This is a genomic window from Pseudoroseicyclus aestuarii (assembly GCF_003217255.1).
GTDB classification, from domain to species: Bacteria; Pseudomonadota; Alphaproteobacteria; order Rhodobacterales; family Rhodobacteraceae; genus Pseudoroseicyclus; species Pseudoroseicyclus aestuarii.
In genome coordinates, this window is record NZ_QJTE01000004.1 from 56,645 (window position 1) to 111,762 (window position 55,118).

Sequence of the window (55,118 nt, forward strand, 5' to 3'; positions counted from 1 at the left end):
AGGATGATCTGGCTGGTGACATCCGGCGGCGTCGCCAGCGCGGCGACCAGCAGGATCGCGACCAGCGCGTATTTGCGCACGCTGCGCAGGCCCGCGGCGCTGACCAGCCCGGCCTTGCCCATCAGCGTCAGCAGGACGGGCAGCTGGAAGCACAGCCCGAAGGCGACGATGAACTTCAGCGTGATATCGAGGGATTCGTTGACCTTGCCGAAGAAGGTGATCGTCACCCCATGGTCGGCCACCTGCCCCGCCACGCCCGATCCGATCGCCTCCTGTGCCGTCTCCTCGCCCATCAGCAGGGCCGAGACGACAGAGCTGACGTCGGCGAAGCCCAGGAAGAAGGCCATGGCCAGCGGCGTGACGATGTAATGGGCAAAGGCCGCGCCGGTCAGGAACAGCAGCGGCGAGGCGATGATGAAGGGCAGGAAGGCGTTCTTTTCCTGCCGGTACAGGCCCGGCGCGACGAAGCGCCAAAGCTGGTAGCCGATCACAGGAAAGGACAGCCCCAGCCCGAAGACCATCGAGATGCGGATCAGGACGAAGAAGTATTCCTGCGGCGAGGTATACTGCAGCGTCGGGCTTTCGGCGCCGAGGTTGCGCAGCGCGCCCTCGATCGGCTGAAGCAGGAAGTTCAGGATCGGCTCGGCCACCATGAAGCACAGCACCATGGCGATCACGAAGGCCAGCACCGACCAGATCAGCCGGGTGCGCAGCTCTGCCAGGTGCTCGATCAGCGGGGCGGCGCTGTCCTCGATCTCGTCGGCGGGGGTGCTCATGACTTGTCGCTCCGGCTGGCGTGCGGCGCGGCCTCGACCGGGTGCGGCGCGCTGATCGGCTCTGCCTCCAGATCCGCCTCGGCCAGATCGTCGGCCTCTTCTTCCGCGGCATCCAGCTGCGCAAGCTCGGCCTCGGCGGCGATGCGGCGGGCCTCCGCCTCCTCGCGCAGGCGGGCGCGCTTGGCGGCCTGGTCCTCGGCGAGAGTGGCGGTGGCGCTGGTCGGCGCGGCGGCAGATGCGGCGCCGGCGGCCGCGGTCTTGGCCGACGTCTTCGCCCGGCTCTTCAGACCCGCCGCCTCGCGCAGCTTGTCGGTGCCGAAGGATTTCGGATTGGCCGCCGCGTTGATGCTTTTCGAGATATCCTTGACGCCGGCCTCATCGGCGGCGTCCTCCATCGCGCGAGAAAATTCGCGCGCCATGGCCTTGGCCTTGCCGGTGTAGCGCCCGATCGTGCGGAACATCACCGGCAGGTCCTTGGGCCCCACCACGATCAGCGCCACGACGCCGATCATCATCAGCTCGCTCCAGCCGAGGTCGAACATGTGCTACCGCCCTGCGGACCCGAAGGCCCCCTTCCAGTGATCCTGCGGGCCGGTCAGACCCGGTCCTTTTCCTCGGTCGTGCCGCGCTCGGACACGGTCGTGGTGTGATCCTCGACCTCGGGGCGGCCGCCCTCGTCGACGCCCTTCTTGAAGGCGGTGATGCCCTTGCCGACCTCGCCCATGAGCGAGCTGATCTTGCCGCGTCCGAACAGGACCAGCACGACCACGGCGATCAGCAGAAGGCCCGGAAGCCCGATGTTGTTCAGCATCTGGAGTGTCTCCCCTCTGTGGCCCCTGCGCGGGGCCGATGCGACTTGTCGGGGGATCTCTACGCGGCGCGGCGGCGGAACGAAAGCATTCAGCGCGCCGCGCGCCGCGAATTCTTGACACAGCCCTGTCAGGAGCGCTTTCTGGCGCCGATGACCGAGGCCCCCGCCCCTGCCCGCCGCGCCGACCGGCTGGTGCGCCTGATCGCGCTGCTGCGCGACGGCCGCTTGCATCGGGCCGAGGATCTGGCCGCCCGCCTCGGTGTCACGCCGCGCACCATCTACCGCGACATGGATCGCCTGATCGCCGGGGGCGTGCCCATCGCCGGGCGCCGGGGGCTGGGCTACCGCGCCACCGCCGATGTGACCCTGCCGCCGCTGAACCTGACGCTGGCCGAACTCGAGGCGCTGCATATCGGCCTCTCGGTCGTGGCCGAAGGCGGCGAGGCGGAGCTGCGCGATGCCGCGCGATCCCTTTCCGCCCGCATCGACGCGGTGCTGCCAGAGGATCGCAGCCAGCCCGCCGCCGGCTGGGGCTTTTCCACCTACCCGCTGCCCGACGCGGCGCGCGGCTTTCGGCACATGCCGCAGCTGCGCGCCGCGGTGCGCGCGCGCCAGAAGCTCGACCTGCGGATGGAGGAGGGGCCGCGCCATGTCCTGCGCCCGCTGCGGCTGGGCTACTGGGGCCGCGTCTGGCTGCTGACCGGGTGGAGCGAGACGGCGCAGGCCTTCGCCGAGCTGCGCGCCGACCGCATCGCCGCGCTGCGCGTCCTGCCGCAGCTCTTCACCGAAGAGCCGGGCAAGACGCTGGCCGACATGGCACGCGAGGGCGGGGGCTAAGGCGCCCCCTGCCCCCAATCACATCGTCTGGTTGCCGATCCCGCCGTCGAGCAGGATGTTCTGCCCGACGATGAAGCCAGCGTGCTGCGAGCAGAGGAAGGCGCAGGTGGCGCCGAATTCCGCGGGCGTGCCGTAGCGGCGGGCGGGGATGGCGGCGAACTTCTCCTCGCGCACCGCGTCGAGGCTGCGGCCCGTCTTCTCGGCGATGCCGCCGTCGAGCGCGTCAATCCGGTCGGTGTCGTGGCTGCCCGGCAGCAGGTTGTTCATCACCACGCCCGAGGGCGCGACCTGCCGCGCGGTGCCGGCGACATAGCCGGTCAGCCCGGCGCGGGCGGCATTCGACAGGCCCAGCTGCGGGATCGGGGATTTCACCGACTGCGAGGTGATGTTGACGACGCGGCCCCAGCCGCGGTCCATCATGCCCGGCACCAGCGCCTTGATCAGCGCGATGGGCGTCAGCATGTTCGCGTCGAGCGCGGCGATGAAATCCGCCCGCTCCCAGTCGGTCCAATGCCCCGGCGGCGGGCCGCCCGCGTTGTTCACGAGGATATCGACCGCGCCCGCCGCGGCGATGACGGCCTGCTGGCCCTCGGGCGTGGTGACATCGGCGGCGACGGTCTCGACCTCCACCCCGTAGGCATCGCGGATCTCCTGCGCCGTCCGCTCCAGCTGCTCGGCGCCGCGTGCGTTCAGCACGAGGGCGACCCCGGCCTCGGCCAACGCCTCGGCGCAGCCGCGCCCCAGCCCCTTCGACGAGGCGCAGACCAGCGCCCTCTTGCCCGCGATACCCAGATCCATGTCCCGGCCCTTCCCTGTCATTGATCGGCCCACGGCTAGCACCGGGCCGGGGGCGCGGGCAAGAAGGCCCCTGACACGCGAACGGCCCGCCCCCGGCAGGGGACGGGCCGCTTGATCTCGGCGTCGAGGCCTTGGCTTAGCCGACGATCTCGAGGCCGGCGAAGAAGAAGGCGATCTCTTCGGCAGCGGTCTCGGGGGCGTCAGAGCCGTGGACCGAGTTCTCACCGACGCTCTCGGCGAATTCGGCGCGGATGGTGCCCGGCGCGGCATCGGCGGGGTTGGTCGCGCCCATGACTTCGCGGTTCTTGGCGATGGCGTTCTCGCCCTCAAGGACCTGCAGGACGACCGGGCCCGAGGCCATGAACTCGGTCAGCTCGCCGAAGAACGGACGGGCGGAGTGCACGGCGTAGAAGGTCTCGGCCTGGGCGAGGCTCAGGCGGACGCGCTTCTGCGCGACGATGCGCAGGCCGGCATCCTCGAACTTGGCGTTGATCTTGCCGGTCAGGTTGCGGCGGGTGGCGTCGGGCTTGATGATCGAGAGGGTGCGTTCGGTGGCCATGATGGTCTGCCTTTGCTGCGTTGCGGGCGCCGGACCGCGGCCCGGCAGAGGTGTTCGGCGCGCCCCTAGCATGGGGGGCGGGGGCTGAAAAGGGCGCAGGCTCGCGGAACATGGCGGCTTTGCCGGTCGGGATCCGCCACCGGCCGGCCCGCGGCGTTAACCCTGCCATCGGGATCTCGTTACGATTAGAGGTAAAGGCGGATTAAACGGTCTTCATTCGGTGGGGGCACCGTTCAGGAGACCAGTCATGTCGATCAGTTTGATCCCCGCCGGCAGCTTTGGCCGGACCGGCAGCGGCGAGACCCAGCAAACCTCGCAGACGAGCCAGGAGCCGCAGACCACCGAGAGCAGCACCTCGACGGCGCGCCAGGGCGGCACGGCCCAGACCGCCGCGCCCGCGCCCGCTGGTGGCGGTACCGCCCGCCCGGTCGAGGCCCCCGCCTTTGCCGCCCGCGCTGGCGAAGCACGCGTGACGGCCGCCTTCGCCGGCGGCGACATCGGCACTGCCGCTGCCGACGAGGCCCTGGCCCGCGCCTCTGCCCTCAGCGCCATCGCCGAGGCGCGCAGCGCCGATGTCATCGCCGGCCTCTCGAAGATCGCCGAGGGCGCGGCCTCGCCCATGGCCGCGCTCTTCGACAGCCCCGCCGCCCCGGAAGAGGGCGCCATGACCGCGGCGCCGGTGGCCGCCGCCGCCCCGGCGCAAACGGTCGCCGAGGGGTCGGCCACGACCTCGCCCTACGCGGCCGAGGCCGGGGCCGACGGCGCCACGGGCCTCGACATCCGCGCCTGACCCCGCCCGCCCCGGGTCCCGGCCCGGGGCGGATGCACGCCCGAGTGGCGATTGACGCGCCGCAGCCTATGAGGCACAGCCACCCCATGCTGCGCATCGATGACATTTCCTACTCCGTAGAGGGGCGCCCGCTCCTCGATCATGCCTCTGCCGTGATCCCCGCCGGCCACAAGGTCGGCGTGGTGGGTCGCAATGGCACCGGCAAATCCACGCTCTTCCGCCTGATCCGGGGGGAGCTGGCGCTGGACACCGGCAGCATCTCGATCCCCAAGGATTCCAAGATCGGCGGCGTCGCGCAGGAGGTGCCCGGCAACGAGGTCAGCCTGATCGACACAGTGCTGGCCGCCGATACCGAGCGCGCCTCGCTGATGGCCGAGCAATCCGAGGATCCCAACCGCATCGCCGAGATCCAGACCCGGCTCGCCGATATCGACGCCTGGTCCGCCGAGGCGCGGGGCGCGACGATTCTGAAGGGTCTGGGGTTCACCGACGAAGAGCAGCGCATGCCCTGCTCCGCCTTCTCGGGCGGCTGGCGGATGCGCGTCGCGCTGGCCGCGGTGCTGTTCAGCGAGCCGGACCTGCTGCTGCTGGATGAGCCGACGAACTACCTCGACCTCGAGGGCTCGCTCTGGCTCGAAACATACCTGTCGAAGTACCCGCATACCGTGCTGATCGTCAGCCATGACCGCGGCCTTCTGAACCGCTCGGTCACCGGGATCCTGCATCTCAACGACCGCAAGCTGACCTACTGGTCCGGCCCCTACGACCAGTTCGCCCGCCAGCGCGCCGAGCAGCGCGCCGTCCTCGCCGCCTCGGCCAAGAAGCAGGAGGCGCAGCGCGCCCACCTGCAAAGCTTCGTCGACCGCTTCAAGGCCAAGGCCAGCAAGGCCCGGCAGGCGCAGAGCCGGGTCAAGATGCTCGAGAAGATGGAGACGATCCGGGTGCCCGAGGATGCCGCCCGCACCGTCTTCACCTTCCCCGAACCCGAGGAGCTGTCGCCCCCGATCATCGCCACCGAGGGCGTGAGCACCGGCTACGGCGAGACGGTGATCCTGCGAAACCTCGACCTGCGCATCGACCAGGACGACCGCATCGCCCTTCTGGGCCGCAACGGCGAGGGCAAGTCCACGCTGTCGAAGCTGCTGTCGGACCGGCTGCCGGCGCTGGGGGGCAAGATCGTCCGATCCTCCAAGCTGCGCATCGGCTTCTTCGCCCAGCACCAGGTGGACGAGCTGCGGATCGAGGAGACGCCGCTGCAGCACATCCAGCGCGCCCTGCCCGACGTAATGCCGCCCAAGCTGCGCGCCCGCCTCGCCGGCTTCGGCCTTGGCGCCGACCAGGCCGAGACCGAGGTCGGGCGCCTGTCCGGCGGGCAGAAGGCGCGGCTGTCGCTGCTGCTGGCGACGCTGGATGCGCCGCATCTGCTGATCCTCGACGAGCCGACCAACCACCTCGACATCGAAAGCCGCGAGGCGCTGGTCGAGGCGCTGACCGAATATTCCGGCGCCGTGATCCTCGTCAGCCACGACATGCACCTTCTGTCGATGGTCGCGGACCGGCTGTGGCTGGTCAAGGACGGCCGCGTCGCGCCCTACGACGGCGATCTGGAAAGCTACCGCCGGATGCTGCTGTCGGGCGATGGCGGCGAGAAGAAGCCGCAGAAAAAGCCCGAGGCCCCGAAGACGCCCAAGCCCAGCCGCGACGAGATCCTCGCCCTGCGCGCCGAAGCCCGCAAGAACGAGCAGCTCGTCGCCAAGATCGAGGGCATGCGCGACAAGCTGGCCACGAAGCTTGCCGATCCCGAGCTTTACGAGGATGCCCGCAAGGGCGAGCTCGAGACATGGAACAAGAAATACGCCGAGGTGATGGAGGGCCTGCACCGCGCCGAGGCGATGTGGATGGCCGCGCTCGAGAAGCTGGAAAAGGCGCAGGCGGCGTGAGCCTGCAGCTTCGGCCCTATGCGCCCGCCGACTGGCCCGCGCTCTGGCCGATCCTGCGCAGCGTGATCCGCGCCGGCGACACTTATACCTACGCCCCGGACACCGACGAAGACACCGCCCGCGCGCTCTGGCTGGATCCGCCCAGCACCCGCGTGGTCGTCGCCGAAGAGGCCGGGCGCATCCTCGGCACCGCGCATATGGGGCCGAACCGGGACGGGCCGGGCGATCACATCGCCAATGCCTCCTACATGGTGGCCGAGGCTGCGCGGGGCCGCGGCGTCGGCCGCGCCATGGTGCGCGACACGATCCGCTGGGCCGGTGAGGCCGGCTACCACGGCATCCAGTTCAATGCCGTCGCCGCCAGCAACGAGGGCGCCCTCGCCCTTTACGCCGACCTCGGCTTCGTCACCCTCGGCGCCGTGCCCGGCGGCTTTCGCCATCCGCAGCGCGGGTTCGTCGATCTGCACATCCTCTACCGGGCCCTGCCATGACCGATCTGTCGAGCCTGATCACCGCCTATACGACGCTGTTCGTCATCGTCGACCCGCTGGGCCTCGTGCCCGTCTTCATCGCGCTGACGCGCGGCATGTCCGCGGCGCGGCGGCGGATCATCGGGCTGCGCGCCTGCCTCGTCTCGGCGGTGCTTTTCGGCCTCTTCCTCGTGGTGGGCGAGAAACTGCTGCGCTTTCTCGGGATCACCTTCCCGGCCTTCCGCATCGCCGGCGGCCTGCTGCTGTTCCTGACCGCGCTCGACATGCTTTTCGAGCGGCGGCAGGAGCGGCGGCAGAACAATGCCGAAGGCGCCGAGGACGAGGATGACCCCTCGGTCTTCCCGCTGGCCCTGCCGCTGATCGTTGGGCCCGGCGCGATCACCACGGTGATCCTGCTGGCCGACCGCGCCCATGGCGCCGCCGATTTCGCCGCCATCGCCCTTGTGCTGGCGCTGATCCTGCTGACCGTCTTCGTGGCCTTCCTCCTCGCCGCCCCGATCGAGCGGCTGCTGGGCGGCGTCGGGCTGAACGTGGTCACGCGGGTGCTGGGCATGCTGCTCGCGGCGCTGGCGATCCAGTTCGTGCTCGACGGGCTTCTCGCCTCGGGCCTCACCGGCGGCCTTGGCGGTCCGCGCTAGAGGCCCCATATCAGCGGCATGACCGGAGACGAGATCGCCCGCATTCTCTTTCTCGTGCTGCTCGGCACGGCCCTCGTCGGCTGGTTCATCACCGAGAACCGCGCCAGCCTGGGCAAGACCGCGCGCATGGCCGCGGCCTGGGGGATGATCTTCCTCGGGGTGATCGCCGCCGTCGGCCTCTGGGGCGACATCCGCGGCACCGTCCTGCCCCGCCAATCGCTGATCGGGGGCGCCGCGATCGAGGTGCCGCAGGCGCGCGACGGGCACTACTACCTGACCCTGCAGATCAACGGCACGCCGGTCGAGTTCGTCGTGGATACCGGCGCCACCGACATGGTCCTGTCCGAGGATGACGCCCGCCGCGCCGGGATCGACCCCGGGGCCCTGACCTATGGCGGGCAGGCGATGACGGCCAATGGCGCCGTGCGCACCGCCGCCGTCTGGCTGGACAGCGTCAGCCTCGAGGGGATCACCGATACCGATGTGCGCGCCGTGGTCACCGACGGCGGGCTGCCCTTCTCGCTGCTGGGGATGGGCTACCTGCGCCTCTTCGGCCGGATCGAGATCGAGGACGGGCGGCTGGTCCTGACCCGCTGAAGCCGCAGCGGTCAGTCCGGCGCGTGCCAGCCCTGCGTGTCGTGATCGGGGTGCTGACGGCTGCTCGCCGCGATCCGTGCCGCGGCCTCCGGATCCTCCTCCTCCATTGAGGCGTCGAACGGAAGATGGCCGAGCTGTCCCAGCTGCGGCGCAGCCAGATCGCGCGACGACTCTGAGACCAGCGGAATGGCTCCCGGATCGTCGAAACTGCCGATCGTGATCGAGACATGGCCGCCGCTGCGCCTGTGATAGAACAGCGGCGTGCCGCAATCGCGGCAAAAGCCGCGCTCGATCCCGGCGCTGCTTTCGAAAACCGCGGGGGTGCCGCGCGTCCAGGTCAGCACCGCCCTCGGGACACCGACGAGAGCGGCGAAGAAGTTGCCCGTCGCCTTCTGGCACATCCGGCAGTGACAAACGTGCGGATTGTCCAGCAGCCCGCCGGCGCTATAGCGCACCGCGCCGCACTGGCAGCCGCCGCTCATCGGAAACTCCGGCATCATCGCTTCCCTCTTCGGTCTCGGGGTCCATCCACAGGCCGCGGGGGCGCCGGGTCAACCCTGCTTCTTCACCCAGCGCCCCTCGTCCTGCGCCCAGTACTGCGCCGCGACACCGGCGCCGGTCAGCCGCCGCCACTGGCCGCGCGCCGCCTGCAGCGCCGCCTCGTCGTAGCCGTCGAAAAGGATGCAGACCCGCTCCAGCTTCTGCGCCTCTTCCGGCGCGGCCTCGGCGCCGCCCACGCAGAAGAGGCAGGCGGGATCGTTGGTGGCCGCCTGCCCCGGAACCGTCAGGAGCACGGGCTGCGCGGCATCCTGCGCGCCGCCCGCCAGAGCATGCGGCAGGAAGCTGTCGGGCGCCCCCTGCCACAGCGCCAGGTCCAGCCGCTCCTGCGCGGCTGTATCCGTGCCGCGCAGTTCCACCCGCCAGCCGGCCTGCGCCGCGCGCGGCAGCAGCTGGGCCAGGACGTCTTCGACCCGGCCCTCCGTCAGGTGGTAGAACAGCGCAGGCATCAGCCCTCGTAGCCTTCGGCGATCAGCCGGTTCAGCGTGCGCACGCCCCAGCCCGTCGGGCCGTTGGGATAAAGATCGCCGCCCTTGTCGGAAAAGGCGACCCCCGCGATATCGAGGTGCACCCAGGGCACATCGTCCTTGACGAAGCGCCGCAGGAACTGCGCCGCTGTGATCGAGCCTGCGGGCCGCCCGCCGGTGTTCTTCATGTCGGCGATCCGGCTCTTGATCAGCTTGTCGTAGCCCGGCCCCATCGGCATCCGCCAGGCGCCCTCGCCCTCGGCATCCGCCGCCTTGAGGACCGCGCCCGCCAGGCCGTCGTCGTTCGAGAAGACGCCCGCCATCTCGTGGCCCAGCGCGATCAGCATGGCGCCGGTCAGCGTGGCCAGATCGACGATGCCGCGCGGCTTGAACCGCTCCTGCGCGTACCACAGCACATCCGCCAGCAGCAGCCGCCCCTCGGCATCGGTGCTGATGATCTCGATCGTGTCGCCCTTCATCGAGGTCAGCACATCGCCCGGCCGGATCGCATCGCCCGAGGGCATGTTCTCGACCAGCCCGACAAGGCCGACGACATTGGCCTTCGCCCCGCGCATCGCGAGGGTCTTCATCACCCCCGCCACGACGCCGGCGCCGCCCATGTCCATGGTCATCGCCTCCATCCCGGCCGAGGGCTTGAGGCTGATGCCGCCGGTGTCGAAGACCACGCCCTTGCCGACGAAGGCGAAGGGCGCGCCCGTCCCGCCGTTCCACTGCATCACCGCGACCTTGGTCGGGCTGCTCGATCCCTGCCCCACGCCCAGAAGCGCGCCCATGCCCAGCGCCTCGAGCTGCGCCTCCTCGAGGATCTCGACCTCCACGCCCAGATCCCGCAGCCCCTCGAGGCGGGCGGCGAACTCCGTCGTCGTCAGCACATTGGCCGGCTCGTTCACGAGGTCGCGGGTAAAAAGCGTGCCCTCGGCCACGGCGCGCAGCGGCGCCCAGGCCGCCTCGGCGGCGTCCGGATCGGGAGACATCACCGTCACCGGACCGAGCGGCGCCTTGGCCTCCGTCCCCGCCCCGCGCCGGGCGGTGAAGTCGTAGGCCCGCAGCGCGAGACCCAGAAGCACCTCCGGCAGCCCCTCCTGCCCGCCGGCCAGCAGGGTCACCGGCCCGCGCCGGGCCGTGGTGGCGATCGCCGCCCCGGCACGGCGCAGCACCTCGGCCTCGGCGCCCTCGGCCAGCTTCACGGCGATCAGACCTTCGGCCGCCATGTCCTGCGGCATCGCGATCTCGACGGCGCCGCCCTCCTCGAGCTTGTCCCAGCGGTCCGAGGCCTGAAGCCGCTGCAGCGCCGCGCGCGCCCCCGCGCCCAAGCGCTCGGGCAGCGCGCCGAGGATCACCGCGACGCGGCCCTCGGCCTGCGCGGCATCGCCGTCGCGGAGGAATTCGATCGGGGTCAGGTCGGTCATGCCGGGGCTCCTCGAAACATCATCGGATGGATGCGCGCACCCTAGGCCCGCCCCGGCCCGAGCGCCACCACCCCGGCGGGATCCCGCCCCCTTCTTCTCTTTGAAAATATCCCGGGGGTCCGGGGGCTGGCCCCCGGATGCCGAAGGCGTCAGCAGGGGCCGCCTTCCCCCGCCCGCGCCCATCGGCTAGGGTCTCGCGCGACCCCGCCCGTCATCTCCGAAAGGCCCCCCGCTTGGCGCGATTCGACAGATACATGCTGTCGCAGCTGATGATGCTGTTCGGCTTCTTCGCGCTGGTGCTGGTGCTGATCTACTGGATCAACCGCGCCGTGGTGCTGTTCGACGACCTGATCTCGAACGGGCAGACGGCGCTGGTCTTTCTCGAGTTCACGCTGCTGGCGCTGCCGGTGCTTATCCGCATCGTGCTGCCGATCGCCGCCTTCGCCGCCAGTCTTTACGTCACCAACCGCCTCACCTCCGACTCAGAGCTGACGGTGATGCGCGCCTGCGGCGCCTCGCCGATGCGGCTGGCCCGGCCGGTCATCGCATTCGGGCTGATCGTCACCGCCATGGTCATGATACTGACCAATATCCTCGCCCCGGCGGCGGCGCATCGCCTGGCCCTGCGCCAGGGCCAGATCGCAGAGACCGCGACCGCCTCCCTCCTGCAGGAGGGGCGCTTCGTCACCCCGGCCGAGGGGGTGACGCTCTATATCCGCGACGTGACCCCGGAGGGAGAGCTGCTGGGCCTGCTGATCTCGGATGCCCGGAGCGCGCGAGAGACGATGACCTATACCGCCGGGCGCGCCTACCTCGTGCGGACCGAGGCGGGCCCGCAGCTGGTGATGCTGGACGGCGCGGCGCAGCGGCTGTCCTCCGGGACGGGCCGCCTCTCGGTCACCGCCTTCGAGGAGCTCGCCTACGACCTCGGCCCGCTGCTGCCCACCGCCAGCACGCACGAGCGCCGCCCGCGCGAGCTGGCGACGCGCGATCTGCTCTTTCCCAGTGCCGCGATCCTGGCAGAGACCGGGCGCGACAAGGGGCAGCTCGTGCTCGAGGGGCACGAGCGCTTCGCCGAGGCGGCGCTGGCGCTGGTCACCGCGATCCTCGGCTTCTCGACGCTGATGACGGGGGGCTTCAGCCGCTTCGGCATCTGGCGCCAGATCATCGCCGCGCTGCTGCTGATCGCGCTGGTCAAGGGGCTGGAATCCACGGTCGCCGGCGCCGTGCGCGCCGATCCCGCGCGCTGGGCGCTGGTCTACCTGCCGGCGGCGACGGGCCTCGTCATCGCCACCGCCCAGCTGGCCTGGGCCGGGCGCCGGCGGCGCCCCCGGCTGGCCCTGAAAGGCACGGCGGCATGATCCTGCAGCTTTACGTCGCGCGGCGCTTCCTCTTCACCTTCCTCGCTCTCTTCGCCGTCTTCTTCGGCCTGATGACCCTGATCGAGATGCTCGAGGCCGCGCGCCGCTTCGGCGATGACGGCGCCGGGCTGCGGCAGATCATGCCGCTGGCGTTGTTGCATGTGCCGGGCGAGATCTACGGCGTGCTGCCGCTGATCGTGATCCTCTCGGCGATCACGCTCTTTCTCGGCCTCGCCCGCTCCTCCGAGCTGGTGGTGGCCCGGGCGGCGGGACGCTCGGCGCTGCGGGTGCTGGTCGCGCCCATCGTGGTGACCGGGCTGATCGGCGCAGTGGTGCTGGCCGCCTTCAATCCCATCGTCGCCGCGACGGGGCGCGAATACGAGCGCCGCGCCGACGATGTCGCGGGCCGGGCCAGCACCCTCGCCCTCTCCGAAGGCGGGCTCTGGCTGCGGCAGGGCGGCCCCGAGGGGCAGGTCGTGATCCACGCGGGCGGCAGCAACCTCGACGGCACGCGCCTGACCGGCGCCAGCTTCCTCGTCTACGGCGAGGCGGGCGCGCCGGAGCGGCGGATCGAGGCCGAGGAGGCCCGGCTCGAGCCCGGTCACTGGCGCCTGACGGGGGCCAAGAGCTGGCCACTGACCGTGGCCAACCCCGAGGCCGAGGCCCGAAGCGCGCCCGAGATGATGCTGCCTTCGGAGCTGACGCCCGAGGGGATCCGCGACAGCTTCGGCGATCCCTCAGCGGTCCCGGTCTGGGAGCTTCCGGCCTTCATCGCGCAGCTGCGCGCCGCCGGTTTCACCGCGCAGCGCCACGCGGTGCACCTGCAGATGGAGCTCGCGCTTCCGGCGCTCCTGATCGCGATGGTGATGATCGCCGCCGCCTTCACCCTGCGCCACCAGAGGGGCCAGCGCACCGGCGTCATGGTGCTGACCGCCGTGTTGCTGGGCTTTGCCCTCTATTTCCTGCGCAACCTCGCGCGGGTGCTGGGCGAGACCGGACAGGTCGCCGCCCCGCTGGCGGCCTGGACGCCGCCCCTCGTCGCGATCCTGCTGGCCTTGGGCCTGCTTCTACACCTGGAGGATGGCTGATGCGCCGCCGCCTGCTGGCCCTCTGCGCCGCCCTCGGCCTGCCGCTCCTGGGCGCCCTGCCCGCCGCCGCGCAGATGACCGCGACCCTCGCCGCCGACAGCCTCAGCGTGACCGGCGGCAGCCTGCTGACCGCGACGGGCAGCGTCGAGGCAGTCTATGACGGCACCCGGCTGACCGCGCAGCGCCTGACCTTCGACCGCGAGGCCAATGGCGGCGCGGGGCGGCTGACCGTCGAGGGCCCGATCCTGATCCGCACGCCGCGCGGCGACATCTTCACCGCCGATCAGGCGCAGCTCGACCCGCAGCTTCAGAACGGGCTGCTGCGCGGCGCGCGGCTGGTGCTGGACCGGCAGCTTCAGCTTGCCGCGAGCCGGATCGACAGGGTCGACGGGCGGCTGACCGCCCTGACCCGCGCCCGCGCCACCGCCTGCCGCGTCTGCGACGGCGGCCCGCCCCTGTGGGAAATCCGCGCGGATCAGATCGTTCACGACGAAGAGGCGCAGCAGCTTTATTTCGATGATGCCAGCCTGCGCGTGGCCGGCCTGCCGCTTCTCTGGCTGCCGCGCCTGCGCCTGCCGGACCCGACGCTCTCGCGCGCCACCGGGCTTCTGGTGCCCGAAGTCCGCAGCTCCAGCCAACTGGGGTTCGGGCTGCGCCTGCCCTATTACATCCGCCTCGGCGAGCGGCGTGACCTGACACTGACGCCCTGGCTCGCGCGCCATGCCGACAGCCTGGGCCTGCGGTACCGCCAGTCTTGGGCGGGCGGCTGGCTGCGCCTGACCGGCGCGGCCAGCGAGGACGACCTGCAGGAAGGGCCGCGCGGCTACCTTCTTGGCGAGGGGCTTTTAGCCCTGGGCGACGGCTGGCGGCTGGGCTTCGACCTCGAGCTGGCCTCGGACAACGCCTACCTGTCGGACTACGGCATATCCGAGGCCGACCGGCTGGATTCGCGCCTGCGCCTGTCGCGCGTCCAGGCCGACCGCCTGGCGCTGGCGCAGGTCAGCTTCTTCCAGACCCTGCGCGAGGACGAGGCGACGGGCAGCCTGCCCCCCGTGCTGGCGCAGAGCCGCTGGGAAAGCGTGCAGGCCCTTGGCGGCGGGCGGCTGCGGCTGCAGCTTTCGGGCGATGCGCTGTGGCGCACGGAAGCGGGCCGCGGCGAGGCGGCCCGCGATGTCGCCCGCGCCGGCGGAAGCGCCGACTGGCGCCGCGATTGGGTGCTGGGGCCCGGCCTTCTGGCCGAAACTGCCCTACGCGCCGGCCTCGACGCCTATGGCGTGACGGACGATCCGGCCTTCCCGGACCGGCTGGCCCGGCTGCGCGGGGACGGCACCGCGACGCTGCGCTGGCCGCTTCGGCGCGCGACGGCAGCCGGCGGCGCCGATGTGATCGAGCCCTTGGTGCAGCTGGGCTGGTCGGACCACCTCGGCCAGACCCCGCCGAACGAGGACAGCCGCCTGGTGGAATTCGACGAGGCGAACCTCGGCCTTCTCGACCGGCTGCCGGGCGAGGATCTGACGGAAGAGGGCCTGCGCCTGACGCTGGGCGGATCCTGGACCCACATGTCCCCCGCCGGATGGTCCACCACCACGACGCTGGGCCGCATCCTGCGCGACCGCGCGCAGCCCGGCTTCTCGGCGACTTCCGGGCTGGGGGGGCGCAGCTCGGACTGGCTGCTGGCGGGGCAGATCCTGCTGCAGGACGGCTTCGCCCTGACCGGACGCAGCACCTTCGACAGCGCCTTCGACCTGAGCCGGGCGGAGGCGCGTGTCGATTGGGACGGCAGCCGCGTCGGCCTGGCCGCCGCCTATGTCTGGCTGACCCGCGATCCCGCCGAAAGCCGGGACGAGACCGTCTCGGAATGGAACGTCGAGGCCGACTGGCGCCTGACCGAGCGCTGGAGCCTCGCCGCCGAGACGCGCTACGACATCGCCGCCGACCGCGCCAGCCGCGCCGGTCTGGGCGTGACCTGGCGCACCGATTGCGCCACGGTGGACCTTTCCGCGACGCGTCGCTACACCTCGAACAGGGATATCGCGCCGTCCACGGATCTCGGCCTATCGGTCACGCTCAGCGGGTTCTCCGCCGGGCGCGAGGCGGCGCCCACGGCAGCACAATGCTACTGACGGCAACAGTTCAGAGCGAGACGAGGCAGGCGTTGAAGACCCTTAGCACTTCCCGATTCCGCGGCGCGGTGGCGGCCCTCGCCCTGGCGGCCATGGCGCCTGCCGCGGCCAGCGCCCAGAGCGCCTTTTCCCCGGCCATCACCGTCGATGGCGCGGCGATCACCTACTGGGAGATCGACCAGCGCGTCCGCCTGCTGCAGGCCTTCAACACGCCCGGCGACCTGCGCGAGGTCGCGCGCCAGCAGCTGGTCGAGGAGCGGCTGAAGGGCGCCGAGCTCGAGCGGCAGGGCCTGACCCTCGACGAGGCGGGCCTGCGCGAGGCGCAGGAGGAATTCGCCGGCCGCGCCAACCTGACGCTGGAGCAATTCCGCGCGCAGCTGTCGCAGGACGGCATCGCGCCCGAGGCCTTTCGCGACTACGTCTCGATCAACCTGGCCTGGCGCGATTACATCCGCGCCCGCTTCGGCCCGCAGACCAGCGCGAGCGAAGAAGACATCCTGCGACAGGCGATGCGTCCCGATCCCGGCCAGTCGACCGAGCTTCTGCTGAGCGAGATCATCATCGCCACGCCGCCGCAGATGCCGCCCGAGATCCGGGTGCGGGCACGCGAGGTCTCGCAGCAGATCGCGGCGATCACCAGCGCCGATGAATTCTCGGAGGCCGCGCGCCAGGTCTCGGCCCTGCCGAGCCGCGAGGACGGCGGGCGGCTGGGCTGGGTGCCGGTGGCGAACTACCCCGCCCCCATCGTCGAGCAGATCCTCGAGCTGTCGCCGGGCCAGGTGACGCAGCCGATCCAGATCCCCAACGGCATCGCCCTGTTCCAGCTGCGCGGCCAGCGCGAAGTCGATTCCTCGCCCGCGATCGTCGAGATCGACTATGCCGCCTTCGCCATCCCCGGCCCGCTCGAGGCCGCGCAGGAGGCCGCAGGCGCCGTCGCCGGCCGCGTCGATGTCTGCGACGATCTTTACGGCGTGGCGCAGGGCCTGCCGCCCGAGCGGCTGGTCCGTGAAGCCGTCGCCCCCGCCGCCCTGCCGGACGGCTATGCCGCCGCCATGGCGCCGCTCGACGGGAACGAATACACGCTGCTGCCCCGCGCCGATGGCGGCCTGACCTTCCTGATGCTCTGTGCCCGCCGCCCCGCAGCCGTCGCCAGCGGCGACGCGCAGGAGCTCGACAGCCTGCTGCGCGGCGCGCAGCTTCAGCGTTACGACGAGATCCTGCTGGCCGAGCTTCGGGCCCAGGCGATCATCACCGGCGAATGAAGCCCGTCGTCATCAGCTGCGGCGAACCCGCCGGCATCGGCCCCGAGATCGCGGTCTCCGCCTGGGCGGCGCTGCGGCAGGAGATGCCGCTGCTCTGGATCGGCGATCCGGCGCATCTGCCCGAGGGCACGCCCTGGCGCGCCGTCGAAGGCCCCGGCGAGGCCGCCGCCGTCACGCCCGAGGCGCTGCCGGTGCTGGCCCGCGACTTCGGCACGCCGCGCCGCCCCGGCCATGCCGACCCGGCCCATGCCCCCAAGGTGATCGACGCGATCCGCGAGGGCGCCGCGCTGGCGCAGGCGGGCGAGGTCGCCGGGCTATGCACCGCGCCGATCAATAAGGCGGCGCTGAAGGCCGGGGCGGGCTTCGGCTTTCCGGGCCATACCGAGTACCTCGCCGCGCTGGCGGGGGTGGAGCGGGTGGTGATGATGCTGGCCGGCGAGGGCCTGCGCGTGGTGCCGGTCACCATCCATATCCCGCTTTCCGAGGTGCCGGGCACGCTGACGCCGGAGCTGCTGGAAGAGACGCTGCGCATCACCCATGCCGCCCTGATGCGCGATTTTGGCCTGCCCGCCCCCCGCATCGCCGTCTCGGGCCTGAACCCCCACGCCGGCGAAGAGGGGCAGATGGGCCATGAGGAGACCCTTGTCATCACCCCGGTGCTGGAGCGTCTCCGCGCCGAGGGGCTGACCCTGACCGGGCCGCTGCCGGCGGACACGATGTTCCACCCCGCCGCCCGCGCCCGCTACGACGTGGCGGTCTGCATGTACCACGACCAGGCGCTGGTGCCGATCAAGACGGTGGATTTCGCCGGCGGGGTCAACGTGACGCTGGGGCTGCCCTTCGTGCGCACCTCGCCCGACCACGGGACCGCCTATGACATCGCGGGCACGGGCCGCGCGGATGCGACCTCGATGATCGCGGCGCTGCGGCTGGCCGCGACGATGGCCGAGGCGCGGGGATGATCCGGCGGGAGCCCGGTCTCGGGGGGCATCGAGCCCCCCTCGCCCGGCCGGCCCCTGCGGGTCCGGGCGCCATCGCGGAAGGACGGGCCTGATGGCAACGATCGACGGGCTGCCGCCGCTGCGCGCGGTGATCGGCACTCATGGGCTGTCGGCGCGCAAGGCGCTGGGGCAGAACTTCCTGCTGGACTTGAACCTGACGGCGAAGATCGCCCGCTCTGCCGGTGCGCTGGAGGGGCACGATGTGCTCGAGGTGGGGCCCGGCCCCGGCGGGCTGACGCGCGGGCTGCTGGCCGAGGGCGCGCGCCGGGTGCTGGCGGTCGAGAAGGACCCGCGCTGCCTGCCCGCGCTCGAGGAGATCGCGCAGGCCTATCCCGGCCGGCTGGAGGTCGTGCAGGGCGATGCGCTGGCGGGCGACATGCTCGCGCGCCTCGAGCCGCCGATCCGCATCGTCGCCAACCTGCCCTACAACGTCGGCACGGAGCTTCTGGTGCGCTGGCTGACGCCGCAGGTCTGGCCGCCGCGCTGGAGCACGCTGACGCTGATGTTCCAGCGCGAGGTGGCGGAGCGCATCGTGGCGCGGCCCGGCAGCAAGGCCTATGGGCGCCTCGCGCTGCTGGCGCAGTGGCGCACCGAGGCGCGCATCGTCATGAGCCTGCCGCCAGAGGCCTTTACCCCGCCGCCCAAGATCAGCTCGGCCGTGGTGCATTTCACCGCCCTGCCCGAGCCGCGCTACCCCGCCGATCCCAAGGTGCTCGAGCGGGTGGTCGCCATGGCCTTCAACCAGCGGCGCAAGATGCTGCGCGCGGCGCTGAAGGGCCTCGGCCCGGATATCGAGGACCGGCTACTGGCCGCCGGGATCCCGCCGACCGCGCGGGCCGAGGAGATCGACCTGGAGCGCTTCTGCGCCCTGGCGCGCAGCCTGGGCTGACACCGCCTGCCGCACAAGACAATGGCCGCCCCCTTGGGAGGGACGGCCAGATGCCGGGATCATCGAAGACCGAAGAGGCGTGAGGCTGCCGTGCCCTGGCGCCACCCCGAAGGGTGGCGCCGGGCGGGGTTACTCTGCCGCTTCCTGAGGCGTGTCGCCCTTGGAGGCGCCGCCTTCCTCGCCCGCGGCCTTGCGCGGGGCGCGGGGCTTGCGCGGGCGCTTGGGCTTTTCGCCCTCGGCGCGGCTTTCCGGGGTCTCGACGAGGCCGCTCTGATCAGCCTCGCCGCTTTCGCCTTGCTCCCCCTGCGGGGCGGCGGCGCGGGGCGTGCGGGTCCGGCGGCGCGGCTTGGGCGCAGGCTCGCCCTCGGGCTGCGAGGCCTCGGAGGCGGCACCCTCGCCGCGCGGAGCGGCGTCGCGGTCGTCGGAGCCGCCCTGCCCGCGATCCTGCTGGCCCCGGTCCTGCTGACCGCGATCCTGGCCCCGGTCTTGACCGGAAGCGCGATGATCGGCGGCTTGGCCGTCGTCGCGGCCGTGATCCCGCTGCCGGTCCTGACGACCGCTGTTCTGGCCGTCGTCGCCGTCGGACTGACCGTCCTTCTGGCGCTGCGGCCGCTCGCGGTCGCGCTCTGCCTGCCGCTCGCGATTCTGCTGCTCCGCCTCTTCGCGGCGCTGCTCGACCTCGCGGTTGGCCTCGGCCAGCATGCGCAGGTAATGCTCCGCGTGCTGGGCGTGGTTCTCGGCATTCACCCGGTCACCGGCGAGCGTCGCGTCGCGGTGCATCTGGGTGTATTTCTCGATGATCTGCTGGGGCGTCCCGCGAACCTTGCCGTCCGGGCCCGAGCTGTCGAACACCCGGTTGACGATATTGCCGCCCGAGGGACGGTTGTTGCGGTTCTTGTTGCCCCGCGACCGTGACTTCGATGATCTCATGGAATTTCTTCGTTGAGGCCTGCTCGGCGTTGCGCTTTCGCCAGATGCTGGGTTGCCCCTGCGCGGCACCGCCGCTGCGAGTCTGGGTCCCGAAAATGGTCTGGCGGCGTCTCGGGCCGCGGGAATGGACAGCGGCAGCGCCGCCGGTCTCCCTGCCCGGTGGCTAGGAGTAAGCACGCGGCGGCGCCGTTTTCAAGCGCTTTCTCGAAAAGCACCGCCCGAACGGGCGTGAAACCGCCCTAGCGCCGGGTCAAAGGGGCCGCGAAGGCCGCCACGCGGTCGCGTCCGTCCAAGTCGGGCAGCAGCCGCCCGCCCGCAAGACCGGCCGCCGCGCCCAGCGCCAGCACGTCAGGCCCCTGCCCCAGCCCAAGCTCCAGCAGCAGCCTGCCGCCGGGCGCCATCAGCCGCGGCGCCTGCGCGAGGATCGCGCGGTAGGCGCCCAGCCCGTCGCCGCCGTCGGTCAGCGCCCCGCGCGGCTCCCAGTCGCGCACCTCGGGCGAGAGGCCGGCCATCTCGCCCAGCGCGATATAGGGCGGGTTCGAGGTGATCAGGTCGAAGCCCCCCGTGACGCCCTCGGCCCAGTCGCCCTGCAGGATCGTCGCGCGATCCGTCAGGCCCAGCGCCTCGGCATTGGCCTCGGCCACGGCGCAGGCGGCCGCCGAGAGGTCGATGCCGATGCCGCTGGCGCCCGGCGTCTCGGCCAGCAGGGTCAGCAGGATGCATCCCGTTCCTGTCCCGAGGTCGAGCAGGCTCGAGAAGGGCGCCGAAAGCGCCGCCTCGACCAGCGCCTCGGTCTCGGGGCGCGGATCGAGCGTATCGGCGGTGACGCGGAAGTCGCGGCCGTAGAAGGCCCGGCGTCCGGTCAGATGCGAGATGGGCTCGCGCGCGCAGCGGCGGTCGACCAGCCCCTCGAAGGCGGCGAGGCGCTCCGCGTCCAGTGGCTCCGGCAGGACCAGCATCAGCCGTCCGGGCGGGATGCCCAGCGCATGGGCCAGCAGGCGGCGCCCGTCGCCCGGCGCACCGGGCACACCCGCCTCGGTCAGCCGCGCCACGGCCCGCACCAGCGCCGCGGCCCCGGTGACGGGGCCGGAGGGCAGGCTCATGCCTCGACCTCGGCCAGAAGCGCGGCCTGCGCCTCGGCGGTCAGCGCGTCGATGATCTCGTCGAGATCGCCGGCCAGCACGGCATCCAGCCGGTAGAGCGTGAGGTTGATGCGGTGATCGGTCAGCCGCCCCTGCGGGAAGTTGTAGGTGCGGATGCGTTCCGACCTGTCGCCGCTGCCAACCTGCGCCCGCCGGTCGGCCGAGCGTTCGCCATCGACGCGGCTGCGCTCGAGATCGAAGAGACGCGAGCGCAGCACCTCCATCGCCAGCTCGCGGTTGCGGTGCTGCGACTTCTGGCTCGAGGTGACGACGATCCCGCTGGGGATATGGGTGATCCGCACGGCCGAATCGGTGGTGTTCACGTGCTGCCCGCCAGCGCCGCTGGCGCGCATGGTGTCGATGCGGATGTCGCCCGGCGCGATCTCGATATCGACGGCCTCGGCCTCGGGCAGCACGGCGACGGTGGCGGCGGAGGTATGGATGCGCCCGCCGCTTTCGGTTTCGGGCACGCGCTGGACACGGTGCACGCCGCTTTCGTACTTCAGCCGGGCGAAGACGCCGTCGCCGTTGACGCGGATCACGGCCTCCTTGAGGCCGCCAAGCTCGGTCGCCTGCTCCTCGATCACCTCCCAGCGGTAGCCGCGCGCCTCGGCGTAGCGCTGGTACATGCGCATGAGATCGGCGGCGAAGAGCGCGGCCTCGTCGCCCCCCGTGCCGGGGCGGATCTCGATCATCGCGGGGCGGGCGTCGGCGGCATCCTTGGGCAGGAGGGCCAGCCGCAGCGCGGCCTCGGCCTCCTCCAGGCGGCGGCGCAGCTGCGGCAGCTCGTCCTCGGCGAGGGCGCGCATGTCGGGTTCGGCGAGCATGGCCTCGGCCTCGGCGATCTCGGTGCTGAGGCGGGCATGGGCCCGCGCCGTCTCCACCACGGGCCGCAACTCGCTGTATTCGCGCGAGAGGGCGGCGTAATCGGCGCCGGCGCCGGTGGCCATCTTCGCTTCGAGAAACTCGAAGCGGCCGGCAATCTGGTCAAGCTTGTCCTGGGCAATCATTGCGCGGATCTGGTCGATCCCCGCGCGCGGGTCAAGGCTGCACGGGCGCCGCGCCGCGTCCCAGGCCGAGCGCGGCGAGCCAGCGCTCAACCCGTCCGCGGTTCACGCCCATGTCGCTGGCGCCGAAGCGGTTGCGGGCCCAGATCGCCAGCGTCGCGCCGCCCGGCGCGGGCAGCGCCTGAACGGTCGTGTAATCGGGGAAGCCCATCAGCCTGCTGCGGCTGACGTAGGTGACGCGGTTCTCGTCCACGCTGCCGAAAAGGCGCTGCGTCGCGGGATCCTCGACCACGACCCTGTCGAAACGCGCCAGCAGGTCGTGCGGCGTGCCGGCATAGACCGGGGCCGCGGCATTGCCCCCCTCGGGCCGCACGAGCCAGCCCCCCTCGCGCGGCGGGCGGGGGGCCGTTTCGGGCATCGCGGCCTCGTGCCAGACCGCGGGGTCCGAGGGCGCGAGGCGGATCCAGGCGGCAGTCCCGAGGCAGCCGGCCAGGGCGCCGACGGCGAGCGTTTTGATCATGGTCGTCTCCACTTCCTGCACCTAGAAACAGATGGCGGCGGCCCCTGTTCCGCCCCTGCACTGGACTTGGCCGCGCAGCTATGCTCCGCCTCGGGCGGCAGCAACGGGGGGCCTTCATGACCGAAATCCACGACAGTACCGGCGGCGCGCCCGAGCAGATCGCCCGCCTGGCCGAGATCATGCGCCGCCTGCGCGACCCCGAGACGGGCTGCGCCTGGGACGTCGCGCAGGACTTCGCCTCCATCGCGCCCTACACCATCGAAGAGGCCTACGAGGTCGCCGATGCGATCGAGCGGCAGGCCTGGGACGAACTGCCGGGCGAGCTGGGGGATTTGCTGCTGCAGGCGGTCTTCCACGCGCAGATGGCCTCCGAGGCGGGGATGTTCGACCTGGCGGATGTCGCGCGCAGCGTGGCCGACAAGATGGTCGCCCGGCACCCGCATGTCTTCGGGGATGAGGACGGCAATCGCACCCCCGGCGAGCAGGTCCAGGCCTGGGAGGCGATCAAGGCCGCCGAGCGGGCCGGCCGGGCCGAGGGCGGCACCCTCGACGGCGTGGCCCTTGGACTGCCGGCGCTGCTGCGCGCGGCCAAGCTGCAAAAGCGCGCCGCCCGCGTCGGCTTCGACTGGCCCGAGACCACGCAGGTCCTCGACAAGCTGCGCGAGGAGGCGGCGGAGCTGGTCGAGGCGCGCGAGACATTGAGCCAGGCCGAAGTCGAGGAGGAGATGGGCGATCTTCTCTTCACCATGGCCAACCTCGCCCGGCACCTCGGGATCGACCCCGAGGCGGCACTGCGCGGCGCCAATGCCAAGTTCACCCGCCGCTTCGCCGCCATCGAGGCAGGGCTGGCGCGGAGCGGGCGGCGTCCCGAGGAGTCGGACCTGCAGGAGATGGACGCGCTCTGGAACGAGGCGCGGGCGGCGGACAAGCGGGCGGGCTGAAGGGGACCTCGAGGCCCTTAAGCTGCGCTGGCGGTCAGCGCGGGGATTTGAGTATTTTTGAGCAACATGAAGGGGGGCGGCGCGCCTCAGCTCCAGGGGCCGGGGCGCGACCTTTGGGTTTGGGGCCTTTTTCCGCTGCGCGGGATGCGGCTGGTGGCGGGCTGCGGCGGTGCGGGTCTGTGGCCGCCCTCGGCGGCGAGGGCGCGCAGCGCGGCGACGCGATTCTCGGTATTTGGGTGGGTCGAGAAGAGCTTGTCGGCGCGCTGCCCGTTCAGCGGGTTGATGATGAACATATGCGCGGTGGCCGGGCTGCGCTCGGCCGCCGGGTTGTCGATGCGCGTGGCGAGGCCCTGGATGCGCTGCAGCGCCGAGGCGAGCGCGAGGGGCTGGCCGCAGATCTCGGCCCCCGCCTTGTCGGCGGCATATTCGCGGGTGCGGCTGATCGCCATCTGAACCAGCGCCGCCGCGAGGGGCGCGACGATCATCAGCGCCAGGCTGCCGATCAGGCCCGGCCCGCCCTCGCGCCGCCCGCCGAAGAACAGCGCGAAGTTCGCCAGCATGGAGATCGCGCCGGCGAAGGTGGCGGTGATCGTCATGATCAGCGTGTCGCGGTTGCGGATATGCGCCAGCTCATGCGCGACGACGCCCGCGACCTCCTCCTCGCTCAGGCTGCGCAGGAGCCCGCGCGTCACCGCGACGGCAGCATTTTGCGGGCCGCGCCCGGTGGCGAAGGCATTGGGCTGCTCCGTCTCGATCAGGTAGACCGCCGGCATCGGCAGGCCGGCTTTGCGGGCCAGCCGTTCGACCATGCGCGGCAGGCCGGAGGCATCACTCGGCGCGAGGGGCCGCGCATTGTGCATGCGCAGCACCATCTTGTCCGAGTTCCACCAGGAAAAGAGGTTCATCGCCGCCGCGAGGGCCAGTGCGATCAGCATCCCGCCGCTGCCGCCCAGGAGATAGCCCAGCCCCATGAAGAGGGCCGTCATCCCCGCCATCAGCATCGCAGTCTTAACGTATCCCATGGCCATCCTCGCCGGTTGATCCGGCAAGGAATATAGGTACGCCGCGCGGCGGGGGAAGTCAGCCGCGCGCCATGAAGGCCTTGAAGGCCTCGGCGTGGTCCGGGTGCCAGCGCGAGAGCGCCGGGCGGTTCTCGGTAATATCGCCCAGCGCCCAGGTCATCCGCTTCACATCCGTCTCGCGGCTGACGTCGTTGTCGGGGCAGAGGATGTAGAAGTCCTGCCGGTCCAGCGCCTGCATCATGAACGCCACGACCTCTTCGGGGGTCCAGGCGGCCTCGGGCTTCTCTGCCTGTCCGGCGGCGCGGGTGAGGCCGGTGAAGGTGAAGCCGGGGATCAGGAGGTGCGCAGTGATGCGCCCATCCGTGTCCAGCAGGTCATGGGCAAGGCTTTCGGTCAGCGCCTTCAGCCCGGCCTTGCTGGTGTTGTAGGCGGTATCGCCCGGCGGCAGGGTGATCCCCTGCTTGGAGCCGGTGTTGATGATGGCGCAGGGGTGATCGGCGGCGCGCATCTCGGGCAGGAAGGCCTGGATGCCGTAGAGCGGGCCGAAGAGGTTGGTGGCGATTGTCTCGCGCCAGGCAGCGGCCGGGGCGCCAAGCCCCTCCCCGCCCTGCCGCCCGGCATTGTTCATCAGCACGGAGACCGGGCCGAGGGCCGCGGCTTCGTCCGCGAGGGCCTGCACCTCGTCCTCCTTCGAGACGTCGGTGAGGACAGCCTGCACCGTCACGCCCTCTGCCAGCAGCGCCTCGGCCCCGGCGCCAAGCGCAGCGTCGTCCCGGTCGGCGATCACCACGCGCATGCCGGCGCGGCCCAGCGCCTGCGCGGCGGCAAGGCCGATGCCGCTTGCGCCGCCGGTGACGACAGCGACGTGATCGGGGCGAATGGCGGGGTGGGTCATCTGGATACTCCTGGGTCTTGCGCGCTGGCGGCAGCGCGGCGCAGCCTCCTGCTGTCGCCGCCCGGCTGCAAGGGCTTCGTCTCGAAACAATGCGGGTCCGCTTATGGGCTCACACCTGCCTGCATGGCCCGCGCCTGCCGCAGGGGGACCGCCGCCCGGCGCCGAAGGGCGGACCGGGCGGCGGCGGGGGTCAGCCGCGGGGCGTCACTTGTCCCAGTCAGGGGCCCAGTCGCCGTCGACCTGGCGCTGCTCGGCGTCGATGCCGCGGATCCGCGCGACCTCGCCTTCCGTCAGCACGATGTCGCGCGCCGCGAGGTTCGTGGCGATACGCTCCGGCTTGCTGGAGGAGGGGATCACGACATGCCCCTCGGCCATCAGGAAGGCGAGGCTGACCTGCGCCTCATCGGCGCCATGGGCCCTGCCGATCTCCTTCAGCACCGGGTTGCCGAGGACCTTGCCGCGCGCGAGCGGGCAATAGGCGGTCATCGGAATGCCCTTGGCCCGGCAGTGATCGACGATGGGCCGGTTCTGCATCAGCGGATGGATCTCGCACTGATTGGTCGCGATGGGACGATCGCCCAGAAGCTCCAGCGCGCGGTCGAGATGCCGGATGGTGAAGTTCGACACGCCGATATGATGCGTCAGACCGGCGTCATAGACTGCGGCGAACTGGCCGACGTAATCCTCCATCGGGTATTCGTCGTGGATCGAGGGCCAGTGCAGCAGGAGCAGGTCGACCTTGTCGAGGCCCAGCTTGCGCAGCGAAGCCTCGGCATGGGGGCGGATCTGCCCGGGGCCGAAGCTTTCGGGCGCGACCTTCGTGGTCACGAAGATCTCGGCGCGCGGCACGCCGCTGTCCTTGATCGCCTGCCCCACCTCTTCCTCGTTGCCATAGCCCTCGGCGGTGTCGATGTGCCTGTAGCCGGCCTCGAGCGCGGCGAGGGTGCAGGCATAGGCCTCCTGCCCCTCGCGCTGCCATGTGCCGAAGCCGATCTGCGGGATCGGTCCGATCATGCGCTCTGCCATCAGGCGAAGCCCCGCGTCTTTTGCGGCACGTAGGGCGCCTCGAGCGCGGCGATCTCGTCCTCCGAGAGCGTCAGTTCGGCGGCCTTGAGGCCGGTCTCGACATGGCTCAGCTTCGAGACGCCGAGGATCGGCGAGGTCACGCCCTCCTTGTGCAGCACCCAGGCCATGGCGATCTCCGCCATCGAGACGCCGCGCGCCTGCGCGAGGTCCGAGACGGCCTTCACGATCTCCTGCACGCCGGGGGCAGCATCGTCATACATCGACTTGTTGTGGCGGTCGGTCGTCGAGCGATCCGTCTTCTCGCCCCAGGGGCGGGCCAGCATGCCGCCGCCCAGCGGCGACCAGGGCAGCACGCCGATGCCGTCTTCGCGGCACAGCGGCAGCATCTCGCGCTCTTCCTCGCGGTAGACGAGGCTGATCTCGTCCTGCATCGAGACGAACTGCGTCAGCCCGTTGTCCTTCGCCGCCTGCTGGTACTTCTGGAACTGCCAGGCATGCATCGAGGAGGCGCCGATGTAGCGCGCCTTGCCCGAGCGGACGACCTCGTCCAGCGCGTCCATCGTCTCTTCGTAGGGCGTGAAGGGATCGTGGCGGTGGATCTGGTAGAGGTCCACGTAATCCGTGCCGAGGCGGCGCAGAGAATTGTCGATTTCCGACAGGATCGCGGCCCGGCTGAGGCCCTGCCCGTTCGGCCCTGGACGCATCCGGCCGAAAACCTTGGTCGCCAGCACGATCTCCTCGCGCGGGGCCAGATCCCAGAGGCAGGCGCCGGTCACCTCTTCTGCCGTGCCCTTGGCATAGACATTGGCGGTGTCGAAGAAGTTGATGCCGCCGTCCCAGGCGGCGCGGAACATCGGGCGGGCATCGTCGAGGCCCAGCACCCAGGGGCGTTCGTCGTCCGGCGTGCCGAAGGACATGGTGCCCATGCAGAGGCGGCTGACTTCCAGCCCGGTCTTGCCCAGTCGTGTATAGTCCATGGTGTCTCTCCCTTTATGCGTAGCGGACGAAGGCGAAGCGCCGGCCGTCCGGGTGCCAGCACGGCACGTTGATCGTTCCCTGCCCGCCGTAGAGGCGGACAAGCTCGCGGCTCTCGCCGCTTTCGGGATCCAGCAGCTTCAGCGCGACATCCTTGCCCGGCGGATGGCCCGTCGTCCCCTCGGGGTAGGCGAGGTAAAGGACATGATCCTCGGTCGGCGAGGGATGCGGAAACCAGTTCACGCTGCTCTCGCGGGTCATCTGCTGCAGATCCGTCCCGTCGGGGCGCACCCGCCAAAGCTGGGCCGCGCCGGAGCGGTCGGAGTTGAACCAGATCCACGCCCCGTCGCGGGTGTAGTCCGGCCCGTCGTCATGGCCCTCCTCGCCGGTCAGCCGCGTCTCGCCGCTGCCGTCGACCGCGCTGACGTGGATCGAGAAGCTGCCCTCCCGCTTGGCGGTATAGGCGATCTGCGCGCCATCGGGCGACCAGCCGTGCCAGTAGGACGGCGTCTTCTCGGTCACGCGTACGGGCGTCCCCCCCTCGAGCGGGAGGGTATAGATGCAGCTCTCGCCATCGGTCTTGTGCGAGATCGCGAGCGTGCGCCCATCGGGCGAGAGGCCGTGGTCGTTGTTCAGCGCCGTGGCAAAGCCGGTGTCGATCGGCGAGAGCGCCGGCACCTCGGCATCCCATGTGACGCGGTAGAGCCGCCCGCCACCGTTCACGATCAGCGCCGCGCCGTCGCGGGTGAAATTCGGCGCCTCGATATGGTCCTCGGTCTCGAGCACCACTTGTCGCTCGCCGGTGGCAAGGGTGTAAATCTCAAGATAACTCGTCATGGTCGTCCCCCTTGGGGCAGCAGCTAAGGCGGCACTGGCATACGTCCAGCCCTAGCCGTAGCGCTGCTCGCGCCAGGGATCGCCGTACATGTGGTAGCCGTTCCGCTCCCAGAAGCCGGCGCGGTCGGTGCCGATCAGCTCGATCCGGGTCAGCCACTTGGCGCTTTTCCAGAAGTAGAGATGCGGGATCACGGCGCGCAGCGGGCCGCCATGGGCGCGGCTCAGCGGCTCGCCGTTCCAATGCGTCGCCAGCATCGCCCCCTCCGACGCGAAATCGTCCAGCGGGAGGTTGGTGGTATAGCCGTCCGCGCCGTGCAGCAGGACGTGGCTGGCGATCTGCATCGGCCGCGCCCGCTCCAGCAGGTCACGCACCCGCACCCCGCGCCAGTCGTTGTCGTAGCGCGACCAGCTGGTCACGCAGTGGATGTCGCTGCGCGCGCGGGCCTGCGGCAGCGCCTGGATCGCCTCCCAATCGAGCGAGAGGGGCGCCTCGGCAAAGCCGTTGACGTCGAGGCGGAAGCTCTTCAGCGGCAGCGCGGGGTGAGTGCCGAGGTCGAGCACCGGCCAGTCGGTCACGAGGTGCTGGCCCGGCGGCAGGCGCTGGTCCTCGGGGCGGGCCTCCCCGGCCCCGGTCAGGAAGCGCCCCTGCGCGGTCCAGGCGCGTTTCGTGCGCGTCAGCTTCGTCTCGTCGCTCATGCCGCACCTCCGCCGCTTGCCGGCCCTCAGGATGGCGCGCAGGGGCCGCAGGGCAAGGCCCATAGGCGGCGCCGCGCTTGACAGCCCTGCGGGCGCGGGCAAGGAACCCTCAGCCAGAGCGTTCGCCACCCGCGCGCCAGCCCCCTGCCCCGATGATCCGCCGCACGAGGCCGCCGATGGCGTTCCGCCCGAACATGACCGCTTTCACGACCGGCATCCGCCCGGTCGCCGCGCTGCAATGGCGCGCCTGGGGCGGCACCGTCGCCGATCTGTGGCAGGCCGAGGGACAGCTTGGCGGCGGCGGCAGCTACCTCTCGCCCGACCCGCGGCTGGTGATCTTCCTCGGCGCCGGGCCGGCGCCGCTGGCACTGGGGCCCGAGGCGGACCCTTCGATGCCGCGCCGGATCGCCTTCGTGCCCGCCGGCATGGCGCTGGAGGGGCGAGTGGCGCGGGACGGCGGCTTCGCCCATCTCGACCTGCACCTCGAGGCGCCGGTGATCGCCGCGCGTCTGGCCGCGCGGATCGGCGCCGCTTCGGCAGAGGCGGCCCTGGCCAGGCCCGTTCTCCTCGAGGCGCATCCCGGCGCCGAGGCACTGGCCGCGCTGATCGCCGCCGAGGTGGCGCAGCCGGCGCATGACCCGCTGGTGGCGGAATCGCTGACGCTGGCGCTGCTGGGGATGGTGCTGCCGCTGTCGCCGCCCCCGCCGGGGCGCAGCGGCGGGTTGACCCCGGCGCAGGAGGCGCGGGTCACGGCCTTGATGCAGGCCCGCTTGGGCGAGCGGCTGCGCGTGGCCGATCTCGCGCGCGAGGCCGGCCTCTCGCCCAGCTGGTTCGCCCATGCCTTCCGCGCCAGCTTCGGCACCAGCCCGGCGCGCCACCTCAGCGCCCTGCGGATCGAGGAGGCGAAGCGGCTTTTGGCCGGCGGCACCGACCGGCTGGACCAGATCGCCGCCGCCACCGGCCATGCCGACCAGGCGCATATGACGCGCGCTTTCCGCAAGGACACCGGGATCACGCCCGCCGCCTGGCGGCGGATGCACGCGGGCTGAGCGGCGCTTTTCCCGGCGGATCGGTCAAGACACGACAGGATCGTTCAAGACCCGCCGGTCTATTCCGACCAAAACGCTCAGGTCAGACCGGGGCTATTTTCCCCGGCCCCACCCTGCCGAAAGACCCGCCATGCCGCTTCGCTCCCGCCGTTCCCGCCGTATCGCCGCCCTTCTGGGCCATAGCGCCCTGACCACCAGCCTCGCCGCGGGTCTGGCACTGCAGGCCGCGGCCCAGGACACGGGCGAGGTGGTCACGCTCGATCCGATCGTCTTCACCGTTCTCGGTGCCGATCCAGTCGATGGCGACGCCAACCCCTTCACCCTGACCGGCGTGAAGACGGCCACCTCGATCACCGAGGTGCCGCAATCGGTCAGCGTCGTCGGCGCCGACGAGATCGAGCGTCGAAACGCGGCGAAGATCGACGAGGCGCTGGACTTCACCGCCGGTACGCAGGGCGGCTTCTACGGCTACGACAGCGACACGAACTGGGTCTATCTGCGCGGCTTCGACGCGACTCAGACCGGCGTCTTTCAGGACGGGCTGCAGCTTTACGGCAATGCCTTCGGCGCCTTCTATATCGACCCGGTGCTGGTCGAGCGGATCGAGGTTCTACGCGGGCCGGCCTCGATGCTCTACGGTGCCTCGAACCCCGGCGGCGTGCTGAATTACGTCAGCAAGCGCGCCGGGGACGCGGACAGCGCCACGCTGGGCTTCGGCGCCGATACCCATGGGCGGGTCTGGGCGACGGCCGATGCGACCCGCGTGCTGGATGCCGATACCGCCCTGCGCGTCACCGGCAAGCTGCAGCGCGTCGACGGGCACGGCATGTTCGAGGACGGCCTCGAAGGGGTCGTCGCCGGGGCCTTCACCCGCCGCTTCGACAGCGGCGCGGATCTGACGGTGATCGCCAGCTACACCGCGATGGACGAGGATCACGTCGGCGGCTACTGGCTGCCCTACGACGGCACCGTCAGCGAGGCCCCCTTTGGCCGCATCGACCGGGACTTCAACACCGGCGAGCCGGGCGAGGACAGCTATCGCCGCGACCAGCTCCTGCTCACGGGGATCTGGCGCCAGCAGATCGGCGGATGGCAGGTCACCGACACCGTCCGTCTGGGATGGGCCGAGATCGAGGAAGACCAGATCCTCGGCCTCGGCTACGCCGACGTCGAAACCGGCACCCTGAGCCGCCTCGGCTTCGACCACGACAGCGCGGTGCGCAGCTTCGGCAACGACCTGACCGCAGAGCGGACCGTCGTCTCCGGCGGGGCCGAGCACCAGGTGCTCGTCGGGGTCAACGCGCTGCACTACGCGCTGGACGAGACGCAGTATAATTCCGGCGCGACGCCGATCTCGGTCACCGACCCGGTCTACGGCGCCCCGCAACCCGGCCGGGGCGCGCCGACCACCGATGATGAGAAGCGCCTGACCCAGCTGGGCGTCTACGCGCAGGACCAGCTCCGCTGGGGCAACGGCTGGATCGCCACCGTCAACGCCCGCTACGACCACGTCGCCACCGAGATCGACAATGCTCTGGGCGCCGACACCGACCGCAGCGACGAGGCCTTCAGCGGCCGGATCGCCCTGGCGCGCGAGATCGGGGCCTTCACGCCCTATGCCGTGGCCGGGACCTTCTTCAATCCGCCGCTGACCGACAATGCCCCGGAAGAAGGGCGGCAGTACGAGCTGGGCGTGAAGTGGTCGCTGGATACGCGCACGCTGGTGACGCTGGCCGCCTTCGACATCGAACGCACGGATGTCGACCGCAGCCGCGTCGGCCCCGACGGCCCGACCAAGGCGGTCGCCGACATTCGCTCTCGCGGGGTCGAGCTTGAGGCGACGGCGGAGCTGACACCCGGCCTGACGCTGCAGGGCCAGGTGACAAAGATGGACCTCGAGCTGCTGAGCGGCGCGAACGAGGGCAACGTGCCGTTCGGCCGCGCCGAGACCCTTGCGGGCCTGTCGCTGTCCTGGACGCCCGAGCAGATGCCGGGGCTGACGCTGACCGGCGGGCTGCGGCATACCGGCCGGTCGTTCTACGACGACACCAACAGCGCTGAGGTGCCGGAGATCACGCTCTACGATGCCGGGGTATCTTACGACTTTGCCGGCGGCTGGAGCGCCGATCTGTCGGTCACGAACCTCACGGACGAGAGCTTTGTCGCCAGCTGTGACGGCTTCTGGTGCTACTACGGCGAAGAACGCGCCGCGAGCCTCTCGCTGCGCCGCAGCTTCTGAGCCTGCCCCTGCGCCTGCCCCACCGGGGGCGGGCGCTTGACCGTCCCGACCAAAAGCGTCAGGTATCGCCTGCACACCATGGCGGCCGCCGCGCGCGGCGCGCCGCTTCGATCCGCCGGAGAGACCTCATGCGCCTGCACGCCCCCCTGATCCTCGCCGCGCTGGCCGACCCCGCCGCCGCGCAGGAGTTCCCGCAGGAGTTCCAGCACCGCTTCGGCGAGACCACCGTGCCCGAGGCGCCCGAGCGCGTCGTCTCCCTCTCCTACGCCGGGGCGGACAGCCTCTGGGCACTGGATGTCGCGCCGGTCGCGGTGCGCTACTGGTACGGCGATTATCCGATGACCGCCTGGCCCTGGGCCGAGGAGGCCGCAGCCGCCCTCTACGGAGAGGAGGGCCCCGAGATCCTGCGCGGCGACATCAACATCGAGCAGATCGCCGCGCTGGAGCCGGACCTGATCCTGGGCACCTGGTCCGGCATGACCGAGGCCGAATACGGCCTGCTCAGCCAGATCGCCCCGACCATCCCGCCCGCCGCCGATCAGTCCGACTACGGCACCCCCTGGGACGACCGCGCGCTGATCGCCGGCCGCGCCACCGGCCACCTCGAAGAAGCCGAGGCGCAGGTCACGGCGATCCGCGACCGCATCGCGGCGGTGGCCGAGGATCATCCGGACTGGCAGGGCCTCTCGGCTGTCGTCGGCACCTACTGGAACGGAACGCCCGGCGCCTACGGCCCCGGCGACATCCGCCCGCAGATCCTCTCGGGCCTCGGCTTCGTCACCCCGCAGGCGATCGAGGATGCGATCCCGGCCGGTTCCTTCTACGCCAGCCTCTCGAACGAGGATCTCTCGCCGCTGGACGCCGACGTGCTGATCTGGCTCGCCGACAGCGACGACGCCGGCCCGCTGCGCGAGATGCCGCTGCGGCGCATGCTGACCGCCCATGTCGAGGGGCGCGAGATCTACGCCGACACGCTGCTCTCGGGCGCCTTCAGCCATGCCTCGCTGCTGAGCCTGCCCTACGCGCTGGACCGCCTCGTCCCGCTGATCGAGGCGGCGGCGGACGGCGATCCGGCGACGCCGGTCAGCAGCTCTGCCGAGGCCGGGCTGGCGCCGGAGGCGCAATGACCCCGGCCCGCTCAGCGGCGCTGTGATGGCCGGCGCGGCGCGCATAGGCTGGCGGCGCGGCACGACCCGCACCCCCGCCGGGGCGCGGCTGGGCTGGCTGGCCCTGCTGGCGCTGGCCCTTCTGGCGGCGGCCCTCGCGGCGCTTGCCGTCGGCGCGCGCCCCGTCCCGCCCGGCGAGGTGCTGCAGGCCCTGCTGGCGCCCGATCCGGGCAATCCCGATCACACCGTGGTGCGGGCCTTGCGCCTGCCGCGGATGCTGACCGGCCTTGCCGTCGGCGCCGCCCTCGCCGTGGCCGGGGTGCTGATGCAGGCCGTGACGCGCAACCCGCTGGCCGATCCGGGGCTGCTCGGCGTCAATGCCGGCGCCTCCTTCGCCGTGGTGCTGGCGATCTGGCTCTTCGGGATCACCGATCCCGCCCGCCTCGCATGGATCGCCTTTCCGGGCGCGGGCGCCGTGGCGGCGCTGGTCTATGCCCTTGGATCGGCGGGCCGCGGGGCGGCAACACCGCTGCGGCTGGCGCTGGCGGGCGCGGCGCTGACCGCGCTTCTGCTGTCGCTGATCACCGCCGTGCTGCTGACCAACCAGCAAAGCCTCGACACCTACCGCTACTGGGTCGTCGGCAGCCTCGCCGGCCCGCAGGGCCTTGCCCTCGCGCCGCTGCTGCCCGCCTTCGGTCTGGGGGCTGTGCTGGCGCTCTGGGCCGCCTCGGCGCTGAACGCCGCCGCGCTTGGGGACGAGGCCGCGGTGGCGCTGGGCGTGCGGCTGGGCTGGATGCGCGCCGGCACGCTGGGCGCCGTGACGCTTCTGTGCGGCGCGGCGGTGGCGGCGGCAGGGCCGATCGGCTTCGTCGGGCTGGTGGTGCCGCATCTGGTGCGCGCCGCGATGGGGCCGGACACCCGCGCCTGCGTGCTGGCCGCGGCGCTGGCCGGCCCGGCGCTACTGCTGGCGGCGGATGTTCTGGGCCGGGTGATCCTGCCGCCGGGCGAGGTGCAGGTCGGCATCATGACGGCGCTGATCGGCGCGCCGATCTTCATCCTGATCGTCCGCCGTATGCGGGTGCTGGCGCCATGAGCGCCGCGCCGGGTCATCTGGTCCTGCGCCGCGGCGGGGTCTCGCTGCGCCTGCCCCGGCGCGAGGCGTTGGCCTGCCTCGGCCTGACGCTGACCCTCACCGTGCTGGCGCTCGCCTCCCTCGCCCTCGGGGATTACCCGCTAAGCCCGGGCGAGGTCTGGGCCGCGCTCTGGGGCGGCGAGGGGCACTTCGTCGTGCAGCAGTTGCGCGCGCCGCGCATCCTGACGGGCGTCTTCGCGGGGGCCTGCTTCGGCCTTTCGGGCGCGCTGATCCAGAGCCTCGCGCGCAACCCGCTGGCCAGCCCCGACGTGATCGGCTTCACTCAGGGGGCCGGCCTTGGCGCGGTTGTCGCCATCGTGCTCTACGGCGCCTCCGGGCCGTCGCTGCTGCTGGCCTCCTTGACCGGCGGCCTGCTGGCGGCGCTGCTGGTCGGGCTGCTGGCCTGGCAGAACGGCCTGCGCATCTGGCGGCTGGTGCTGATCGGCCTCGGCCTCGGCTTCGCCCTGCATGCGGGGGTAGAGTTCCTGATGACCCGCGGCGACCTGATGTCCGCCGCCGCCGCCACGCAATGGCTGACCGGGTCGCTGAATGCGCGCGGCTGGGGCCATGTCGGCACCGCCGCGCTCGGCCTCGCGCTGCTCGGTCCCGCCGCCCTGGCCTGCGGGCCGGGCCTCGCGCGCCTCGCGCTGGGAGAGGAGGCCGCGGCAAGCCTCGGCACCCGCTGCGGCGCGCTGCGGCTGGCGGGCGTGCTGCTGTCGGTCCTGCTCTCGGGCGTGGGGGTGGCCGTGGCCGGGCCGGTCGCCTTCGTCGCCTTCGTCGCCGGGCCGCTGGGGCGCCGGATCGCCGATACCGCGGGGCCCGGGCTGCTGCCAGCGGCCCTGACCGGCGCCTGCCTGCTGGTGGCCGCCGATCTCGCCGGGCGCCTGCTGATGGCGCCGATCCAGCTGCCGGCAGGCATCTTCACCGCCGTCTTCGGCGCGCCCTACCTGCTGTGGCTGCTGGCGACGCAGATCCGGAAGGGGGCGCTATGACATCCCGCCTCGAAGCCCGGGCGCTGAGCCTTGCCTACCAGGGCCGCACCATCGTGCAGGAGCTTTCGCTGGCGATCCCGGACGGGCAGGTCACCGCGATCATCGGCCCCAATGCCTGCGGCAAGTCCACGCTGCTGCGCGCCCTCGCCCGCATTCTCAAGCCCGCCGGCGGCGCCGTCCTGCTGGACGGCCGCGCCATCGCCGAGCAGCCGACACGCAGCGTCGCCCGCAGCCTCGGCCTGCTGCCGCAGACGCCGCTGGCGCCCGAGGGGATCGCCGTCGCCGACCTCGTCGCGCGCGGAAGGGCGCCGCACCAGGGCATGCTGCGGCAATGGTCGCGTGCCGACGAGGCGGCGGTGAGTGAGGCGCTCGAGGCCACGGGGGCCGCGCCGCTGGCGGGCAAGCGCATCGAGGAGCTCTCGGGCGGCCAGCGCCAGCGTGTCTGGATCGCCATGGCGCTGGCGCAGGAGACTGATCTTCTGCTGCTGGACGAGCCGACGACCTACCTCGACCTGCGCCACCAGATCGAGGTGCTGGCCCTGATCCGCCGCCTCAACCGCGAGAAGGGCCGCACCATCGTCATGGTGCTGCACGACATCGGCCTCGCCGGGCGCTACGCCGACCATCTCGTGGCGATGGCCGAGGGGCGCGTGCTGGCCGAGGGCCCGCCCGAGGCGGTCGTCACGCCCGAGATCCTGCGCCGGGCCTTCGGCCTCGAGGCGCGGGTGATCCCCGACCCCGAGACGGGCACGCCGCTCGTCGTGCCGCGGGCCACGCCATGACGAGCCTGCCGCAGGAGCAGCTCGCCGGCCTCCCGCTCGCACAGCCGGGCGCCGCCGACCTCACCGACCCCGCTGCCCTGCGCCGCGCGCTGAAGGTCACAGAGGCCGGCGCGCCTGGCCTCGACGCGCGCGGACAGGCCTGCTTCCTGCTGGGCCGCAGCGTCTTCTGGGGCGCGCTCGCGCTGATGCGGCTGCATCTGGCGCAGGGCATCGCCCCGGCGGGCGCGCTGCGCTTTGCCGCCGGGACCGAGGCGCATGCAGCGACGCTGGAGCTGCCCGCCGCCTTCGTCACCGTCGCCCATGGCGCGCGCCTCTCGGCAATCCGCGACGCGCTCCTCGCGCCGGCGCAGGGGCTGATCGCGGCGCTGGCGCAGGAGACGCGGCTGGGCGAGGCCGGCGCCTGGCGCAACGTCTCGGACAACATCGCCAGCGGCGCGCTCTGGGCCGGGCGCGCGCTGAAGCGAGAGGAAGAAGCGATGGAGGAGGCGCTCGCCATGCTGGCGGAGCCGCCCCTCGCCCATCGCACGCGCCCCACCGGCTTCGTCACCGTGCCCTGCCCCGGCGCCGCGCCGCGCGCCTTCCTGCGGCGCGCCGGCTGCTGCCGCTTCTACACCGCCGATGCCGGCAAGGTCTGCGCGACCTGCGTGCTGCGTGCGCCCGAAGAGCAGATCGCCGTCCTGCAGGCCGAGGTCGAGGCCGAGACCGCCTGAGGCCGCCTCTTCATGTTTCCGAAAAATACTCTCGGGGGGTGAACTGGCGCGCAGCGCCAGGAGGGGGGCGAAAGCCCCCCTTCCCTCACTTGTTCTTGTTGTAGACGTCGAAGATCACGGCGGCGAGCAGCACCAACCCCTTGATCATCTGCTGGTAGTCGATGCCGATTCCGAGGATCGACATGCCGTTGTTCATCACCCCCATGATGAAGGCCCCGACCACGGCTCCGATGATCTTGCCGACCCCGCCCGACATCGAGGCGCCGCCGATGAAGACCGCGGCGATCACGTCAAGCTCGAAGCTGACGCCGGCCTTGGGCGTCGCGGTGTTCAGCCGCGCGGCGAAGATCAGCCCGGCGAGGGCCGCCAGCATCCCCATGTTGACGAAGGTCAGGAAGGTCAGCCGCTCGGCCTTCACCCCCGAGAGCTTGGCCGCCTTGAGGTTGCCGCCCACCGCGTAGATGCGCCGCCCCGTCACCGTCTGCTCGGTGACGAAGGCATAGATCAGCGCCAGCACACCCATTGTGATCAACACGTTCGGCAGACCGCGGAAGGCCGCCAGCTTCCAGGCGACGAAGATGATCGCGCCCGAAACAAGGATCGTGCGGCCCCAGAACAGCACGGTCGGTTCCTCGTCCATGCCGTAGGCGCGGGCGGCGGCGCGGCGGCGCATGCCCAGCACGATCAGCGCCCCGGCCATGGCCGCCCCGGCGACGATGCAGAGGCCGTTCAGCCGCTCGACCCCGAAGATGTCCTTCACGAAGGGCAGCAGGTCCGGCACGAAACCGGTGGAGAGGATCTGGAAGTCGCGCGGGAAGGGCCCGACCGACTGCCCCTCGAGCAGCCAGAGCGCGGCGCCGCGGAAGACCAGCATCCCCGCCAGCGTCACGATGAAGGACGGGATCCGCCAGTAGGCGACCCAGTAGCCCTGCGCCGCGCCGATCAGCGTGCCCACGACAAGGCAGGCGGGGATCGTCAGGATCACCGGCCAGCCCCAGTTCACGATCATCACCGCCGCCAGCGCGCCGACGAAACCGACGACGGAGCCGACGGAGAGGTCGATGTGCCCGGCCACGATGACCAGCAGCATGCCCAGCGCCATGATGATGATGTAGCTGTTCTGCAGGAACAGGTTGGTGATGTTCACCGCCCGCAGCAGCGTGCCGTCTGTCACCACCTGGAAGAACAGCATGATCGCGATCAGCGCGATCAGCATCCCGTAATCGCGCAGGTGACCGCCGAGCACGGCCTTCATCCGGCTCTGGCGGGGGCCGGTCTCGGCGACAGGGCCCGGCATCTCTTCGTCCAGCGTGCTCATGCGCGCGTCTCCTTGTGGCGCGGGCTCATGCCGCGTCGGTCTTTCCGTGACGCAGGATCTGCGCCATGATGCGTTCCTGGCTGGCCTCGGCGCGCGGCAGCTCGGCCACGATGCGCCCCTCGTTCATCACGTAGATGCGGTCGCACAGGCCCAGCAGCTCGGGCATTTCCGAGCTGATCATCACGACCCCCCGCCCCTCCTGGGCGAGCTGGTCCATGATCGCGTAGATCTCGTATTTCGCGCCGACGTCGATGCCGCGCGTCGGCTCGTCGAGGATCAGCACCTGCGGATCCGAGAACAGCCATTTCGACAGCACGACCTTCTGCTGGTTGCCCCCCGAAAGGTTCACGACCTTCTGGTAGACGCCCGGCGTGCGGATGTTCATCGCCTCGCGGTAGCGTTCGGCCACGGCGCGCTCTTCGCCGTGGTTCAGCACGCCGCCCCGCGCGATGCCCTGCAGATGCGCGAGGCTGATGTTGCGCAGGATCGGCTCGTCGAGGATCAGCCCGAGATCCTTGCGGTCCTCGGTGACATAGGCGAGGCCGGCGTCGATCGCCCGCGGCACGGTCGATGTATCGACCTCCGCCCCGGCAATCTCGATCCGGCCCGTCGCGGCGCCGCCCCAGCTGCGGCCGAAAAGGCTCATCGCCAGCTCGGTGCGCCCGGCGCCCATCAGCCCCGCGATGCCGACGATCTCGCCGCGGCGGACGTTGAAGCTGCACCCGTCCAGCAGCTTGCGGCCGGGCTGGTCGGGATGTTCGACCGACCAGTCAGAGACTCGCATCAGCATCTCGCCGATCTTCGGGCTGCGCTCGGGGTAGCGGTGCGCCATGTCGCGCCCGACCATCATCTGGATGATCCGGTCCTCGCTCACCGCCTCAGTGCGGGCGTCCATGGTGCCGACGGTCTGCCCGTCGCGCAGCACGGTGATGCGGTCGGCGACGCGGGAAATCTCGTTCAGCTTGTGGCTGATCAGGATCGAGGTGATCCCCTGCCCCTTCAGCTCGAGCAGCAGGTCCAGCAGCTTCTGGCTGTCAGTCTCCTGCAGGGCGGCGGTCGGCTCGTCGAGGATCAGCAGCCGCACGTCCTTGGCCAGCGCCTTGGCGATCTCGACCAGCTGCTGCTTGCCGACGCCCAGCGTGCCGACGGCGCGGGTGGGCGCATCGCTCAGCCCGACCTTGGCCAGCAGCTCCTCGGTGCGGCGGTTGGAGCGGTTCCAGTCGATCACCCCGCGCAGGAGACCGCCCTTGGCCTGCTCGTTGCCGAGGAACAGGTTCTCGGCGATCGACAGAAGCGGCACCAGCGCCAGCTCCTGGTGGATGATGACGACGCCAGCCTTCTCGCTGTCGGTGATGTCGCGGAACTGCGCCTCCTGCCCGTCGAGCAGGATCTCCCCATCGTACTGGCCATGGGCATAGACGCCGGACAGCACCTTCATCAGCGTCGATTTTCCGGCGCCGTTCTCGCCGACGAGGGCGTGGATCTCGCCCGTCTCGACCGAGAGGGTCACGTCGTCCAGCGCCTTCACGCCGGGAAATGTCTTGGTGATGCCGCGCATCTCAAGAATCGGAGCCATCGGCACCCTTTCGCAAAAGGCTCCGCCCCCTCGCGCCCGAGGGGGCGGAAGGATCTCAGTTCAGCTCGTCTTCGCTGTAGTAGCCCGAGCCGACGAGGATCTCCTCGTAGTTCGACATGTCCACGGCCACCGGCTCCAGCAGGTAGGAGGGGACGACCTTGACGCCGTTGTCGTAGGTCTCGGTGTCGTTGATCTCGGGCTCGCCGCCCTCGAGCAGCGCCTCGACCATGCTGACCGCGACCGAGGCCAGCTCGCGCGTGTCCTTGAAGACGGTCGAGTACTGCTCGCCGGCGATCATCGACTTCACGCTCGGAAGCTCGGCGTCCTGGCCGGTGACGATGGGCATTTCCATGTCGCCAGAGCCGTAGCCGATGCCCTTGAGCGAGGAGAGGATGCCGATCGACAGCCCGTCATAGGGCGAGAGCACGCCGTGGATCGGCTGGCTGCCGTAGTTCGCGCTCAGCAGGTTATCCATCCGCGACTGCGCGACGGCGCCGTCCCAGCGCAGGGTGCCGACCACGTCCATGCCCATCTGGCCCGAGGGGATCGCGATGCTGCCGTCGTCGATCATCGGCTGCAGCACGCTCATCGCGCCGTCGTAGAAGAAGTAGGCGTTGTTGTCGTCGGGGCTGCCGCCGAAAAGCTCGACGTTCCAGGGCTCGACGTCCGGGAACCGCTCCTCGAGGCCCTGCACGAGGCTGCCCGCCTGCTGCACGCCGACCTGAAAGTTGTCGAAGGTGGCGTAATAATCGACGTTCTCGCTTTCGCGGATCAGCCGGTCGTAGGCGACGACGGGGATGTCCAGCGCGGCGGCATTCTCCAGCGCGTTCGACAGGGTCGTGCCGTCGATGGCGGCGATCACCAGCGCATCGACGCCTTGGGTGATCATGTTCTCGATCTGCGCCAGCTGGTTGGGAATGTCGTCCTCGCCGTACTGCAGGACGGTGTCGTAGCCCGCCTCCTCGAACTGCTGCACCATCGAGTTGCCGTCCGAGATCCAGCGCGCCGAGGATTGCGTGGGCATCGAAATGCCGACGAGGCCCTTGTCCTGCGCCATGGCCGGCGCGGCGAGGCCGGCAGTCAGGGCAATCGCGGCGACTGCCCGAGTCAAAATGGTCATAGATACCTCCCGTGGCCTTCGCCACTGGCGAAGGTGTTCCGCCCCTGCTCCTCCGGGACGCGGCGCCATGGTCGCGTCTAGGTGGAATGCAATCAACTACAATGTTGTGCACAATATATACCGGATTTGGCATGACACGCAGCGCGGCTTGCCCGTTGACCTCGCGCCGCGGCCCAATACTCTGCGCCCCGGAGGGTCGGCTCGCGCGCCGACCGATGGGAGGAGTGAGCGATGAAGACGATCAAGGGGCCGGGGCTTTTCCTGGCGCAATTCGCGGGCGACGAAGCGCCCTTCGACAGCTGGGAGGGGATCACCCGCTGGGCCGCCGACTGCGGCTACAAGGGCGTGCAGGTGCCCAGCGGCGCCGCGCAGCTGATGGACCTGGAGCAGGCCGCCGCCAGCAAGGACTGGTGCGACGACTGGAAGGGCCGCGCCGCCGAGGCCGGGATCGAGGTGACGGAGCTTTCGACCCATATCCAGGGCCAGCTCGTCGCCGTGCACCCGGCCTATGACCTGGCCTTCGACGGCTTCGCCGACGGCAAGGTCCGGGGCAATCCCGCCGCCCGGACCGAATGGGCCATCGACCAGGTGAAGAAGTCGCTCACGGCCTCGAAGAACCTCGGGCTGGACCGCATGGCCTCCTTCTCGGGCGCGCTGGCCTGGCCCTATGTCTATCCCTGGCCGCAGCGCCCCGCCGGTCTGATCGAGGCCGCCTTCGACGAGCTGGCGAAGCGCTGGCGTCCGATCCTGGATCACGCCGAGGACTGCGGCGTCGACATCTGCTACGAGATCCATCCCGGCGAGGATCTGCACGACGGCATCAGCTTCGAGATGTTCCTCGAGCGGGTGGGCAATCACCCCCGCGCCAACATGCTCTACGATCCCTCGCACTATGTGCTGCAGGGGCTTGATTACCTTGACAATATCGACATCTACAAGGACCGCATCCGGATGTTCCACGTCAAGGACGCGGAGCTGAATCCGACCGGGCGGCAGGGCGTCTACGGCGGCTACCAAAGCTGGGTCGACCGCGCGGGCCGCTTCCGCTCGCTGGGCGACGGGCAGGTCGATTTCGGCGCGATCTTCTCGAAGATGGCGGCGAACGATTTCGACGGCTGGGCCGTGGTCGAATGGGAATGCGCGCTCAAGCACCCCGAGGACGGCGCACGCGAGGGCGCGCAGTTCGTCAAGGATCACATCATCCGCGTCACGCCCCATGCCTTCGACGACTTCGCGGCCGGCGGCTCCGACGACGCGGCCAACGCCAAGATGCTGGGGATTTCCTGATGGCTGACACACCCATTCGCCTTGGCATGGTCGGCGGCGGCTCCGGCGCCTTCATCGGGGCGGTGCACCGCATCGCCGCGCGCATCGACGGGCACTATGACCTGCAGGCCGGCGCGCTGTCCTCCACCCCCGAGCGGGCCATGGCCAGCGCCGAGGAGCTGGGCCTCGCCCGCGCCTACGGCAGCTACCAGGACATGGCCGAGGCCGAGGCCGCGCGCGAGGACGGGATCGAGGCGGTCAGCATCGTCACCCCCAACCACGCCCATGCCGATGCCGCCATCGCCTTCCTCGAACGCGGCATCCACGTGATCTGCGACAAGCCGCTGACCGCGACGATGCAGGATGCCGAACGGCTCGCCGCCGCGGCAGAAGCCTCGGACGCGCTCTTCGTGCTGACGCACAACTACACGGGCTACCCGATGATCCGGCAGGCGCGCGAGATGATCGCGCGGGGCGATCTGGGCCATCTGCGGCTGGTGCAGGTCGAATACGTGCAGGACTGGATGACCGGCGAGGCCGAGGGCAAGCAGGCCGAATGGCGTGTCGATCCCGAACGCTCGGGCGCCGGCGGCAGCACCGGCGATATCGGCACCCATGCCTTCAACCTTGCCAGCTTCGTCTCGGGGCTGACGCTGCAAAGCCTGGCCGCAGACCTCGATGCCTTCGTGCCGGGGCGGGTGCTGGACGACAACGCCCATGTGATGATGCGCTTCGAGGGCGGCGCAAAGGGCATGCTCTGGTGCAGCCAGGTCGCGCCGGGCAACGAGAACGGCCTGCGGCTGCGCATCTACGGCGACAAGGGCGGGATCGAATGGGCGCAGGAGGATCCCAACTACCTGTGGTTCACGCCGCACGGTGAGCCCAAGCGCCTGCTGACCCGCAACGGCGCCGGCGCGACACCGGGCAACACCGCCTTCAGCCGCACCCCCGGCGGCCATCCCGAGGGGTACCTCGAGGGCTTCGCCAATATCTACACCGAGGCGGCGCAGGCGATCCTGGCCCGCCGCCGCGGCGAGGCAGTGCCAGAGGGGCTGCTTTACCCCGGCATCGCTGACGGTCTGGCCGGCATGCGCTTCATCGATGCCTGCGTGCGCTCCTCGCGCAGCGACGCGGCCTGGACCGCGCTGTAGCGTCCTGCCGCGGGCGGCGACCCCGCCCGCGGCCCCCCCTCCCCCCACGACGGCCCGCGGGGCGATATTCAACAGCTTGCCAAGGCTTTGCCCTAATTGCGCCATTGCGCCGGGGCAGAAACGATCACGCAGATGGTGGCCCTTTGTAGAGGTTAGCGTGCCCTGCCGATCGCGAGTGGGGGTGACGAGGGATGAGACTGGCCAGACGGCCCGCCAAGGCGACGAGGCCGCAGGGGCTGCTCCCTGCGCTGCGCCGCCTTGCGCAGGACCAGTCGGGCTCCATGGTCATCTTTGCCCTGTTCCTGCTGGTCTGCATGCTGATGCTCGTCGGCTTCGGCATCGATATCGTGAATTTCGAGGCCAAGCGGGTGCGCCTGCAGTCGGTGCTGGACCGCGCGGTGCTCGCCGCCGCGGACCTCGACCAGCGGCAGGATCCCGAGGCCGTGGTCCGCGACTGGTTCGCCAAGGCCGGCGTCGAGGGCAGCCTGCAAAGCGTCGAGGTCTCCAGCAGCCTGAACGAGCGCACGGTGACGGCGACCGCGTCGCTCAGCATGAATACCCTCTTCATGGACATGCTGGGCATCGGGACCCTGACGGTCCCCGCCTCCGGCACCGCGCGAGAGATGGTGAGCGACGTCGAGATCAGCCTTGTGCTGGACATCTCGGGCTCGATGGGCCGCGACGGCAAGCTGCCGCGCCTGCGCCGCGCGGCGCAGGAGTTCACGCAGACGGTCTTCGCCGGGGTGCGACAGGACCGGCTCTCGGTCTCGGTCGTGCCCTATGCCAGCAACGTCAACCTCGGCCCCGATCTCGCCGCCGCCCTCGGGGCGCGGAGCGACGTCACCTCGAGCTTCTGCCTGCATATCCCGACCGGTGCCTATGGCAGCACCAGGCTGCCGGGCGGCGGATCGCCCGTGCACGACGCCTTCTTCGACTACCGCGGAATCGGCTACGGAATCGAGCCGAACAACCGTCTCAATGACATCCTGCGCGGCCGCGCCTCGATCGAGCGGCAGTGCCCGACCGACGCCCGCAGCGAAGTCCTGCCCTTCTCGAGCGACGAGAGGGCGGTGGACTGGCATATACAATACCTGCAGGCAGGCCCCGCCCACAGGCCCGAGAACCAGACCTCGATCGAGATGGGCGCCCGCTGGGGCGTGGCCCTGCTGGACCCTTCGGCGCGGGGCGCGGCAGAGGCGCTGATCGCCCGCAACCGGGTCTCGCGCAGCATGCGGGGCCGCCCGCTGGACTACGATGCCTCCAACACCCTGAAGGTCATGGTCCTGATGACCGACGGCGAGAACACGACCAGCTACGCGCTGGCGGACAGCCTGCTCTACGACAACTCCGACGTCTATCTTTCGGGGCGCCAGGTCCTGGCGGAGGACCAGGAATACCGCGACACCGATGGCGACGGCGCCTGGCACGAACGGTTCTTCGACCCGGCGGCGCGCCACTGGACACATGACGGCGGTGCAGGCCGGCTGACATGGGCCGGGGTCTTCGACAGGATGACGCAGGCCGATCAGGCCTATTACCTGCGTTACCTGCAGTACGAGCGGCCCGAGTACTACTATCCCTGGGCCCTCGGGATCACCCCCGTGACGCCCGCCACCAAGAACGCGCGGCTGGCGCAGGTCTGCGATGCCGCGAAGGCGCAGGGCATCCTGATCTTCGCCGTCGGCTTCGAGGTCAGCGACGAGGCCGCCGGCATCATGCGCGACTGCGCCTCCTCGGATTCGCACTTCTACCGGGTCGAAGGAGTCCAGATCGAGAGCGCCTTCTCCACCATCGCCAGCACCATCAACGCCCTGAGGCTGGTGGAATGAGGGGGGCGCGCAGCCGGCGCCTCGCCGGGGAAAGCGGCAGCGCCTCGGTCGAATTCGTGCTGATGTTTCCCGTCATGTTCGCCCTTTTCATGATGAGCTTCGAGCTGGGGCTGCTGACGATCCGGCAGGTGCTGCTGGACCGCGCGCTCGACCTGACGGTGCGCGAGGTGCGGCTTGGCCAGATCAATCCCGTCACGCGCGACGCGCTGACGGTTCGGCTTTGCGCCCATGCCCCCGCGATCCCGGATTGTCGGGCGCAGGTCCGGCTCGAGATGCGCAGCGTCGATCCCTTCGCCTGGGCCGGCATCCCGCGCGAGCCCGACTGCGTCGACCGTGAGGACAGGGCGCGACCGGCCAGCGCCTTCACCGCCGGACGCGAGAACCAGCTGATGGTGCTGCGCGCCTGCGTGCTCTTCGATCCCTACTTCCCGACCAGCCTGCTCGGCTCGGCCCTGCCCGACGTCTCGGATGGGGCCTATGGGCTGGTCTCGACCTCTTCCTTCGTGATCGAGCCGCTGCGGTGATGCGGGGCCGGTGCATTCATGCCGCGGCCCGCGCGCTGAAACGCGGCCTGCGCGGGCTGCTGCGCCGTCAGGACGGCAGCATCGCGGTCGAGACGGTGCTGATGGCGCCGCTGCTGTTCTGGTGCCTGCTGGGCGGTCACGTCTACTTCGAGGTCTTCCGCGTGAAGACGCTGAACACCAAGACCGCCTACATGATCGGCGATTACGTCAGCCGCGAAAGCCGGGAACTGAACGACGGCTTCCTCGACAGCACCTATGCGCTGCAGGGCTTCCTGATGGGCGACGAGAGGCCGCGGCGCCTGCGCGTGACCTCATACGAGGCGGCGGCGAACGGCTACCGGGTCCTGTGGTCGCAGACCCGCGGCGCCGGCATCGCGCCCCTCACGAACGCCGGGCTGCGCCGGACCGAGGATGCGCTGCCGCTGATGGCCGAGGCCGAGCGGGCGATCCTGGTCGAGACCTGGGTCGAATACGAGCCTGCCTTCGGCGTCGGCCTCGGGACACAGCTGTTCCGGGAATTCGTCGTCACGCGCCCGCGCTTCAACGGCGGGCAGATCTGCTTCAACACCTCGCGGGACCTGCGCATCGAGACCCGCCAGTGCTAGGCGGCCCGGCGGCGATTGCCGGGCCGGCGGCACGCGGGTAAGGCTGCGGCATGAGCCGCCCTGCTTCAGTCCCTGTTCTGCGCCTGCGCGTCGCCGCCTGCCTGCTGCCGCTGCTGGCCGGCTGCGCCAGCTTCCCCGCCCTCGACGCGCGGATCCCGGCGGCAGAACGCGCCGCCCCCTATCCCGACCTCGTGGATATCGCACCGCTGATCGCCCGCAGCGAGGCCGCGGCGCAGGAGGCCGCCGATCCTGCCGCCTCGGCCCTACCGGGCCGGGCCGAGGCGCTGCGGGCCCGGGCCGGGGCGCTGCGCGCGCGCCCGGTCCTGAGCGCGCCCGAGGCCGCGCGGCTGAGCGGCGGGGTGGCGCTGCCGCCTGCGCTACGCTAACAGGCTGCGGGCGCCGCGCCCTGGCGCGACCGCCCCCATCCCAGCCGGCCCGCGGGGTCCGGCGCACCCTTAGCACCCGCCGCGCCAGCCCGCGCCGCAACAGATCGAGGCCCGCCCATGACCTCTCCCCTCCGCCTCGGCATCGCCGGCCTCGGCACCGTCGGCGCCGGCGTCCTGCGCATCCTGCAGGAGCACCCCGAGATGCTGGCGGCCCGCGCCGGGCGCGAGATCACCGTGACCGCCGTCTCGGCCCGGTCGCGCGGAAAGGACCGCGGCGTGGCGCTGGACGGCTATGCCTGGGAAGACGATGCCGTGGCGCTGGCCCGGCGCGACGACGTCGATGTGCTGGTCGAGCTGATCGGCGGCGACGAGGGCCCGGCGAAAGACGCCGTCGAGGCGGCGCTGGCGGCGGGCAAGGACGTTGTCACGGCGAACAAGGCGCTGCTCGCGATCCACGGGCAGGCGCTGGCCGAGACCGCCGAGGCGGCGGGCCGCGTGATCCGCTTCGAGGCGGCGGTCGCGGGCGGCATCCCGGTCGTGAAGGCGCTGACCGAGGGGCTGGCGGGCAACGAGATCGCCCGCGTCATGGGCGTGATGAACGGCACCTGCAACTATATCCTGACGCGGATGGAAGAGGCCGGGCTGACCTACGACGAGGCCTTCGCCGAGGCCGACGGGCTGGGCTTTCTCGAGGCCGATCCCACGCTCGACGTCGGCGGGATCGATGCCGGGCACAAGCTGGCGCTGCTCTCGGCGATCGCCTTCGGCACGAAGGTCGATTTCGAGGGGGTCGAGCTCGAGGGGATCGGCGCCGTGACCATCGAGGACATCCGTCAGGCCGCCGACATGGGCTACCGGATCAAGCTGCTGGGCGTGGCGCAGCTGACGGGCCGCGGCCTCGAGCAGCGGATGTCGCCTTGCCTCGTGCCGGCGACCTCGCCGCTGGGCCAGCTTCAGGGCGGCACCAACATGGTCGTGCTCGAAGGGGATGCCGTGGGGCAGATCGTGCTGCGCGGCGCCGGCGCGGGGGCTGGGCCCACCGCAAGCGCCGTGATGGCCGACGTGCTCGATCTGGCCCGCGGGCTGCGGCTGCCGGTCTTCGGCCAGCCCGCCGCCGGGCTGGTGGCGGCCCGCGCGGCCCGCGCCGCGATCCCGGCGCCCTACTACCTGCGCCTCGCGCTGACCGACAAACCGGGCGCGCTGGCGCGGGTGGCCGGCGTGCTGGGCGAGGCCGGCATCTCGATCCACCGGATGCGGCAGTACGAGCATGGCGGCGGCACCGCGCCGGTGCTGATCGTGACGCATCGCACCACCCGCGGCGCGCTGGAGGAGGCCTTTGCCGCCCTGCCCGGCACCCGCGTGGTTCAGGGCGAGCCGGTCGCCATCCGGATCGAAGAGGTCTGAGCCGGGGGAGGCCGGCGGCGGCGCGCGGGCGTTCCGATTGCGCAAACAGCGGGCGCGGCGCTTGTCATGCCGCCGCCCCCGCTCTACCCCAAGGGCAGCGCGATGCAGCCAGCCGGAGCGATGATCATGGCCTATAGTCCCGAATTCCACGACCGCATGCTGTCCCTGGGCCTTGCCCGCGTCAGCGAGGCGGCGGCGATCGCCTGCGCCGACCTCGTCGGGCGCGGCGACGAGAAGGCCGCCGACCAGGCCGCCGTCAACGCCATGCGCGACCAGCTGAACAAGCTGGACATCGACGGCACCGTGGTGATCGGCGAGGGCGAGCGCGACGAGGCGCCGATGCTCTATATCGGCGAGAAGGTCGGCTCGGGCCGCGGCCCGGCGGTGGACATCGCGCTCGACCCGCTGGAGGGCACGACGCTGACCGCCAAGGACATGCCCAATGCGCTGACGGTGATCTCCATGGGGCCCGAGGGCTCGATGCTGCATGCGCCGGACGTCTACATGGACAAGCTGGCCATCGGGCCGGGCTTCGACACCGGCGTGGTGACGCTGGAGATGTCGCCGACCGAGCGGGTTCGGGCGCTGGCGCGGGCGAAGGGCTGCGATGCCGCCGATATCACCGTCTGCGTCCTCGAGCGGCCGCGCCACGAGGAGATGATCGCCGAGATCCGCGCAACTGGCGCCGCGATCCGGCTGATCACCGATGGCGACGTGGCCGGCATCATGCATGTCGCCGATCCCGCGCGGACAGGGGTCGACATGTACATGGGCTCTGGCGGGGCGCCCGAGGGCGTGCTCGCGGCCTCGGCGCTCAAGTGCCTGGGCGGGCAGATGCTGGGCAAGCTGCTGTTTCGCAACGACGACGAGATCGCGCGGGCGCGCAAGTCCGGCGTGACGGACCTCGACCGGGTCTATACCCGCGACGAGCTGGTCAGCGGCGACGTGATCTTCGCAGCCACCGGCGTGACCGACGGCAGCCTTGTCGAGGGGATCAGGCGCGAGGTCGGCTACATCACGGTCGAGACGATCCTGATGCGGTCCAAGACCGGCTCCGTCCGGCGGATGATCTATCGCAACCCGGTCAAGCGCCGCCAGGGCTGAGGCGGCGCCGCGGGGGGCCAGCCCCCCGCACCCCCCGGAGTACTTGTCGAAACATGAAGGGGGCAGCCCTGCCCTTGCGGCGGGGCGGGGGATACGGCACATCCCGCGGATGCCTGATTTTCTGAACGTCTCATGCTCCTTGACCGGGCGCCGCTGGGTGGGCCCGGGCGCCGAGGAGGACCGCCTCGCCGAGGCGCTGGCGCAGGCCGGCGGCTGGCCGCCCGCGCTGTGCCGAATCATGGTGGCGCGCGGCATCGAGGCCGAGGAGGCGCCGGGCTGGCTGGCCCCGACCCTGCGCGACCTGCTGCCCGATCCGCGGCAACTCAAGGACATGGGCGCGGCCTCGGCCCGGCTGGTCGCGGCCGTCGCGGCGCGAGAGCGGATCGCCGTCTTCGCCGATTACGACGTCGACGGCGGCGCCTCGGCTGCCCTCATCCTGTGCTGGCTGCGGGCGCAGGGGCGCGAGGCGACGCTCTATATCCCCGACCGGATCGACGAAGGCTACGGTCCGAACGAGCCGGCCATGGAGGCGCTGGCGCGGGATCACGACCTGATCCTCTGCGTCGATTGCGGCACGCTGAGCCACGGGCCGATCGCCGCCGCGCGGGGCGCCGATGTCGTCGTCCTCGACCACCACCTGGGCGGCGAGACGCTGCCCGAGGCGCTGGCCGTGGTGAACCCGAACCGCCAGGACGAGAGCGGCGATCTGGGGCATCTCTGCGCCGCGGCGGTCGTCTTCCTGATGCTGGTCGAGGCGAACCGGCAGATGCGGGAGGCCGGTAGCAAGGGGCCTGACCTGATGGGCATGCTCGATCTGGTGGCGCTGGCGACCGTGGCGGACGTGGCGCCGCTGACGGGCGTGAACCGGGCGCTGGTGCGGCAGGGGCTGACGGTCATGGGACGGCGCGAGAGGCCGGGCCTCGTGGCGCTGTCGGATGTGGCGCTGCTGGCGAGCGCGCCGAGTTCCTATCACCTGGGCTACGTTCTGGGGCCGCGGATCAATGCCGGCGGCCGGATCGGCGCGCCGGACCTTGGCGCGCGGCTGCTGGCGACGCAGGACCCGCACGAGGCCGCCGCGCTGGCCGAGCGGCTGCATGCGCTGAACGCCGAGCGGCGCGAGATCGAGGCCGCCGTGCGCGCCAGCGCGCAGGAGCAGGCCGAGGCGCGCGGCACCGAGGGGCCGCTGGCCTGGGCCGCTGGGGAGGGGTGGCATCCGGGCGTCGTCGGCATCGTCGCCGCCCGCTTGAAGGAGGCAACCAATCGCCCCGCCGTGGTGATCGGCCTCGAGGGCGGCATCGGCAAGGGCTCTGCCCGGTCGATCCCGGGCGTCGATATCGGCGCCGCGATCCAGCGGGTCGCCGCCGAGGGGCTGCTGCTGAAGGGCGGCGGACACCGCATGGCCGCGGGCCTGACCGTCGAGGAGGCCAAGCTCGAGCCCGCGATGGCGCGGCTGGGAGAGCTTCTGGCGCGGCAGGGCGCCGGGCTGGCCGGGCCGTCGGACCTGAAGCTGACCGGCGCGCTGATGCCGGGGGCGGCCACCACCGACCTCGTCGAGGCGCTGGAGGCGGCCGGACCCTTCGGCGCCGCCGCCCCTGCCCCGCGCTTCGCCTTTCCGGACATGCGCGTGCTGCGCGCCGCCCGCGTCGGCACCGGGCACCTGAAGGCCAGCTTCGGCGACGGGCTGGGCGCGCGGATCGAGGCGATCGCCTTCGACGGCATGGAGGGCCCGCTGGCCCGGCTTCAGGATCACGGCGGCGCACGCTTCCACATCGCCGGGCGGCTGGAGATCAACCTCTGGCAGGGGCGCCGCAGCGTGCAGCTTCGCCTCGAGGATGCGGCCCCTGCCGAGGGATGATGCCTGACGCTACGGCGGGCCAAACAGGGGAAAATTTCCGCTTGTGCTGCCAGTGCGGCTCTTCTAAACACCGCTTCACCGACAGGCTGGCCCGTTCGTCTATCGGTTAGGACGCCAGGTTTTCAACCTGGAAAGAGGGGTTCGATTCCCCTACGGGCTGCCACTTTTCCTCGATAGACAGACCTCGCCGAAGCCACGGCTCGGTGCCTCAGGGCCGCGGATCGAACCCGCTCGGGCCGCCAGACGCCTGCGGGCGGGGCGAGGTGTATCGGGCCTTTCACTCATGACGCAGCGCCCGTCCATGCGGGACATAGCGCGCGTGCCGGCAAGGGCCGAGCGGCGGGTCGCTCGACGACAGTGTCCTTGCCCCCCCTTTCCGCAGAACCCGAAGGCGCGGCGCAGCAGGATTGCTTGCCTGTTGCAGCCCGTTGATATCTTGCCATCAGCCGCCGCAGCGCCTAATTGACACTTCTGTCATTTTCGGCGTCCATGGTGGGACGGACCCGCCGCATCGAAGGAGCCCCACGCATGGTCCCTGCCCCGCGCCGCCCCCGCGGCATCGCGCCGATCCTGTGCCTTCTGGCGGGTCTCGCCGGGCCACTGGCGGCGCAGGAGGCCTTCGCCGTTCGCATCGTCACCGCCCAGCGCCAGCCGGTCGCGACCATGGTGACCATCGTCGGCACGGTCGAGGCCGCCAATGCCTATCCGCTGGCCTTCCGCAGCGGCGGCCAGGTGACGCAGGTCGAGGTCGAGACCGGCGATCATGTGCCGGCGGGCGGCGTGATCGCCCGCGTCGATCCCGCCAGCGCCGAGGCGCAGGCCGCGGCGTCCCGCGCCGCGCTCGGCGCCGCGGAGGCGCGGCTGCGTCAGGCGGAGCAGGAGCGCGATCGCGCGCAGGGTCTGCTGGACCGGGGTACCGGCACGCAATCGGATCTCGACAATGCGCTCGAGGCCTTCGTCTCGGCCCGCTCGGCCCGGGACGGGGCGCAGGCGCAGCTCGAGATCGCCGAGCAGGCGGTGGAGGACACGGTGCTGCGGGCGCCCGAGGCGGTCACCGTGCTCGAGCGCAGCGTCGATCCCGGAGAGGTCGTGGGCGCCGGCGCGCAGGTCGCGCAGGTCGCCAGCGAGGGCCGCCTCGAGGCGGTATTCCAGGCGCCGGACGTGGCCGGGTTGGCCGAGATGCGCGGCACCGAGGCCGAGCTGACCCCCGAGGGGCGCGAGAGCTTCACCGCCGCGGTGACCGAGGTCTCGCCCGTCGTCGATGCCTCTGGGACGGTGGCGGTGCGGGCCGCGATCCCCGAGGACGTCGATCCCGCGCCCACCATCGGCACGCTGATCACCGGGCGGGTCCCGCTGCCCTCCGAGCAGCTGGTGACCGTGCCCTGGAGCGCACTGACCGCCGATGCGGACGGCCCGGCGGTCTGGACCGTCGATCCCGAGACGATGCGCGTCCAGCTGACGCAGGTGACGCTCGGCCGGTTCACCGATGCGGATATCGGCGTGACCGAGGGGCTGGCAGACGGCACGCAAGTGGTGGCCGAAGGTGGGCAGTTCCTGTTCCCCGGCCGCGAAGTGACGCCCCTAGCCTCGCAGGAGGACCAGGAATGAGACGCACGGCCCCGTTCATCGCCCTGTTGCTGGCCGCCCTGCCGCTGGCCGCCGCCGCGCAGGAGGCCGCCGAGGATCCCCATGGCAGCGTCGAGGGCGACACGCTGACCGCCGCGGCCCCCCGCCCCGTGGTGACCGAGATCATCACGCAGGACGCCGCCCGGCAGCGCCGCTATCCCGGCGTCGTCGAGGGGCAGAACGAATCGATGCTGGCATTCCGCACGACCGGCCGCCTCGCCACGCTGGAGGTCGAGGAGGGAGAGCGGATCGAGGAGGGGCAGGAATTGGCCAGCCTCGATCAGGTCACGCTCGAGCAGGATGTCTCGGCCGCCGAGGCCTCGCTTCGGGCGGCGCAGGCGCAGGCCGATCTGGCGCAGCAGCAGTTCGGGCGCACGCAGCAGCTTTCGGAGCGCGGGGTAAGCACGCAGCAGGCGCTGGAGCAGGCCGAGGCAGGCCGCGATTCCAGTGCCGCGCAGCTGCGCAGCGCGCAGGCCGACCTCGACCGGGCGCGGGATGCCGCCCGCTTCGGCACGCTCACCGCGCCGCGCGCCGCCATCGTCCTCTCGGTCGAGGCAGAGGTCGGCACGCTCGTCTCGCCCGGCATGCCGATCCTCGACATCGCCGACAGCGACGGGCGCGAGGCGGCGATCGACGTGCCGACCGAGATCGCCGACCTGCTGGAGCCGGGCATGACCTTCACCGTCTCGCATCACGCCAAGGACGTGGCCCCCGTAGAGGCGCACCTGCGCCTGATCGAGCCCGTGGCGCAGAGCGGCATCGAGACGCGGCGGCTGCGGCTGCGGCTGATCGATCCGCCCGCCGACTACCGCGTCGGCAGCCTGGTGACCGCGAGCTATGCCTCGGGCGGCGGTGCGCTGATCGTGCTGCCCGCCAGCGCAATCGCCGGGACCGAGGATGCGCCCTTCGTCTGGCGCGTGACAGAAACCGGGGGGGCGCGCCATGTCGAGGCCGTCCCCGTCACCATCGGCCGGCGCCTCGCGCAGGCCGTGACCATCAGCGCCGGCCTCGAGCCCGGCGACGAGATCGTGCTGCGCGGTGTGCACAGCCTTGAAGACGGCCAGGAAGTCGGGGAGCGCGTGCAGCAATGAAGGGCTTCAACCTCTCGGACTGGGCCCTCGGGCACCGGTCCTTCATGTGGTTCCTGATGATCGTGGCGATGATCGCCGGCAGCCTCAGCTACCTCTCGCTGGGCCGGGAGGAGGACCCCTCCTTCACGATCCGCACCATGGTCGTCTCGGCCGCCATGCCCGGCGCCACGGCGGAGGAGACGGTGGTGCAGGTCACCGACCGGATCGAGCGCAAGCTGCAGGAGCTGGACGGCCTCGACATGACCCGCTCGGTCACCTACCCCGGCCAGGCCGTGGTCTATGTCGATCTGACCACTGATGTGGGCAGCGCCGAGATCGAGCAGACATGGCTGCGCGTGCGCGAGATGATGGCCGATATCCGCGGCGAGTTTCCGCAGGAGTTCGCCGGCTTCGCCTTCAACGACGACTACGGCGACGTCTTCGGCAATATCTTCGCCTTCACCGCCGACGGCTATCCGCCCGAGGCGCTCGAGGACTACGTCGAGGACGTGCGCGACGAGATCCAGCGGCTGGACATGGCCGGCAAGGTCGAGCTGATGGGCACCCGCGACCAGGTCGTCTACGTCGAATTCTCGGCCCGGCGGCTCGCCGCCATCGGCCTCGATGCGCAATCGGTGCTGAACGTGCTGGCGGCGCAGAACCAGATCGTCCCCTCGGGCACCATCCGCACCGGCGAGGAGCAGGTGCTGATCCGCGTCAGCGGCCAGTTCGACAGCGCCGAGGCCCTGGCCGAGGCCCCGCTGCGCTCGAACGGGACCTTCTTCACGCTCTCTGACGTGGCCGATGTGACCGCCACCTATGCCGATCCGCCCGATGCGCTGGTGCGCTACAACGGCGCCCCGGCCGTGGCGCTGACCATCGGCATGCGCGAGGGCGGCAATATCCTCGAGTTCGGCGAGGAGATCGATGCGGTGATGGACCGCGTCATCACCGAGCTGCCCGTCGGGATCGAGGTGCACCGCTCTGCCGACCAACCCGAGGTGGTGGATCACTCCATCGGGCATTTCGTCCGCGCGCTGGTCGAGGCGGTGGCCATCGTGCTCGCCGTCAGCTTCGTCAGCCTCGGCATGCGCGCGGGCTTCGTCGTCAGCCTGACCATCCCGTTGGTGCTGGCGATCACCTTCGTGATCCTCGAGGTGATGGGCATCACGCTGCAGCGCATCTCGCTCGGGGCACTGATCATCTCGCTGGGGCTGCTGGTCGATGATGCGATGATCGCCATCGAGACGATGATCTCGCGGCTGGAGATCGGCGAGTCGCTGACCAAGGCCGCCTCCTACGCCTGGACCTCGATCGCCTTCCCGATGCTGACCGGCACGCTGGTGACCGTCGCCGGCTTCATCCCGATCGGGCTGAACGCCAGCCAGGCGGGCGAATATACCATCACCCTCTTCTACGTGATCGCCATCTCGCTGGTGCTCAGCTGGATCGTCGCGGTGCTCTTCGCGCCGGTGCTGGGCGCGACCTTCCTGTCGAAGTCCATGGCCAACCACGATCCCGCCCCCGGCCGGATGCGCCGCGGCTTTCACCGCCTGCTGCGCCTTGCGATGCGGTTCAAGTGGATCACCATCGCCGTCACCGTCGCCCTCTTCGCGGTGTCGATCCTGGGCATGGGCCGGGTCGAGCAGCAGTTCTTCCCGACCTCTGACCGCTCCGAGGTGATCGTCGACGTCACCCTGCCGCAGAACGCCAGCTTCAACGCCACCGACGAGGAGATCGCCCGCTTCGACGCCTTCCTCGCCGAGCAGGAGGAGGTCGACTTCTGGTCCTCCTACATCGGCAGCGCGGCGCCGCGCTTCATCCTGACGCTGGACGCGCCCACCGCCGGGCCGAACGTCGCCCAGGT

General features: G+C 71.1%; 53 protein-coding genes and 1 tRNA gene (2 of these 54 running past the window's edge). 33 read left to right on the forward strand and 21 right to left on the reverse strand.

Features of this window, described 5'->3' with window-relative positions:
* The 3 genes in view from tatC to DFP88_RS12175 are tightly spaced (at most 53 nt apart) and all read right to left on the reverse strand, a layout consistent with a single transcriptional unit that may run on beyond the window.
* Positions 1-776: the 5' portion of a twin-arginine translocase subunit TatC gene (gene tatC / locus DFP88_RS12165; protein WP_110814935.1), read on the reverse strand. It extends 127 nt beyond the left edge of the window; 776 of the gene's 903 nt are visible here — the first part of the coding sequence; it begins with the start codon at positions 774-776; the stop codon falls past the left edge of the window.
* Positions 773-1,318 carry a Sec-independent protein translocase protein TatB gene (tatB, locus tag DFP88_RS12170; protein ID WP_110814937.1) on the reverse strand — a complete coding sequence of 182 codons (546 nt, stop codon included), beginning with the start codon at positions 1,316-1,318 and terminating at the stop codon, positions 773-775. Before tatB ends, tatC begins: the two co-directional genes overlap by 4 nt.
* Positions 1,319-1,371: 53 nt before the next feature.
* Positions 1,372-1,587: a twin-arginine translocase TatA/TatE family subunit gene (locus DFP88_RS12175; protein WP_110814939.1), complete on the reverse strand. Its 216-nt coding sequence runs from the start codon at positions 1,585-1,587 to the stop codon at positions 1,372-1,374.
* A 114-nt stretch (positions 1,588-1,701) separates the two neighbouring features.
* On the opposite strand from DFP88_RS12175, the gene DFP88_RS12180 reads away from it, so the two are divergent.
* Positions 1,702-2,424 carry a helix-turn-helix transcriptional regulator gene (locus tag DFP88_RS12180; protein WP_342767722.1) on the forward strand — a complete coding sequence of 241 codons (723 nt, stop codon included), beginning with the start codon at positions 1,702-1,704 and terminating at the stop codon, positions 2,422-2,424.
* An 18-nt stretch (positions 2,425-2,442) separates the two neighbouring features.
* Here the strand turns inward: DFP88_RS12180 and DFP88_RS12185 are convergent, their stop codons facing one another.
* Both DFP88_RS12185 and ndk read right to left on the reverse strand, forming a co-directional pair.
* On the reverse strand, positions 2,443-3,222 hold the full coding sequence (locus DFP88_RS12185; protein ID WP_110814941.1) for an SDR family oxidoreductase: 780 nt from the start codon (positions 3,220-3,222) through the stop codon (positions 2,443-2,445).
* 136 nt (positions 3,223-3,358) lie between these two features.
* Complete coding sequence (gene ndk, locus DFP88_RS12190) at positions 3,359-3,781, reverse strand: nucleoside-diphosphate kinase (protein WP_110814943.1); 423 nt, start codon at positions 3,779-3,781, stop codon at positions 3,359-3,361.
* Positions 3,782-4,028: 247 nt separating this feature from the next.
* On the opposite strand from ndk, the gene DFP88_RS12195 reads away from it, so the two are divergent.
* The 5 genes from DFP88_RS12195 to DFP88_RS12215 all read left to right on the forward strand — a co-directional run bounded on the left by DFP88_RS12195 (position 4,029) and on the right by DFP88_RS12215 (position 8,237).
* Positions 4,029-4,571, forward strand: a complete 543-nt coding sequence (locus DFP88_RS12195) for a hypothetical protein (protein ID WP_110814945.1) — start codon at positions 4,029-4,031, stop codon at positions 4,569-4,571.
* Between the two features lie 86 nt (positions 4,572-4,657).
* A complete protein-coding gene (locus DFP88_RS12200) occupies positions 4,658-6,511 on the forward strand; it encodes an ABC-F family ATP-binding cassette domain-containing protein (protein WP_181418634.1) in 1,854 nt (617 codons plus the stop codon).
* Positions 6,508-7,002, forward strand: coding sequence for a GNAT family N-acetyltransferase (locus DFP88_RS12205; protein WP_245904806.1), 495 nt, complete (start codon positions 6,508-6,510; stop codon positions 7,000-7,002). The genes DFP88_RS12200 and DFP88_RS12205 overlap by 4 nt, the downstream gene beginning before the upstream one ends.
* Positions 6,999-7,640 (forward strand): MarC family protein, encoded by a 642-nt coding sequence (locus tag DFP88_RS12210; protein ID WP_110814948.1) that lies wholly within the window; start codon positions 6,999-7,001, stop codon positions 7,638-7,640. Before DFP88_RS12205 ends, DFP88_RS12210 begins: the two co-directional genes overlap by 4 nt.
* 18 nt (positions 7,641-7,658) lie before the next feature.
* The gene (locus tag DFP88_RS12215; protein ID WP_110814950.1) at positions 7,659-8,237 is read left to right on the forward strand and encodes a retropepsin-like aspartic protease family protein; all 579 of its coding nucleotides are present in this window, start codon (positions 7,659-7,661) and stop codon (positions 8,235-8,237) included.
* Positions 8,238-8,248: 11 nt separating this feature from the next.
* Here the strand turns inward: DFP88_RS12215 and DFP88_RS12220 are convergent, their stop codons facing one another.
* The 3 genes from DFP88_RS12220 to DFP88_RS12230 are packed head-to-tail and all read right to left on the reverse strand — an operon-like array spanning position 8,249 to position 10,692.
* On the reverse strand, positions 8,249-8,737 hold the full coding sequence (locus DFP88_RS12220) for a GFA family protein (protein ID WP_220032331.1): 489 nt from the start codon (positions 8,735-8,737) through the stop codon (positions 8,249-8,251).
* 51 nt (positions 8,738-8,788) lie between these two features.
* Positions 8,789-9,244 carry a DNA polymerase III subunit chi gene (locus DFP88_RS12225; protein ID WP_342767723.1) on the reverse strand — a complete coding sequence of 152 codons (456 nt, stop codon included), beginning with the start codon at positions 9,242-9,244 and terminating at the stop codon, positions 8,789-8,791.
* Positions 9,244-10,692, reverse strand: coding sequence for a leucyl aminopeptidase (locus tag DFP88_RS12230; RefSeq protein ID WP_110814952.1), 1,449 nt, complete (start codon positions 10,690-10,692; stop codon positions 9,244-9,246). Before DFP88_RS12230 ends, DFP88_RS12225 begins: the two co-directional genes overlap by 1 nt.
* Positions 10,693-10,925: 233 nt before the next feature.
* Between DFP88_RS12230 and lptF the strand changes: the two genes are divergently transcribed.
* From lptF to rsmA, 6 genes are all read left to right on the forward strand, one after another.
* Complete coding sequence (gene lptF / locus DFP88_RS12235) at positions 10,926-12,053, forward strand: LPS export ABC transporter permease LptF (RefSeq protein WP_245904807.1); 1,128 nt, start codon at positions 10,926-10,928, stop codon at positions 12,051-12,053.
* A complete protein-coding gene (gene lptG, locus DFP88_RS12240) occupies positions 12,050-13,141 on the forward strand; it encodes an LPS export ABC transporter permease LptG (RefSeq protein WP_110814956.1) in 1,092 nt (363 codons plus the stop codon). The genes lptF and lptG overlap by 4 nt, the downstream gene beginning before the upstream one ends.
* Entirely contained in the window at positions 13,141-15,264 is a 2,124-nt protein-coding gene (locus tag DFP88_RS12245) for an LPS-assembly protein LptD (RefSeq protein WP_110814958.1), read from the forward strand. The genes lptG and DFP88_RS12245 overlap by 1 nt, the downstream gene beginning before the upstream one ends.
* 68 nt (positions 15,265-15,332) lie before the next feature.
* On the forward strand, positions 15,333-16,526 hold the full coding sequence (locus tag DFP88_RS12250) for a peptidylprolyl isomerase (RefSeq protein ID WP_245904808.1): 1,194 nt from the start codon (positions 15,333-15,335) through the stop codon (positions 16,524-16,526).
* Positions 16,523-17,488, forward strand: coding sequence for a 4-hydroxythreonine-4-phosphate dehydrogenase PdxA (gene pdxA, locus DFP88_RS12255; RefSeq protein ID WP_110814962.1), 966 nt, complete (start codon positions 16,523-16,525; stop codon positions 17,486-17,488). The genes DFP88_RS12250 and pdxA overlap by 4 nt, the downstream gene beginning before the upstream one ends.
* 91 nt (positions 17,489-17,579) lie before the next feature.
* On the forward strand, positions 17,580-18,416 hold the full coding sequence (rsmA, locus tag DFP88_RS12260) for a 16S rRNA (adenine(1518)-N(6)/adenine(1519)-N(6))-dimethyltransferase RsmA (RefSeq protein ID WP_110814964.1): 837 nt from the start codon (positions 17,580-17,582) through the stop codon (positions 18,414-18,416).
* Between the two features lie 129 nt (positions 18,417-18,545).
* Here rsmA and DFP88_RS12265 read toward each other — a convergent pair whose 3' ends face one another.
* From DFP88_RS12265 to DFP88_RS12280, 4 genes are all read right to left on the reverse strand, one after another.
* Positions 18,546-19,346 (reverse strand): DUF4167 domain-containing protein, encoded by an 801-nt coding sequence (locus DFP88_RS12265; RefSeq protein WP_181418635.1) that lies wholly within the window; start codon positions 19,344-19,346, stop codon positions 18,546-18,548.
* Between the two features lie 239 nt (positions 19,347-19,585).
* A complete protein-coding gene (gene prmC, locus DFP88_RS12270) occupies positions 19,586-20,449 on the reverse strand; it encodes a peptide chain release factor N(5)-glutamine methyltransferase (RefSeq protein WP_110814966.1) in 864 nt (287 codons plus the stop codon).
* Positions 20,446-21,498 carry a peptide chain release factor 1 gene (gene prfA, locus DFP88_RS12275; protein WP_110814968.1) on the reverse strand — a complete coding sequence of 351 codons (1,053 nt, stop codon included), beginning with the start codon at positions 21,496-21,498 and terminating at the stop codon, positions 20,446-20,448. The genes prmC and prfA overlap by 4 nt, the downstream gene beginning before the upstream one ends.
* Before the next feature lie 31 nt (positions 21,499-21,529).
* Positions 21,530-22,015 (reverse strand): DUF1499 domain-containing protein, encoded by a 486-nt coding sequence (locus DFP88_RS12280; RefSeq protein ID WP_110814970.1) that lies wholly within the window; start codon positions 22,013-22,015, stop codon positions 21,530-21,532.
* Positions 22,016-22,131: 116 nt separating this feature from the next.
* Here DFP88_RS12280 and mazG point away from each other — a divergent pair, with 116 nt between their 5' ends.
* A complete protein-coding gene (gene mazG, locus DFP88_RS12285) occupies positions 22,132-22,956 on the forward strand; it encodes a nucleoside triphosphate pyrophosphohydrolase (protein ID WP_110814972.1) in 825 nt (274 codons plus the stop codon).
* An 86-nt stretch (positions 22,957-23,042) separates the two neighbouring features.
* On the opposite strand, the gene htpX is transcribed toward mazG, so the two are convergent.
* The 6 genes from htpX to DFP88_RS12315 all read right to left on the reverse strand — a co-directional run bounded on the left by htpX (position 23,043) and on the right by DFP88_RS12315 (position 28,407).
* Complete coding sequence (htpX, locus tag DFP88_RS12290; protein WP_110814974.1) at positions 23,043-23,978, reverse strand: zinc metalloprotease HtpX; 936 nt, start codon at positions 23,976-23,978, stop codon at positions 23,043-23,045.
* 58 nt (positions 23,979-24,036) lie between these two features.
* The gene (locus tag DFP88_RS12295) at positions 24,037-24,873 is read right to left on the reverse strand and encodes an SDR family NAD(P)-dependent oxidoreductase (protein WP_110814976.1); all 837 of its coding nucleotides are present in this window, start codon (positions 24,871-24,873) and stop codon (positions 24,037-24,039) included.
* Positions 24,874-25,077: 204 nt separating this feature from the next.
* Positions 25,078-25,899, reverse strand: a complete 822-nt coding sequence (locus DFP88_RS12300; RefSeq protein ID WP_220032332.1) for an aldo/keto reductase — start codon at positions 25,897-25,899, stop codon at positions 25,078-25,080.
* Positions 25,899-26,876 carry an aldo/keto reductase gene (locus DFP88_RS12305; RefSeq protein WP_110814978.1) on the reverse strand — a complete coding sequence of 326 codons (978 nt, stop codon included), beginning with the start codon at positions 26,874-26,876 and terminating at the stop codon, positions 25,899-25,901. The genes DFP88_RS12300 and DFP88_RS12305 overlap by 1 nt, the downstream gene beginning before the upstream one ends.
* A gap of 13 nt (positions 26,877-26,889) precedes the next feature.
* A complete protein-coding gene (locus DFP88_RS12310) occupies positions 26,890-27,711 on the reverse strand; it encodes a TolB family protein (RefSeq protein WP_110814980.1) in 822 nt (273 codons plus the stop codon).
* Between the two features lie 51 nt (positions 27,712-27,762).
* Positions 27,763-28,407, reverse strand: a complete 645-nt coding sequence (locus DFP88_RS12315) for a sulfite oxidase-like oxidoreductase (RefSeq protein WP_110814982.1) — start codon at positions 28,405-28,407, stop codon at positions 27,763-27,765.
* A gap of 194 nt (positions 28,408-28,601) precedes the next feature.
* Between DFP88_RS12315 and DFP88_RS12320 the strand changes: the two genes are divergently transcribed.
* The 7 genes from DFP88_RS12320 (at position 28,602) to DFP88_RS12350 (ending at position 36,417) form a co-directional block, all read left to right on the forward strand.
* Positions 28,602-29,456: an AraC family transcriptional regulator gene (locus DFP88_RS12320; protein WP_146227498.1), complete on the forward strand. Its 855-nt coding sequence runs from the start codon at positions 28,602-28,604 to the stop codon at positions 29,454-29,456.
* 130 nt (positions 29,457-29,586) lie between these two features.
* Positions 29,587-31,695: a TonB-dependent siderophore receptor gene (locus DFP88_RS12325; RefSeq protein ID WP_110814986.1), complete on the forward strand. Its 2,109-nt coding sequence runs from the start codon at positions 29,587-29,589 to the stop codon at positions 31,693-31,695.
* A 128-nt stretch (positions 31,696-31,823) separates the two neighbouring features.
* The gene (locus DFP88_RS12330) at positions 31,824-32,822 is read left to right on the forward strand and encodes an ABC transporter substrate-binding protein (RefSeq protein WP_110814988.1); all 999 of its coding nucleotides are present in this window, start codon (positions 31,824-31,826) and stop codon (positions 32,820-32,822) included.
* Between the two features lie 25 nt (positions 32,823-32,847).
* Positions 32,848-33,894, forward strand: a complete 1,047-nt coding sequence (locus DFP88_RS12335; RefSeq protein ID WP_110814990.1) for a FecCD family ABC transporter permease — start codon at positions 32,848-32,850, stop codon at positions 33,892-33,894.
* The gene (locus DFP88_RS12340; protein WP_110814992.1) at positions 33,891-34,925 is read left to right on the forward strand and encodes a FecCD family ABC transporter permease; all 1,035 of its coding nucleotides are present in this window, start codon (positions 33,891-33,893) and stop codon (positions 34,923-34,925) included. The genes DFP88_RS12335 and DFP88_RS12340 overlap by 4 nt, the downstream gene beginning before the upstream one ends.
* Positions 34,922-35,707, forward strand: coding sequence for an ABC transporter ATP-binding protein (locus DFP88_RS12345; RefSeq protein ID WP_110814994.1), 786 nt, complete (start codon positions 34,922-34,924; stop codon positions 35,705-35,707). Before DFP88_RS12340 ends, DFP88_RS12345 begins: the two co-directional genes overlap by 4 nt.
* Positions 35,704-36,417: a (2Fe-2S)-binding protein gene (locus tag DFP88_RS12350; protein ID WP_110814995.1), complete on the forward strand. Its 714-nt coding sequence runs from the start codon at positions 35,704-35,706 to the stop codon at positions 36,415-36,417. Before DFP88_RS12345 ends, DFP88_RS12350 begins: the two co-directional genes overlap by 4 nt.
* A gap of 85 nt (positions 36,418-36,502) precedes the next feature.
* On the opposite strand, the gene mmsB is transcribed toward DFP88_RS12350, so the two are convergent.
* From mmsB to chvE, 3 genes are all read right to left on the reverse strand, one after another.
* A complete protein-coding gene (mmsB, locus tag DFP88_RS12355; RefSeq protein WP_245904821.1) occupies positions 36,503-37,672 on the reverse strand; it encodes a multiple monosaccharide ABC transporter permease in 1,170 nt (389 codons plus the stop codon).
* A gap of 88 nt (positions 37,673-37,760) precedes the next feature.
* Positions 37,761-39,311: a multiple monosaccharide ABC transporter ATP-binding protein gene (gene mmsA / locus DFP88_RS12360; RefSeq protein ID WP_110814996.1), complete on the reverse strand. Its 1,551-nt coding sequence runs from the start codon at positions 39,309-39,311 to the stop codon at positions 37,761-37,763.
* 55 nt (positions 39,312-39,366) lie between these two features.
* The gene (gene chvE, locus DFP88_RS12365) at positions 39,367-40,431 is read right to left on the reverse strand and encodes a multiple monosaccharide ABC transporter substrate-binding protein (RefSeq protein WP_110814997.1); all 1,065 of its coding nucleotides are present in this window, start codon (positions 40,429-40,431) and stop codon (positions 39,367-39,369) included.
* Positions 40,432-40,662: 231 nt separating this feature from the next.
* On the opposite strand from chvE, the gene DFP88_RS12370 reads away from it, so the two are divergent.
* The 13 genes from DFP88_RS12370 to DFP88_RS12430 all read left to right on the forward strand — a co-directional run.
* A complete protein-coding gene (locus tag DFP88_RS12370; protein ID WP_110814999.1) occupies positions 40,663-41,718 on the forward strand; it encodes a sugar phosphate isomerase/epimerase family protein in 1,056 nt (351 codons plus the stop codon).
* Positions 41,718-42,848, forward strand: a complete 1,131-nt coding sequence (locus tag DFP88_RS12375) for a Gfo/Idh/MocA family protein (RefSeq protein ID WP_220032333.1) — start codon at positions 41,718-41,720, stop codon at positions 42,846-42,848. The genes DFP88_RS12370 and DFP88_RS12375 overlap by 1 nt, the downstream gene beginning before the upstream one ends.
* A gap of 191 nt (positions 42,849-43,039) precedes the next feature.
* On the forward strand, positions 43,040-44,677 hold the full coding sequence (locus DFP88_RS12380) for a pilus assembly protein (RefSeq protein WP_110815003.1): 1,638 nt from the start codon (positions 43,040-43,042) through the stop codon (positions 44,675-44,677).
* Positions 44,674-45,201, forward strand: a complete 528-nt coding sequence (locus DFP88_RS12385; protein WP_110815005.1) for a TadE/TadG family type IV pilus assembly protein — start codon at positions 44,674-44,676, stop codon at positions 45,199-45,201. The genes DFP88_RS12380 and DFP88_RS12385 overlap by 4 nt, the downstream gene beginning before the upstream one ends.
* On the forward strand, positions 45,201-45,806 hold the full coding sequence (locus DFP88_RS12390; protein ID WP_110815007.1) for a TadE/TadG family type IV pilus assembly protein: 606 nt from the start codon (positions 45,201-45,203) through the stop codon (positions 45,804-45,806). Before DFP88_RS12385 ends, DFP88_RS12390 begins: the two co-directional genes overlap by 1 nt.
* A gap of 50 nt (positions 45,807-45,856) precedes the next feature.
* Entirely contained in the window at positions 45,857-46,192 is a 336-nt protein-coding gene (locus DFP88_RS12395; RefSeq protein ID WP_110815009.1) for a hypothetical protein, read from the forward strand.
* Positions 46,193-46,309: 117 nt separating this feature from the next.
* Positions 46,310-47,596 (forward strand): homoserine dehydrogenase, encoded by a 1,287-nt coding sequence (locus tag DFP88_RS12400; RefSeq protein ID WP_110815011.1) that lies wholly within the window; start codon positions 46,310-46,312, stop codon positions 47,594-47,596.
* A gap of 126 nt (positions 47,597-47,722) precedes the next feature.
* Entirely contained in the window at positions 47,723-48,700 is a 978-nt protein-coding gene (gene glpX, locus DFP88_RS12405) for a class II fructose-bisphosphatase (protein WP_110815241.1), read from the forward strand.
* Between the two features lie 109 nt (positions 48,701-48,809).
* Complete coding sequence (gene recJ / locus DFP88_RS12410; RefSeq protein WP_110815013.1) at positions 48,810-50,555, forward strand: single-stranded-DNA-specific exonuclease RecJ; 1,746 nt, start codon at positions 48,810-48,812, stop codon at positions 50,553-50,555.
* An 88-nt stretch (positions 50,556-50,643) separates the two neighbouring features.
* Positions 50,644-50,718, forward strand: a tRNA-Glu gene (locus DFP88_RS12415).
* A 365-nt stretch (positions 50,719-51,083) separates the two neighbouring features.
* Positions 51,084-52,163 (forward strand): efflux RND transporter periplasmic adaptor subunit, encoded by a 1,080-nt coding sequence (locus DFP88_RS12420; protein WP_181418636.1) that lies wholly within the window; start codon positions 51,084-51,086, stop codon positions 52,161-52,163.
* Positions 52,160-53,272, forward strand: coding sequence for an efflux RND transporter periplasmic adaptor subunit (locus DFP88_RS12425; RefSeq protein WP_110815017.1), 1,113 nt, complete (start codon positions 52,160-52,162; stop codon positions 53,270-53,272). Before DFP88_RS12420 ends, DFP88_RS12425 begins: the two co-directional genes overlap by 4 nt.
* Positions 53,269-55,118 carry the 5' portion of an efflux RND transporter permease subunit gene (locus DFP88_RS12430; protein ID WP_110815019.1) on the forward strand. The gene runs 1,204 nt beyond the window's last position, so 1,850 of the gene's 3,054 nt are visible here — the first part of the coding sequence; its start codon is at positions 53,269-53,271; its stop codon lies off the right edge, out of view. The genes DFP88_RS12425 and DFP88_RS12430 overlap by 4 nt, the downstream gene beginning before the upstream one ends.

Excerpts from the sequence above, each read along its gene's own strand:
- DFP88_RS12230 (WP_110814952.1), bottom strand. The coding sequence starts at position 10,692 with ATGACCGACCTGACCCCGATCGAATTCCTCCGCGACGGCGATGCCGCG.
- DFP88_RS12350 (WP_110814995.1), top strand. The coding sequence starts at position 35,704 with ATGACGAGCCTGCCGCAGGAGCAGCTCGCCGGCCTCCCGCTCGCACAG.
- DFP88_RS12380 (WP_110815003.1), top strand. The coding sequence starts at position 43,040 with ATGAGACTGGCCAGACGGCCCGCCAAGGCGACGAGGCCGCAGGGGCTG.
- DFP88_RS12425 (WP_110815017.1), top strand. The coding sequence starts at position 52,160 with ATGAGACGCACGGCCCCGTTCATCGCCCTGTTGCTGGCCGCCCTGCCG.
- DFP88_RS12390 (WP_110815007.1), top strand. The coding sequence starts at position 45,201 with ATGCGGGGCCGGTGCATTCATGCCGCGGCCCGCGCGCTGAAACGCGGC.
- DFP88_RS12330 (WP_110814988.1), top strand. The coding sequence starts at position 31,824 with ATGCGCCTGCACGCCCCCCTGATCCTCGCCGCGCTGGCCGACCCCGCC.
- DFP88_RS12185 (WP_110814941.1), bottom strand. The coding sequence starts at position 3,222 with ATGGATCTGGGTATCGCGGGCAAGAGGGCGCTGGTCTGCGCCTCGTCG.
- DFP88_RS12400 (WP_110815011.1), top strand. The coding sequence starts at position 46,310 with ATGACCTCTCCCCTCCGCCTCGGCATCGCCGGCCTCGGCACCGTCGGC.
- DFP88_RS12385 (WP_110815005.1), top strand. The coding sequence starts at position 44,674 with ATGAGGGGGGCGCGCAGCCGGCGCCTCGCCGGGGAAAGCGGCAGCGCC.
- prfA (WP_110814968.1), bottom strand. The coding sequence starts at position 21,498 with ATGATTGCCCAGGACAAGCTTGACCAGATTGCCGGCCGCTTCGAGTTT.
- mmsA (WP_110814996.1), bottom strand. The coding sequence starts at position 39,311 with ATGGCTCCGATTCTTGAGATGCGCGGCATCACCAAGACATTTCCCGGC.
- DFP88_RS12300 (WP_220032332.1), bottom strand. The coding sequence starts at position 25,899 with ATGGCAGAGCGCATGATCGGACCGATCCCGCAGATCGGCTTCGGCACA.
- htpX (WP_110814974.1), bottom strand. The coding sequence starts at position 23,978 with ATGGGATACGTTAAGACTGCGATGCTGATGGCGGGGATGACGGCCCTC.
- DFP88_RS12195 (WP_110814945.1), top strand. The coding sequence starts at position 4,029 with ATGTCGATCAGTTTGATCCCCGCCGGCAGCTTTGGCCGGACCGGCAGC.
- lptG (WP_110814956.1), top strand. The coding sequence starts at position 12,050 with ATGATCCTGCAGCTTTACGTCGCGCGGCGCTTCCTCTTCACCTTCCTC.
- glpX (WP_110815241.1), top strand. The coding sequence starts at position 47,723 with ATGGCCTATAGTCCCGAATTCCACGACCGCATGCTGTCCCTGGGCCTT.
- DFP88_RS12340 (WP_110814992.1), top strand. The coding sequence starts at position 33,891 with ATGAGCGCCGCGCCGGGTCATCTGGTCCTGCGCCGCGGCGGGGTCTCG.
- DFP88_RS12295 (WP_110814976.1), bottom strand. The coding sequence starts at position 24,873 with ATGACCCACCCCGCCATTCGCCCCGATCACGTCGCTGTCGTCACCGGC.
- DFP88_RS12310 (WP_110814980.1), bottom strand. The coding sequence starts at position 27,711 with ATGACGAGTTATCTTGAGATTTACACCCTTGCCACCGGCGAGCGACAA.
- recJ (WP_110815013.1), top strand. The coding sequence starts at position 48,810 with ATGCCTGATTTTCTGAACGTCTCATGCTCCTTGACCGGGCGCCGCTGG.
- DFP88_RS12335 (WP_110814990.1), top strand. The coding sequence starts at position 32,848 with ATGGCCGGCGCGGCGCGCATAGGCTGGCGGCGCGGCACGACCCGCACC.
- DFP88_RS12375 (WP_220032333.1), top strand. The coding sequence starts at position 41,718 with ATGGCTGACACACCCATTCGCCTTGGCATGGTCGGCGGCGGCTCCGGC.
- DFP88_RS12345 (WP_110814994.1), top strand. The coding sequence starts at position 34,922 with ATGACATCCCGCCTCGAAGCCCGGGCGCTGAGCCTTGCCTACCAGGGC.
- DFP88_RS12220 (WP_220032331.1), bottom strand. The coding sequence starts at position 8,737 with ATGATGCCGGAGTTTCCGATGAGCGGCGGCTGCCAGTGCGGCGCGGTG.
- prmC (WP_110814966.1), bottom strand. The coding sequence starts at position 20,449 with ATGAGCCTGCCCTCCGGCCCCGTCACCGGGGCCGCGGCGCTGGTGCGG.
- DFP88_RS12280 (WP_110814970.1), bottom strand. The coding sequence starts at position 22,015 with ATGATCAAAACGCTCGCCGTCGGCGCCCTGGCCGGCTGCCTCGGGACT.
- DFP88_RS12370 (WP_110814999.1), top strand. The coding sequence starts at position 40,663 with ATGAAGACGATCAAGGGGCCGGGGCTTTTCCTGGCGCAATTCGCGGGC.
- DFP88_RS12395 (WP_110815009.1), top strand. The coding sequence starts at position 45,857 with ATGAGCCGCCCTGCTTCAGTCCCTGTTCTGCGCCTGCGCGTCGCCGCC.
- mazG (WP_110814972.1), top strand. The coding sequence starts at position 22,132 with ATGACCGAAATCCACGACAGTACCGGCGGCGCGCCCGAGCAGATCGCC.
- DFP88_RS12245 (WP_110814958.1), top strand. The coding sequence starts at position 13,141 with ATGCGCCGCCGCCTGCTGGCCCTCTGCGCCGCCCTCGGCCTGCCGCTC.
- chvE (WP_110814997.1), bottom strand. The coding sequence starts at position 40,431 with ATGACCATTTTGACTCGGGCAGTCGCCGCGATTGCCCTGACTGCCGGC.
- DFP88_RS12420 (WP_181418636.1), top strand. The coding sequence starts at position 51,084 with ATGGTCCCTGCCCCGCGCCGCCCCCGCGGCATCGCGCCGATCCTGTGC.
- DFP88_RS12320 (WP_146227498.1), top strand. The coding sequence starts at position 28,602 with ATGACCGCTTTCACGACCGGCATCCGCCCGGTCGCCGCGCTGCAATGG.
- DFP88_RS12225 (WP_342767723.1), bottom strand. The coding sequence starts at position 9,244 with ATGCCTGCGCTGTTCTACCACCTGACGGAGGGCCGGGTCGAAGACGTC.
- DFP88_RS12325 (WP_110814986.1), top strand. The coding sequence starts at position 29,587 with ATGCCGCTTCGCTCCCGCCGTTCCCGCCGTATCGCCGCCCTTCTGGGC.
- DFP88_RS12215 (WP_110814950.1), top strand. The coding sequence starts at position 7,659 with ATGACCGGAGACGAGATCGCCCGCATTCTCTTTCTCGTGCTGCTCGGC.
- rsmA (WP_110814964.1), top strand. The coding sequence starts at position 17,580 with ATGGCAACGATCGACGGGCTGCCGCCGCTGCGCGCGGTGATCGGCACT.
- DFP88_RS12200 (WP_181418634.1), top strand. The coding sequence starts at position 4,658 with ATGCTGCGCATCGATGACATTTCCTACTCCGTAGAGGGGCGCCCGCTC.
- tatB (WP_110814937.1), bottom strand. The coding sequence starts at position 1,318 with ATGTTCGACCTCGGCTGGAGCGAGCTGATGATGATCGGCGTCGTGGCG.
- DFP88_RS12175 (WP_110814939.1), bottom strand. The coding sequence starts at position 1,587 with ATGCTGAACAACATCGGGCTTCCGGGCCTTCTGCTGATCGCCGTGGTC.
- pdxA (WP_110814962.1), top strand. The coding sequence starts at position 16,523 with ATGAAGCCCGTCGTCATCAGCTGCGGCGAACCCGCCGGCATCGGCCCC.
- ndk (WP_110814943.1), bottom strand. The coding sequence starts at position 3,781 with ATGGCCACCGAACGCACCCTCTCGATCATCAAGCCCGACGCCACCCGC.
- DFP88_RS12265 (WP_181418635.1), bottom strand. The coding sequence starts at position 19,346 with ATGAGATCATCGAAGTCACGGTCGCGGGGCAACAAGAACCGCAACAAC.
- DFP88_RS12210 (WP_110814948.1), top strand. The coding sequence starts at position 6,999 with ATGACCGATCTGTCGAGCCTGATCACCGCCTATACGACGCTGTTCGTC.
- DFP88_RS12315 (WP_110814982.1), bottom strand. The coding sequence starts at position 28,407 with ATGAGCGACGAGACGAAGCTGACGCGCACGAAACGCGCCTGGACCGCG.
- mmsB (WP_245904821.1), bottom strand. The coding sequence starts at position 37,672 with ATGAAGGCCGTGCTCGGCGGTCACCTGCGCGATTACGGGATGCTGATC.
- DFP88_RS12305 (WP_110814978.1), bottom strand. The coding sequence starts at position 26,876 with ATGGACTATACACGACTGGGCAAGACCGGGCTGGAAGTCAGCCGCCTC.